Below are 46,415 nucleotides of genomic sequence, written 5' to 3'. Positions count from 1 at the left end.
CGCAACCGCGCCCCGCCTCCCCAGGGGAGGCGGGGCGCCCGGCCCAACGGGCGCTCGTGGTCCTAAAGGGAGCATGGGCAACGGGCGGGAGCGCAACCGAGGGGCGAGCGCATCTCCCCCTGCGACACAGCGCAGGCTTGTCTGAACCGGCCGGATCTGGGACAAGCGTCCTGCGCCGCGCCTGCGGCATGCACGCCGCCCCATCCCCCGGTGCCATCGCGCCAAGGGCCCGCCTTCCAGGAGAATGACATGTTCCAGAGCTTCGATGTCACCGCCCGCCCCGAACAGGGCCCGCCGCGCCTTGCCGCCCTGCGCGCCGAGCTGGAGAAGGACGGCTATGACGGCTTTCTGGTGCCCCGCGCCGATGCCCATCAGGGCGAATATGTCGCCCCCCGTGACGAACGCCTCTCCTGGCTTACCGGCTTTACCGGATCGGCCGGCTTCTGCGCCGCCCTGCGCCACAGCGCTGGCGTCTTCATCGACGGGCGCTACCGCACCCAGGTGAAACGGCAGGTCGCCGATGTCTATACGCCCGTGCCCTGGCCCGAGGTCTCCCTCGGCGAGTGGCTGGTGCAACAGCTGCCCGAAGGCGGCACCATCGCCTATGATCCCTGGCTGCACGCCAGCCGCGAGATCCGCGAGCTGACCGCGCGGCTGGAGGGCACCGCCATCCGCCTCACAGAGAGCGACAATCTGCTGGACCGGATCTGGACCGACCAGCCCGCCCCGCCGATGAACCCGGTCACCCCCCATCCCGAGGACTTCGCCGGTGAAAGCGCTGCGGCCAAGATCGACCGCCTCGCCGCAACCCTGCGCGGCGCGGGCCAGTCGGCGGCGGTGATCACCCTGCCCGACAGCATCATGTGGCTTCTGAACCTGCGCGGCAGCGATATCCCCCGCAACCCGGTCGCCCATGGCTTTGCCATCCTGCACGGTGATGCACGCGTCGATCTGTTCATGGCGGCGCATAAGCTGCGCGGTATCTCCCTGCCCGAGCAGGTCACCCTGCATGACCCGGAGCGGCTGGTGCCCTGCGTCGCCGCCCTGACGGGGCAGGTCGCGGTGGACGAAGCCAGCCTGCCGCAGGCGCTGGCCAATCTGCTGACGGGTCGCATGGCCCCGACGGGCGATCCCTGCGCCCTGCCCAAGGCGCGCAAGACCAAAGCCGAGATCGCGGGCAGCGCCGCCGCCCATCTGCGCGACGGTGCCGCGGTGGTGGAAACCCTCGCCTGGCTCGACGCGCAACCCGCGGGCAGCATTCGCGAAATCGACGTGGTCAAGACCCTCGAAGGCTTTCGCGCCGCCGATCCCGCCCTGCGCGACATCAGCTTTGAAACCATCTCCGGCACCGGGGCCAATGGCGCCATCATTCACTACCGGGTCACCGAGGAAAGCAATGCCACGCTGGAAGACCGCGATCTCCTGGTGCTCGACAGCGGTGGTCAGTATCTCGACGGCACCACCGATATCACCCGCACCATCGCCATCGGCACGCCCGGCCAGCAGGAGGCCGAGGCCTTCACCCGGGTGCTGCAAGGCATGATCGCCATGTCGCGGCTGCGCTGGCCCGCCGGGCGCTCCGGCCGCGATATCGAGGCCATCGGCCGCCTGCCCCTGTGGATGGCGGGGCAGGATTTCAACCACGGGCTCGGCCATGGCGTCGGCGCCTACCTGAGCGTGCACGAAGGCCCGCAGGGGCTGTCGCGCGCCAATCCGGTTCCGCTGGAAACCGGCATGATCCTCTCCAATGAACCCGGATACTACCGCGAGGGCGCCTTTGGCATTCGGATCGAGAACCTTCTGGTGGTGGAAGACGCGCCAGCCCTTGACACCGCCGACCCAGACCGCAAGATGCACGCGTGGCGCACATTGACCTTTGCGCCCATCGACCGCCGTCTGGTGGTGCCCGGGATGTTATCCGCGGGCGAGCGGGACTGGCTCAACAGCTATCACGCAGAGGTATTCCACAAGATCGCACCCCGCCTCAGCGCGTCTGCGAGCAAGTGGCTTGAAGCGGCCTGCGCGCCGCTCTGATACCTGATTGTTACACTGACCGGGCAAAAGCCTTACCAATGTTAGAAGGAGGGGGAACCCGATGACCAAGATCACAATCCGCAAGGCGGCAGGCAACTGGGTCGTTCGTTCCGGCGGCGCCGTTCTGGGCGAAACGTCGAACGCACTGGAGCTGAGCGAGGGCGAATTGAAACCGGTGATCTACTTCCCACGCGCCGATATCGCCATGGCCTTCCTGGATCGCTCCGACAAGACCAGCCAATGCCCGCACAAGGGCGACGCCACCTATTACTCCATCGTCAACAAATCCTCGGTGACCGAGAACGCCGCCTGGAGCTATGAAACCCCGCTGGAGACGGTTGCCGAGATCAAGGATTATCTCGCCTTCGCGCAGCAGGAGTCGATCAAGGTTGAACAGGTCTGACGACCACAGCCGCCCCCCACAGAGATTTGCAGCGACAAAGCCGGACCTGGTCCGGCTTTTTTGCAACAGGTGTTAAGAATTCTCCGAGAAGTGGCGCGTATCTTCTATATTCTGAAGAGTCTTGACCAATTTCCGGCGGAAATCCCCCGCCGATGAGCAAGTTTCAGCTAAATCAAAATGAGGATAGCAGGTCCGAGGATCGCCATCTCGACATCAGTACTGAAGCACCGATTCATTCAGGCAGCGCCGCATTTCCTCGGCCCCGTCCCGCCCAGATCCACCTTGGGATTTACATGTTGTTTCAACAACATAGTCGATGAGTGCCGTCAGTGCTGCCCGCTCGTTCTCGAGATCTTTTTTTGTCCCTAAGGACACAGCGCCTACCATGCCTTCTGTCCAAGCCCGCATTGTTCTGCCCGCCCGATGCCCGTATTTGTTAATCTTTTGATAATAAAGTTGCCCGCATTAACCTTTCTCTTCAAGTAAAATATTGACAACACTTCGACTCGTACTGCACCACTCTCGCTATGCGAGTGTTGATAGTATTGAATTATCGAAAAACGTGCTTTTATTAGCCCCTGTCACCTCGGCGGGCCGGCGGTGTGCAGGCTCAGCGGTGTTCCTCGGCAGAGACCGCCACCAGCGCCTGGTTATAGGCCTTGAGCGCATCCAGGTGATACAGCAGCCCGACCACCACAGGTTCCGGCTCGGCACCCTCTTCGCGGGTTTCCTCCAGCACCACCGGGATGAAGTCCAGCTCCAGCCGGTCAAAGATCGGCAGCGCGGCCTCCAGCGTCGCCTCCGGGCGGATGGAGACCCCATCGGCCAGCAAGTCCGCCGCCAGGATCTCCTCTTCGACATCGGGCGCGCGCATCACATTGCTGACCTGCAACACCCCCAGCAGATAGGCCTGCGGCCCCGGCGCGCAATGCAGGTTGCGCCGCTCCAGCTGCGTCAGGAAGAATGACCGGTTCACCATCCGCGAGGCCAGCGCGGTGGACATGGAGACCGAGACCATCACCGCCAGACCGATCTGCCAGTCTCCGGTCAGCTCGAACACGATCAGGGTGGTTGAGATCGGTGCCCCCAGCACCGCCGCCGCCACCGCGCCCATGCCCGCAAAAGCATAGAGCGTATGGGTGCCCGAGACATCTGGCAAAAGCGCCGTGGCGATCAACCCAAAGGCGAGCCCGGTCAGCGCCCCAATCATCAGCGCCGGAGAGAACACGCCGCCCCCCATGCGCCCGCCCATGGTGATCGACACCGCCGCCGTCTTGACGATGGCAATCATGATCGCCTGCCCCAGCAGCAAATGCCCCGACAAGGCCCGGATCGTGGTCTCATAGCCAACGCCGATGACATGCGGAAACCAGATCGCGATCGCCCCCAACAGCACCCCAGCCCCCGCCGGACGCAGCCAACGCGGCAGGCGCAGCTTTTGTTGCAGCGTGCTGCCAAGGGTGTCGGCAAAGAAAATCGAATGCATCAACACCACCGCAACCACGCCGCAAACCAGACCCAGCAGCAGAAAGGCCGGCAGCTCCACGTAGAATTTCAGCGCGCCGGGGGTGGCCAGCACAAATTCGGTCACATCGCCATATTCCAGCCGGTTGATCACGGTGCCCGCAACGGCGGCGATCACGATCGGCGCAAAGGCATTGACCGCAAAATGGCGCAGCACCACCTCCATGGCGAACAGCGCCCCGGCAATCGGCGCGTTAAAGCTGGCCGAGACCGCCGCCGCCACCGCGCAGCCCAAAAGGTCGCGCCCGGTGATGCCATCGGCGCGGATGCGGTCGCTCACCCAGGTGGAGATCATCCCAGCGATATGCACCACCGGCCCCTCGCGCCCGGTAGAGCCCCCGGTGGAGAGCGTCACAAAGGAAGCAAAACCCGAGGCCAGCCCGGCGCGGATCTCCACCCGGCCACTGCGCAGCGCCGCGCCCTCGATGACATCGGCAACCGATCGCACCCGCGCATCCGGGGTGAAACGATCCAGCACCAGCCCCACGATCACCCCGCCACAGAGCGGCACCAGAAGCAGCAGATACCAGGGCAGCTGCGCCGCAAAGGAATGCAGGTAATCGACGTCCTCAGCCCCGTATACCGTCGCCTGAAGCGCAGAGATCCCCTCGCGAAACCCCAGCGCGGCAAAACCGGCGCAGACACCGATCACCAGGGCGATCAGCCAGAACTGGATCTGGCTCGGGCCGCGCCGGATCAACACCAGCCAGGTGTCTTTCAGGGCAGCCCGGATCCGGGCAACCAAAACGGCCAGGGCGGAACGCGGCTGAGCGGCCATCATGGGGTCTCCGGTTGCTGTACTGACAAAGGTGATACCACAGAAAAAACGGGCAATTCAGCCTCTCATGACGTGCAATAGATCTATCGTCCCGCTGTTTCCATCGGGTAAACACCGGACCGCCGCACGCCTAGCTATCGCTCAACAGCGCCTTGGCGGCGGCACGGGCCTCTGGCGTGATGCGGTCGCCGGAAACCATGCGGGCGATCTCGTCCACGCGCTCCCCGGCGTCCAGCGGCACCACCTCGGAGAGGGTCACCCCCTCCTGCACCGATTTCTGCACCCGCCAGTGATGCGCGCCCTGGGCCGCGACCTGCGGCGAATGGGTCACCACCAGAACCTGGCTTCCCTCGGCCAGCGCCTTCAGGCGACGGCCCACCGCATCGGCCGTCGCACCGCCGACACCCCGGGCGATGACCGCAAAGAGAAACGACCCGGCGGAAGAAGAGAAGAGAAGGAAGACGTTGAGCGCCAGCAAAAACCGGCTCAGCTCGCCGCCAGAGGCGATCTTGTTCAAGGGGCCCGCCGGGGCGCCCGGGTTGGTGGCCACGGTAAAGGCCACGCCGTCCACGCCCTCGGGGCCCGGTTCCGCCGCGCTCAGGCGGGTTTCAAACACCGCGCGTTCCATCTTCAGCGGCGCCAGCTCCGCCATCACGGCGGCGTCCAGCGTGGCGGCACTGTCGCGCCGCTTGGCCGAGAGCCGCGCCGCCGCCGCGTCATACGCCGCCTGCGCCGCCCTCAAAGCCTTTTCCTGATCCGCGAGGTTCTGATCCCCCGCATCCAGCGCCTGGAGCTTGTCGCGCAGGGTATCGGCATATCCGGCCAGATCATCCGGCAGCACATTGTGTTTGCGCGCCAGCCCCCGGATCGCGAACAGCCGCTCTTCGCAGTCTTCCAGATCGCCGGGGTTGAACTCCAGCCCCTCCAGGAAACGCTCGACCCCGTCCTGCGCCTCGCCCAGCTCCACCATCGCCCGGCTGAGCGCCGCCAGCGGCGCGTCCAGCGCCTCGCCCGCGTCGCCGGCCACAGCCTCCAGCCAGCGCGCGGCCTCGCCCATGGTGCCCTCTGCACCCTCGGTCAGCAGGTTATGTGCGCGGGCGATGTCGCCGCGAATGCGCTCCGCCGCCTGCATCTGCCGCCGCCGCGCGTCCAGGCTCTCGTCCTCGCCGGGTTCCGGGTTCAGCTGATCCAGCTCCGCCACCGCATGGCGCAGGAATTCCTCCTCGGCGCGGACCGCTTCCAGCGCGGCGCGGGTCTCCTCGACCTGCTTGCGCGCCCGCGCGGCCGCGCCCCAGGCGGCGCGCACCTCGGCAAGCTCCGGCGCGGCATTGGCAAACTCGTCCAACATGGCCCGGTGGCCGCGCGGGTTGAGCAGGCCGCGATCATCATGCTGGCCGTGTAGTTCCAGCAGCGTATCCGAGAGCGCCCGCAGCACCTCGCCCGAGCAGCGCCGGTCATTGACCCAGGCGGTCTTGCGGCCATCGGCAGTGTTGATGCGGCGCAGGATCAGGCTGTCGCCGCCAGGAATGCCCGCCTCTTCCAGAACCGCATGGGCCGCGTGGCCCTCGGGCAGATCGAACTCCGCCACCACCTCGCCCTGCTCGGCGCCCTGCCGCACCAGCGCCGCACGACCGCGCCAACCCAGCACAAAGCCAAGCGAATCCAACAGGATAGACTTGCCAGCCCCGGTCTCACCGGTGAGCACATTCAGACCCGGCTGGAAGCTCAGCTCCAGCCGGTCGATGATCAGAAGGTCCCGAATATCAAGTGCGCGCAGCATCAAGATGCCCTGTAAAATGCGTCAGAGCCAATCGCCCTTGATCGACTGTCGATAGATCTGCGCCAGCCAGTTGTTGCCGCGATCCCGCAGCTTCAGCCCGTGCGAGGTCAGCAGCTTGTAGCTGTCCTCATACCATTCGGTCGATTGGAAGTTATGCCCCAGAATGGCGCCAGCAGACTGCGCCTCATCGGTCAGACCCAGCGACAGATAGGCTTCCACCAGCCGGTGCAGCGCCTCTGCGGTATGGGAGGTGGTCTGGAAATCCTCAACCACCACGCGGAACCGGTTGATCGCCGCCGTATAGTGCTGATGTTTCAGATAGTAGCGCCCGATTTCCATTTCCTTGCTGGCAAGGTGATCAAAGGCGAGATCGAATTTCAGGATCGCGGAAGAGGCATATTCGCTGTCAGGATAGACCTCGATCACCGTGCGCAGCGCTTGCAGCGCCTGGAAGGTCAGCCCTTGGTCGCGGCCCACCTCGTCGATCTGGTCATAATAGCTCAGCGCCAGCAGATACTGGGCATAGGCCGCGTCTTCCTCGGTCGGGTAGAAGTCGATATAGCGCTGCGCCGCCGAACGGCTGCTCTCGTAATCCTTGGCCTCGTGATAGGTATAGGCCTGCATGATCAACGCCTGCTTTGCCCATTCGGAATAGGGGTAAAGCCGCTCCACCTCGGAGAAGAAATAGGCCGCATCAGTGTCACGGTTGCGCGCCAGCTCGAATTCACCGCGCTCATAGATCTGCGCCGGCGAGAATTGCTCCAGATCCTGCGCGTATCGTTTTGCGTCGCCGTCCGCACCGCCGCATGCGGCAAGAGTCGCCATCAGTGCGACCGCTCCGATCCCTTTGGCTGCTGCCCTGATGCCGATCATTCCTGCCTCACTTCATCGTCTCAGCCGACTGTCTCTTTTTTTGCGCAGACGCGCAATCCAGGCCGGCCCATAGACCAGAGCACCCGGCGTCCGCAACGGTCTAGCACATTCATATGATGTGCAAAACGCCTTTCGCGCGGCTCCTGTTCAATTGGCAGAGAAAGCAGGCAGCGGTCAAGTGTGCTTGCCGCCTCAGGTCGCGCCCGCAGCGGGAAATTCCCGCACGCCTGCGCGATATGGAAAACGGCCGGCAAAGCGCCGACCGTTTAAGGTTCTCAGACTTTGGTGCAGGCAAAGGGGCGCGCTCAGGCGACGCGGCGCACCTGGGCGGGAATTTCCGACCACACCAGCCCCTGCCCCGGCAGACGCGCGGTCATCAGCGCATCACAGGTCACTTCGCGCACCGCGCCGGGCTCCGCAAAAAGCGCGCGCAGCAGCGTGTTGGTTAGCGAATGGCCGGATTTTTCACCGACGTAATGGCCAAACAGCGGCAGCCCCGCCAGCGCCAGATCACCAAGCGCGTCCAGCATCTTGTGGCGCACCGGCTCGTCCGAATGGCGCAGACCGGATCCGGCATGCACCACCGCGCCGTCAAACACGACTGCGTTTTCACCCGGAACACCGCCAAGCGCCAGCCCATTGGCCTGCATGTCTTCCACATCCACCTGACGGCAGAAGGTGCGGCAATCACAAAGCTCGCGGGCAAAGGTGCCGTTGCGCAGGTCCAGCTCGCGGCTCTGGCTGCCGATACCGGCCTCGGCGAACTCAATGTTGAAGGTCATTTTCAAGCGATCACAAGGCAGCAGCGTCGCCCGCGCCTCGCGGGTTTCCACCATCACCGGCTTTACCACCTTCCAGGCGCGCACCGGCACACCCAGGCGGCGAATGCCGGTGGCCATGATCTCGCGCACGAAATCAGCGGCAGAGCCATCCATGATCGGCACTTCCGGCCCGTCGATCTCGACCCGGACGTTGTGCAGACCACAGCCCGCCAGCGCCGCCATGATGTGTTCCACGGTCGAAACCGAAACCCCGGCGGCATTCACCAGACGGGTACAAAGCGGCGAGCGTTCCACCATATCCCAGCGCGCCGGGATCACGGTGTTGCCCAATGCAATGTCGCTGCGTTTGAAGGTAATGCCGTGCTGCGCCGGCGCCGGGAACAGCGTCATGCGTGCCGGCTTGCCAGAATGCAGGCCGACGCCTTCAAATGTAACCGGTGCTTTGAGCGTGTTCTGCACGAGGCGCCTCATCCGTTGTTTGCGATCACAGGGATCGCCTGCCGGTACACCTAAGGATTTACGCAGATACCCACAATTCAATCTTTGTAACCAAATGAAACATCCGCAACACAGGCTGGCAAAACCCCGCCCACTTGCATGTAATGCATTGTTTCAAAACGAAAAAGACCCGCCGATTGGCGGGCCTTCTGTAGGGTTTCGTGAGCCCTTAGTTGGCTTGACGACGCAGGAACGCGGGGATTTCGATGCGTTCCTGATCCTCGTCATAGGGCTGTTCCGCCGGTTGTTGCGGGGAAGAAGGTATGCTCGGCTGCACCCGCTGCGCCGCCTGCGGACGGTTCTGCGTGGTTTCCTGCGGATGGCCCGTCATGCGGTTGATCAGCGAATTCAGCCCAAAACGGCGCTGCTCTTGTTGATCCGCTGCCGGGGTCCGGCGCTGTTGCGCTTGCGGCTGCTGAGCCTGCTGCGGCTGGGCCGCCTGCTGGCTGGCCTGGTGCCGTTGCGCCGCCTCGCGCAGACGCACGATGGCATCTTGCGACGGCGTACCCGGAGCGGGCGCGCGCGGTGCGACAAAGGCTTCGGCCTGTTGCGGGGCAGCGGCAGGCTGGGCCTGCGACTGAGGCTGCGGTTGCGCCTGATAGGCGGGGGCCGGCAGCCCGTCATCGCTGTTGCCAGCGCTGTGGTGCTCTTCGATCACCGCATCATCGCGGTCGCTCTCGAATTCGGAAAACAGCGAGGGCTCCTGCGCGGCCGGTGCCTCGGCCGCAACCGGTTGCGCAGCCGGGGCGCTGGCGGCGGCCGGAGCCATCGGCTCGGTCAGCTCCAGCGGCGCGCTGCGGTTTTCTTCGGCGCTCACGGTCTTGGTCAGCGGCGCAGACATCGGACGGCGCGGCACCGGCATGTCATGCACGGTTTCCGAAGCGTCAATGCCAGTGGCCACGACGGAAACGCGCATCTTGCCTTCCATCTCGGTGTCGAGGGTGGAACCAACGATGATGTTTGCGTCCGGGTCCACTTCCTCGCGGATGCGGTTGGCGGCTTCGTCCAGTTCGAACAGGGTCAGGTCATGGGCGCCGGTGATATTGATCAGCACGCCCTTGGCGCCGCGCAGGGAGATTTCGTCCAGCAGCGGGTTGGCAATCGCCTTCTCGGCAGCCTGGATGGCGCGATCTTCGCCCTCGGCCTCGCCGGTGCCCATCATCGCCTTGCCCATCTCGTCCATCACCGCACGCACGTCGGCAAAGTCGAGGTTGATCAGACCCGGACGGACCATCAGGTCAGTCACACCCTTTACCCCTTGGTAAAGCACGTCGTCCGCCATGGAGAACGCCTCGGTAAAGGTGGTCTTCTCATTGGCCAGACGGAACAGGTTCTGGTTGGGAATGATGATCAGCGTATCGACGACCTTTTGCAGGGCCTCGACCCCATCCTCGGCCTGGCGCATCCGCTTGGCGCCCTCGAACTGGAACGGCTTGGTCACAACGCCAACGGTCAGCACACCCAGCTCCCGCGCGGCCTGCGCGATGATCGGCGCCGCACCGGTGCCGGTGCCGCCGCCCATACCCGCGGTGATAAAGCACATATGCGCGCCCGCCAGGTGGTCCACGATCTGCTCGATGCTCTCTTCCGCCGCCGCGGATCCCACCGAGGGACGCGCGCCCGCACCAAGACCTTCGGTCACTTTGACGCCCAGTTGCACCCGCGCCTTGGCTGCGTTCTGTTGCAGCGCTTGCGCATCAGTGTTGGCGACCACGAATTCCACGCCTTCAAGCTGTTTTGCGATCATATTGTTGACCGCGTTGCCACCGGCGCCGCCGACACCAAAAACTGTGATCTTGGGGCTCAGCTCTTCTTGTCCGGGCATCGAAAGGTTCAGGGTCATGCTTTTTCCGCCTGTGTTATTAGCCCTCCCGCAAGGGCGTCGATTGTCACTATTCCGCCTTAATCCTATCGCGAAGCAGGAGTCTCGTCATCCCCAAAAGCGCATTGCCCCACAAAATATGGGCCAAATAGAGAGGATTTTTGCCGGATATCGCCATTCAGGCGAGATGTAGCGTATTTCAGCGATACCGAACACAACATAACAGCGACCCCACAGCACATAAGATGCAGGTTCGGGCAGTCAAAGGTTATATTCGGCGATAAGCTGCTCAGCCTCGCGGGGCCTTTTGGCCATTGCCCTACCCTTAACAAAAGGAAAACGCGCCGTCACGCAAAAACAAACCCCGCGACAGCGCAGGTCACGAGGTTTTTTTGATCCGCTGGCGATCTGACGCGGCCCAGGACGGGGTGCCTCACCGGGCGCAACCTGCGATCCGCTCACAGCGCGCCGCGCGCGTTACCAGTTGTCCTTGAACCAACGCACGACGCGGCGCATCGAGCCCCCCGCCATCCGGTCCACCGGCGCCTCAAAGTCCCACCACTCATCCTGCGGATGGGCGGCAAACAGGCACATCCCCACCGCCGAGGCAAAGCCCGGCCCGGTCACCGATTGCGGCAGGCCGTGCACGCGCATGGGACGCCCCAGCCGCACCTGCTGGCCCAGGATCCGGCTCGCCAGACCGTCCAGCCCGAGGATCTGGCTCGACGCACCGGTCAGCACGATCTGCTGGCTTGGCAGGTGGTCAAACCCGGCGGCATCCAGCCGCACCCGCACCTCTTCCAGGATCTCTTCGACCCGGGGCCGCATGATGCCGATCAGCTCGGCGCGGCTCACGGTGCGGCGGTCGCGCTCCCAGTCGCCGGTCTCGCCGCCGATATCAATCATGTCGCGATCATCGACGCCGGTAGCATGGACGCCGCCCGACATGGTCTTGATCCGCTCGGCAATCGCCGTCGGCACCCCCAGCCCCATGGAAATATCGCTGGTGATGTGATCGCCTCCCATGCGCACCGCATCGGCATAGATCATGTGTTTCTTCATGAAGATCGAAATCGAGGTGGTGCCGCCGCCCATATCGACACAGGCCGCGCCCAGCTCCTGTTCGTCCTCCACCAGCGCCGAAATGCCCGAAACATAGGCCGAAGAGGCAATCCCCGCGAGCTCCAGATCGCAGCGCTGCACACAGCGCACCAGGTTCTGGATCGCCATCGCCTCCACGGTCAGCATATGCATATCCACCGAGAGCGCCTGCCCCATCTGGCCGCGCGGATCCTCAAGGCCGGAGCGATTGTCGAGCGCGAAATTCACCGGCTGGGCATGCAGCACCTCGCGTCCGGCGCCATATTCCGGCACCTCGCAGGCGGCCAGCACCCGGGCGATCTCGTTTTCGGTGACCTCCTGACCTTCCAGCTCCACCGTGGCATCCAGCCCATAAGAGCGCGGCAGCGCCCCGGCGAAACAGGCGATCACGTGATCCACCCGCACCTCGGCCATTTTCTGCGCCGCCTGTACGGCGGTGCGAATGGCGCGTTCGGTTTCCTGCATGGCGGCGATCTCGCCAAATTGCACCCCGCGCGAGCGCGTGGTCGCCGCCCCAATCACCCGAAATCCCGATTGCCCCGCCAGCGAGCCGATAGAGTTGTCCTCGCTCAGCCGCCCGGAGCCATCAAACCGCAGCACCAGACAGGAGATCTTGGAACTGCCCACATCCAGAATGGCCACCACGCCGCGCTGCATGGCCTGGCGTCGCATCTGCCGCATCGCACGTTGGGATTGATACAGGTCTGTCATATCAATAAGCGCTCTCGTTCAATTGCCGAATCCGCCACCAATCGGTGACGGCATCGGCGTTCATACGTACAGTCAGACGGTTCGGCAGGCGCAGATCGACCACCGCCACATCCCGCTCCAGCAGATCCCTGGCCTCGGCCTCGGCGATCACCCGCTCCAGCGCCGCCACCGGACGCTCCACCGGCAGCTCGATGCGCTGGTTGCGGTCCAGCACCACGTCCCAGCGCCGCTCGCCCACCCGCACCAGCCCGCGCAGCCGCGTGCCCAGCGGACGGGCCGCCGCAAACAGGCGCAGGGCCTCGGGCGCGTGTTCATCCGCCCCCCTGCCCGCGATCAGTGGCAGCTCCGGGTGCAGGCTGCGCTGGCCCAGCTCGGCAACAAAGGCGCCGGTTTCGTCCAGAAGCGCCAGCCCATCGCGGCTGCGCCAGACGATCGCCGGTTCGCGCTCCACCACATCCACCTGCAAGATGCCGCCGGGACGGATGCGCACGGCGGCGGTCTTCACCGGGTCCAGCCCGACGATCAGCTCGCGGATGGCGGCCAGATCCAGATCAAAGGAGCTCGACGGCAGATCCAGCGCCGTAACCTCGCGGATGTCCATCGCCACGCTCTCGCCCGCGCCATCAATGGCCATCACATTGACCATGAATTCGGGCCGGGTCTCAAAGGCGGTGCGCGCCTCAACATAGAGCTCAACCAATTTCTCGCGCCGCGCCTCGCTGGCCAGATAGCCGCCCGCCGCCGCCAGGGTCACGCAGATCGGCAGGCCAACCCGCAGCCCCATGCGAATGCCCGGCGTCAGCATCCAGCGCTGGATGCGGTATTTCAGACGCGAGGGCGCCGGGTCGCATTTGCCCTCTGCCGCACGGGATTTCGCCCGGCGCGAGATCAACGCCCGCATGAGGCATCCTCCACCAGCCAGGCGCAGAGCTGACCAAAGCTCAGCCCGCAATGCTGCGCCTGTTCCGGCGTCAGCGAGGTCGGCGTCATGCCAGGCTGCGTATTGGTTTCCAGCAGGATCAGCCCCGCCGCCCCGCGCGCTTCGTCCCAGCGGAAATCGGTGCGCGACACGCCGCGACAGCCCAGCACCTGATGCGCCCGCAGCGCATAGTCCAGACAAAGCGCGGTGATCTCCTCGGGCACCTCGGCGGGCACCACATGGCGCGAGCCCCCGGCGGCATATTTCGCCTCGTAATCATACCAGCCATCGGTGAGGATATCGGTCACGCAAAGCGCACGCTCCCCCATCACCGTCACGGTCATCTCGCGCCCCGGCGCATAGGTTTCCACCATCACCTGATCGGGCATGTCATCCGACAGCTGCGGCGGGCTGTTTGCCGCCTCATTGACGATATAGATACCAACGCTGGAGCCCTCGTTATTGGGTTTCACCACATAGGGCGGCGCGATCACATGGCGCGATTTGACCTCGTCCTTTGTGGCGATCACACTATCGACCACCGGCAATCCGGCGCTGCGATAGGCCGCCTTGGAGCGGGTCTTGTCCATTGCCAGCGCCGAGGCCAGCACCCCGGAATGGGTATAGGGAATGCGCAGCCATTCCAGCATGCCCTGCACGCAGCCGTCCTCGCCCAACGGCCCATGCAGCGCGTTGAAAACCACATCCGGTTCGATGTCCTGAAGCTGCGCCACAAGATCCGGGCCCGCATCGACCTCAATGACCTCATAGCCTTCGCCCCGAAGCGCCTTGGCGCATTCACGCCCCGTGGACAGAGACACCTCCCGCTCGGCGGAGGGGCCACCCATCAACATCGCAACCTTCGGGAGTGTTCCGCTCGATCCACCCACGTTCACTGCCTCGATTTCATTCGGGCGTTCTCGCCCTTTATTGTTTTGACGGCGCCGGATCCCGGTCACCGCAAGATTGATGTGCCTGTCTGCGCCTTCAGCTGCGCCCCTTGTCGCCCAGTTAATGCCTAAAACCTTACGGTTTTATTAACTAAGGTAACCAAATGAGCGCATCCTTCCGCCATGACCCTCAGCGGCCCCGCAGCATCGTCACCCCGCCACACAGAGCCAATTATTTGAATTCACTGAGTTTTCAAGGGTCACGCCGAGTTGGGTTCACCAACACGCATGATTTCCCATTCTAGCCGGATGCCGGAGTCCTCGTAAACCTTTTTTCGCACCTTTTCGCCCAGCCCCTCCAAATCCGCCGCTGTTGCATCGCCGGTATTGGTGAGGAAGTTGGAATGTTTCTCGTTCATCTGCGCCCCGCCCAGCCGCGCGCCGCGCAGACCCGCATTGTCGATCACCTTCCAGGCCTTGAGATCCATCACATCATCCGCCCGCCCGGTCGAGGAAAACCCCGCCGGGTTGCGAAAGGTGGAGCCCGCCGTGCGGTCCCTGGTGGGCTGGCTCTCGTCGCGCTTTTGCAGCTGCACCCGCATGCGCTCTTCCAGCGCCTCGGGCGTATCCAGCGGGCCGCGCAGGGTGGCAGAGACCAGCACCGCGCCCTCGGGCAGCGTGCTCTGGCGGTATTGGAACTTCAGATCCTCGGCACCAAGCCGCACCAGGCTGCCATCGCGCAAGACCGCCTCGGCAGAGACAAAGACATCCGCAAGATAGGCGCCATAGCAGCCCGCGTTCATGCGCACCGCGCCGCCGATGCTGCCGGGAATGGTGCGCAGAAACGCCAGATCCACGCCTGCCGCCGCCGCGCGTTTTGCCACCTGCGCATCCAGCGCCGCCGCGCCCGCAACGACCTGATCGCCGCTGATCTCAACACCGTTAAAGCCCCGCCCCAGCCGGATCACCACCCCGCGCAACCCACCGTCGCGCACGATGAGGTTGGAGCCCACGCCCATGGCAAACACCGGCACATCCGGCGAGAGCGCCCGCAGGAAATCGCGCAGATCCTCCACATCAGCCGGTTGAAACAGCACATCCGCAGGCCCGCCGACCCGCATCCAGGTCAGACCGGAGAGATCCCGATCCCGTGTCAGCTTGCCGCGCACCTCGGGCAGATCAAAGGGCAGATCCATCATATCACTCGCTCGCAGTTTGTAGGCCGGTTTAGGGGAACAAGAGCCAAGATAAAAGAGGCAACGGTCCGGCCGCCCCTCCCCCCGCCGTCGCGCCAGCGACAGCCACGCACCCGTCTGCCCCCAGGCGGGTGCGTTCCGCCCCCACCCCGGTCGGGCGCTTAGCACATCATTTCGACAACATCTTACTCAACGCTGCGGTCAACGAGGGGTCGATACCGCCATCCTCTTTGATAATACCATCCGTACTCGGCCGGAACAGCGCCGCATAGACCAATGCCCGCTGGTCCTTCGCTTCATCCGTCACGCTGTCGCCTTCGTTGATCAGCCCGATATAGGCCTGTGCAAAGGCGCGACGCTCGCGCGCATCCAGCGCCAGATGCCGCTCCGACAGGTACTCCTTCATCTGGATACGCGCAAACCACAGCGCCATGGTCAGCAGGGTCAATACCGAACCCGATACGATCATGCCCCTAAAGCTGAAACCATTGCAGAGCTCCGGCTTGTTGACCGGATCACAGCCAACCGGCGTCAATACCCGCTCCAAGATCTCATTGCCAAAGCAGAGAACGCCGATGATCGCAGCAATCAACGCCGCAACGAGCCCCAGTGCCAACAGATACCCTGTCCATGCTTCATCACGCCGTTCGGTGTGCTCCTTTTCTTTTTCCTGCCAGAGCTCAACCGGGGCCTTGATCTTCTGATCCTCAACAAAACTCGCCAGCGCGGTTGAGAACTTGTCCTGATAGTCAGCGCTCAACGCCTCATAGGAGGCCTGAAAATTTCGCTTCTGGGCTTCCAGCTCTTTTGACAGCGCGGAAAGCCGATCGTGCAGCGCTTCATTCTCCTTGGCCAGCAAGGGAAAACGCTCTTCCAGTGAGGACAGCTCATCATGCAAGCTTACCATTGTCGAATGCAGCACCTGTTGGCGCTCATCAATATCTTCAAGTTGGTCGTGTCGCGACGCCAATTTACCTGCTCGCCCTGCACGTATATCTCTGATCGCAGCGCTCACCGCCTCCGGTCCTGCATCCCAGATCTGATCTTTGATATGCGCAACCTGCTCCAGAAACGCCCAATTGGGCGGGTTTGTGGTCGGATCCAGCATCTGCTCGTACCACTCCTGCCAAAACGACCAATCCCCTCTCGCGTGACGAAACTTAGCAAAAAGCTTTACAATATCACGACCAATAGGGTTCAGATCCTTCCAAAGCGGTAACCGCCAAACGTCTTCGTTCCGCGAAATGGCCAAGCAATCACGCTGCATGTTCTCGATTGCGACGTCATCTGAAATTTCCGCATCCACATAGCCATTTGATATTCCATAATCATGAAATACGGAAAGCGCTGCCCCAATTGATGTGCGCATCGCGCCAACATTTCCACTTGCAAAAACTGAGGCAAATATAGCGATCTCCACCTTGCTTTTTTGTTCGTCTGCGGGCCGACGCGCCACGCCCCAAGCTTTGCTGCGCAACCACTCGTTCTCGGTTTCATACGCAACTGATGACAAAAACAGCGCACGGATACCGGCTAAGGCTGCGTGCTCACCTTCGATCTCATCGCCCTCGAAAGCTTCGCGGAGAAATATTGGAAACACCCTGAGCGCCATTCGAAGCGCAACCGCGACAAAGACCTCTTGTGGCTGGTTCTCCAACCACGCCATGAGGCTGTGTTCATCCCTAATCTCGCTAATCTCAACCATTGCCGCCTCAAAATGCCCTTGCGCTCAACTTGCGGCAGTGGGGGCGGCTTGGCAAGCGTTCAGCCCTGGCGCAGGCCGCGCAGCCAGCGCAGGACGTAGATCAGCGGCCAGCGCAGGATCGACATGCCGCCCGCCAGAAGCGCCAGCCCCCACCAGGGACCATTCTCAAAGGTGACATACCCGAGGATCGGGATGCCCAGCGCGATCAGCACATAGGCGCGGCGCCAGTGGTTGTCGCGCGAGGGGATCATCGCCAGCACATTGGCCGCAATGATCCACAGACACGCGAGCGCCAGCGACCAGTTCACTCAGAAAGCCTTTGCGGCAGGGTGTTGGCCCAGGCCGAAATCGTGCCCGCGCCGAGGCAGACCACCATATCGCCGGGGCGCGCCTGTTCGCGCACCAAGCGCACCAGGTCATCCTCGCTCAGGATGGCGCGGGCGTGGCGGTGGCCGTGGCGGATGAGGCCCGCCACCAGATCATCGCGGCTGGCCCCCGGAATGGGGTCTTCACCGGCGGCAAAGACTTCGGCGATGGCGACCACATCGGCCTCGTTGAAACAGGCGCAGAAATCGTCAAACAGATTCGAGAGCCGCGAATAGCGATGCGGCTGATGCACGGCGATGACGCGATGCGTGGACTCGGTGCCGATCGCCTGACGCGCGGCCTTCAGCACCGCGGCGATCTCCACCGGGTGGTGGCCGTAATCGTCGATGATGGTGACGCCATCGACCTCGCCCACTTTGGTAAAGCGCCGGTTGACGCCCCCAAAGGCCGCCAGCGCCTCGCGGATCTCGGAGCCCTTCATGCCCAGATGCCGCGCCACGGCGACGGCCGACAGCGCGTTGGAGACATTGTGATCGCCCGGCATCGGCAGGGTGCAGCCCTCGATCACCTTGCCCTCGGCCTGAAGGAGAATGTCGAAATGGGCAATGCCCGCCTGATAGGTCAGGTTCACCGCCCTCACATCGGCCTGCGCGTTGAACCCATAGGTGGTGACGCGGCGATCCGTGATCCGGCCCACCAGCGCCTGCACCTCGGCATGATCGGTGCAGCAGACCGCAAGCCCATAGAACGGCAGGTTGGAGACAAATTCGTAAAACCCGTCGCGCAGCCGGTCGAAATCGCCCCAATGCTCCATATGCTCCGGGTCGATATTGGTGATCACGGCGATGGTGGCAGGCAGGCGGTTGAAGGTGCCGTCGCTCTCGTCGGCCTCGACCACCATCCATTCGCCCTGCCCCATGCGCGCATTCGATCCATAGGCATGAATGATACCGCCGTTGACCACGGTGGGGTCGAACCCGCCCGCAACCATCAGCTCCGCCATCATGGTGGTGGTGGTGGTTTTGCCATGGGTGCCGGCAATGGCGATGTTGGATTTGAGCCGCATCAGCTCCGCCAGCATCTCGGCGCGGCGCACCACCGGTAGGCCGCGCAGGCGCGCTTCGTCGAGTTCGGGGTTGCCGGGTTTGATCGCGGAGGAGATCACCACCACCTGCGCATCGGCGAGGTTTTCCGCCGCCTGCCCCTCAAACACCAGCGCGCCCAGCTTTTCCAGCCGCTGGGTGATCCTGGAGGATTTCAGATCAGAGCCCTGCACCACATAGCCAAGGTTCAAAAGCACCTCGGCAATGCCGGACATGCCAATGCCGCCAATGCCGACAAAATGGATCGGGCCAACGTCGCCGGGCAATTTGGTGGCAGGGGTCATGGGGCAACTTCCTCGGACAAGTGATCAACAAGCGCCACCAGACGGTCGGTGGCATCGGGCATCCCCACGCTCAGCGCCGCATGGGCCATCTGGGTGGCCCCCTGCGCATTGGTCAGGACTGCGGCGATTTGCTCTGCGAGCGTGGTGGTGTCAAGGGCGCTTTCGGGAATGCGAATGGCGCCGCCGACCTCGACCAGCCCGCGGGCATTGGCGGTCTGGTGATCGCCGGCGGCAGTGGCCAGCGGGATCAGGATCGAGGGCCGCCCGATCACCGCGATATCCGCGATCGAGGAGGCCCCGGAGCGCGAAATCACCAGCTGCGCCTCCGAAATCCGCGCGGGCACATCGGTAAAGAAGGGCTGCACCTCGGCATGGATACCGTGATCGGCGTAGAACTGCGCCACCCGCGCCTCATCCTCGCCGCGCGCCTGATGGCTGACGCGCAGGTGGCGGCGGATCTCTTCCGGCAGGGCGGCAATCGCACCGGGCACCACATCCGACAGGATGCGCGCGCCCTGGCTGCCGCCAATCACCAGGAGCGACATCGGGTAATCCCCGGGCGGAATATAGGGCGCGCCTTGACGCTCCAGCACCGCGCCGCGCACCGGGTTGCCCACATGCACGCCATGGGCGCCCTCGGGCAGATCGGTCGGCCAAACGCCACAGGCCACCTGCGCCACCCGGCCTGCGAATTTCCGGTTCACCTTGCCCAGGACGCCGTTTTGCTCGTGGATCATCCGCGGCAGCCCCAGCAGGGTCGCCGCGCCCAGCGCCGGGATCGACGGATAGCCGCCAAAGCCGATCACGACGTCGGGCCGGTCGCGCCGCATCTCCAGCGCCATCTTGGCCACGCCGCTCAGGATCCTGGGCGCCACCAGCGCCTTGGCCAGCAGCCCGCCACGCGCGAAGGTCGCCGAGGAGACCTCTGTGATTTCGGTGGCATGCGGAAATCCGCCGGTATAGCGCGCGCCGCGCGCATCGGTCGAGAGCCTCACCCGCCAGCCTCTGCGCAGCATCGCCTCTGCCAGCGCCTGGGCGGGGAACATATGCCCCCCGGTGCCACCCGCTGCCATCAGGAGCAATTTCTGTCTCATCTCGTGCCTGCCTTCTTATTCTTATAAGATCGCCCCGGTCAGCCGCGTCCGCGCCCCCGCAGCGCATCGGCGATCTCGCCCTGTGGGCGCGACCGGGTGAAGGCCAGCAGCATACCCATCGCGATGCCGCCTGCAATCAGCGAAGATCCGCCGTAGCTGACAAACGGCAAAGTCATGCCTTTGGCAGGCAGCAGCCGCACCGCAACGCCCATGTTGATCATCGCCTGAACGCCAAAGGTGCAGGCCAGACCAGCCCCGGCAAGGCGGGTAAAAGTGTCGCGCTCCTTCATCAGCCGAAACAGCGACCGCACCACGATCATCATGTAAAGAAGGATGATGATAGAGACGAGGATCATGCCATATTCCTCGGCCGCCACTGCAATGATGAAATCGGTATGGGCATCGGGCAGCGACCATTTCACCTGCCCCTCGCCGACGCCAACGCCAAACAACCCGCCCTCGCGGATCGCATTGGTGGCATAGCCAAGCTGCGTGGTCGGGTCGAGATCGGGGCTCAGGAAGCCATCAATCCGGCGCGCGAAATGCTCGGAGTTGGAATAGGCCACGACGCCGCCAAAGATCACCACCCCGGCCATGCCCACCAGCAACAGCATCGGCGCCCCGGCAACGAAATACATCACCCCCCAGCCAAACAGCACCAGACAGGCCTGGCCGAAATCGGGCTGCATCACCAGCAACAGCACCACCGACACACAGAGCCCAAAGGACAGCAAGGTCCCCGGCGGGCCATAGATCTGCTGGCTGGCCGCGATCATCCAGGCGGCCAGCACGATAAAGCCGGGCTTCAGAAACTCTGAGGGCTGCACCGAGGCAAAGCCAAGACTGTACCAGCGCACCGCCCCTTTGCCAAAATCAGTGCCAAAGATCGGCAACAAGGCCAGCGCCACAAAGGCAAAGGCAAAGCCCAGAACCGCCAGCCGCCGCACCAGCGTGGGCGACATCATCGAGGTCAGCACCATCGCCACCATCGCCATGCCGCCAAAAAACGCCTGCCGCTGCACATAGTGGAAATTGTCGAACCCGTTGCGCGCCGCCAAGGGCACCGAGGCCGCAAGACCAAGAAGCAAACCGACGATAAACAGCGTCACGATGAAACTCATCGTCCACTTGTCCAGCGTCCGCCACCATTTCGGGAGGATCGGCTCCCCCTCTTGCGCGGGAAGCGCGCCATAGACCATCTCAGTCATGGGTTCACTGCCTTGATTTCGGCCCCGCACGCAGGGCCTGTTTTGCCTCAATTCCCCATTCATGGGGTTATTGGCACAACCCTACCCCGAAGATGGCGCGCAGGCCAGCCTCTTAAGGCGCTGCGCGTCAGGAAATTGACACAATTGCGCCCCGGGCCGATCACATTCCATTCAGGCTCTGCGACGTGACCTGCTGGCTTGCGTCATGCGGGCTTTCATGGTCGATGCGGGCATGCGGATAAAAACCTTGATTCTCGGCGCTGGCGCGGCTGGCATGATGTGTGCGGCCCATGCGGGTGGCGATTGCCTGGTGGTGGATCACGCCAAGGCCCCCGGCGAAAAGATCCGCATCTCCGGCGGCGGGCGCTGCAATTTCACCAATATCTATGCCGCGCCGGAAAATTACATCTCGCAGAACCCGCATTTCTGCAAATCGGCGCTGGCGCGCTACACCCAGTGGGATTTCATCGAGCTGGTCAGCCGCCACGGCATCCAATGGCACGAAAAGACCCTCGGCCAGCTGTTCTGCGACGACAGCGCAAAACAGATCGTGGCGATGCTGGTGCAGGAGCTGCGCCACGCCGGCGCCGATCTCTGGCTGCAAACCTCTGTCACTGAGGTCCGCCACGGCGCCGATGGCTTCACCCTGCGGCTGGAGCGCGAGGGCAAGCCGGTGACCGTCACCGCGCAGAACCTGGTGCTGGCCACGGGCGGCAAATCCATCCCCAAGATGGGCGCCACCGGCCTTGCCTATGAGATCGCCCAGCAGTTCGGCCTGCCCCTGATCGCGCCCCGCCCCGGCCTTGTGCCCTTCACCTTCGGCGAGGATCGTTTCAAGCCGCTGGCCGGCGTCGCCCTGCCCGCCCGGCTCTCCAATGCGCGCGCCAGCTTTGACGAGGCCCTCCTGTTCACCCATCGCGGCCTCTCCGGCCCTTCGGTGCTGCAACTTTCCAGCTACTGGCAGGACGGCGAGGAGATCCGCGCCCATCTGCTGCCCGATCTCGATCTTTTCACCGCCCTGCGCGACCAACGCCAGCAAAGCGGGCGCAAGGCGCTGACGAATGAGCTGGCCCGCCACCTGCCCGCGCGGCTGGTGGACTATCTCGCCGCCGACTGGCAGATCACCGGCCGCCTCGCCGACCAGAGCGACGCCGCGCTTCAGGCGCTCTGCGAGAGGCTGCACAACTGGTCCCTGAAACCCTCCGGCACGGAGGGCTATCGCACCGCCGAGGTCACCCTGGGCGGCATCGACACCGACGCGCTCTCCTCGCGCACCCTGGCAGCCAAATCCACCCCGGGCCTTTATGCGATCGGCGAGGCCGTGGACGTCACCGGCTGGCTTGGCGGCTATAACTTCCAATGGGCCTGGGCCTCGGGCCATGCCGCCGGCACAGCCATCCGCGGTTAACCGCCCGTCCCACCACCGTCAGGATATTCCACTTCGGTGAGCCCTGAAGCGCCCCCGAAAGCCCCCCTTTCCGCATCCCTCCTTCAGGCGTCGCTTTATCCGTTCAACCCCGCCTGCACCTCGGCTATGAAATCCTCGCCGCGTTTCTCAAAACTGTCGTATTGGTCGAAACTCGCCGCCGCCGGGGCCAGCAGCACCGTTTCGCCCTCCTGCGCCTCCGCCATGGCGCGCTGAACCGCAGCCGCCATGGTGGTGCAGACCTCTGCCTCCACATCGAGCTGCATGGCAAATTCCGCCGCCTCGCGGCCAATCACATAGGCTTTGAGCACCGCGCCGGTGGCACCCTTCAACCCCTCCAGCCCGCCGTCCTTTTCCAGCCCGCCGCAGATCCAGCGGATCTTCTTGAAAGCGCTCAGCGCCTTGGCCGCGCTATCCACATTGGTGGCCTTGCTGTCGTTCACATAGGCCACGCCCCCCGCCTCGGCGATGCGCTGGCTGCGGTGCGGCAGGCCGGGATAGCTCATCATCGCCGTCTCGATCACCCGCGGCGCCAGCCCAAGGCAGCGCGCCGCGGCATAGGCGGCGCAGGCGTTCTGGTGGTTATGCGCACCGGGCAGGCCCTTGATCTCGCGCAGGTCGATCGAGCCCACCTGCCGCCCCTTGCGATATTCCGACAGGAATCCCTTGCGGGCAAAGACGTTCCAGCCCGCGCCCGTGAGCTTCTGACCCGAGGACACCCGGATGACGCGATCATCGCCATTGCCCTCGCTCATCTGCCCCGCCAGGAACAGGCCCTCGTCCTCGTCGACGCCGATAATGGCACGATCCGGCCCGCCCTCGGCAAAGAGCCGCCGCTTGGCCGCGAAATAGCCGCCCATGCCCGCATGACGGTCCAGATGATCCGGGCTGAGGTTGGTAAAGATCGCCACATCCGGGGTCAGCGCCCGCGCCAGATCGGTCTGATAGGAGGACAGCTCCAGCACCACCACGCCGCCGTCGCCGGGCGGGTCGATATCCAGCACGCCGCGACCGATATTGCCCGCCATCTGGCTGTCGCGCCCCACATGCTCCAGAATATGATGCAACAGCGCCACCGTGGTGGATTTGCCGTTGGACCCGGTGATCGCAACCACCTTGGGCAGGGTCACAAATTCATCCCATTCCCCGCTCGCAACCGAGCGGAAGAACAGGCCGATGTCATTGTCCACCGGCACCCCGGCCCGCAAGGCCGCCAGCACCACCGGGTTCGGTTTGGGATAAAGATGCGGGATCCCCGGCGAAACGATCAGCGAGGCGATATCGTCAAAGCCCCCCTGTTTCGTCAGCTCGCGACAGGCAAAGCCCTCTTCCTCGGCGACCGCCCGCGCGGCGGGGTTGTCGTCCCAGCAGATCGCCTCCGCGCCACCTTCGCGCAGCGCCCGCGCCGTGGCGAGGCCGGAGCGCCCCAATCCCAGAACGGCCAGCTTCTGACCTTCAACGCCTTTTACCGGGATCATGCCTTACCTCTTCTGACATCTCTGTTCGGCGCGACACTGCACCGGAGCGCGGCGGGAATGCAAGCGGGGCAATGCCCATCCGCCCGGACGACAGGCCGGACAGCGCCCGACCCTCCCCCCGGGAGGGCGCTTTCGCACCCACCCAGGGTCAGGCGCCGTCCTCCGTGTTGCCGCCCCCGCGCACGCCCTGCTCACCCTGCATTCATGCCAGCGCGCTACACTCCCCCCGTCGCGACATCAAAAGACCCACAGGAGTTCGGCCCGCCCCGAGACCACCCCCTCATTGGGTGCAGGGCGGATCCACCCGAGGCTTCACCGGATCTGGCCCGTAAAACCGGCCAGCCCCTGCTCCGCCCCTCCGGCGGCGCCGCCTTCTTTTGACGCAAAAAGCCGCGCGAGATCTCTCCCACGCGGCTCATATAGCTCAGCCCATACCGGAAGCGCCCGCCAACAGGCCGGGCGCCAAAGGCGGGTTGGCTGTCTCCCCCCCCGGTTCGACCGAGAGGTCGGACAGCGCCCGACCCTCCCCCCGGGAGGGCGCTGCCCTTGCGCTTTACCTCAACGCACCTTCAGCGTTGCCAGGCCGATCATCGCCAGGATCAGCGAGATGATCCAGAAGCGGATCACAATGGTCGGCTCCGCCCAGCCCTTTTTCTCATAGTGGTGATGGATCGGCGCCATCAGGAACACCCGCTTGCCGGTGCGCTTGAAATACAGCACCTGAATGATCACCGAAAGCGCCTCGGCCACGAACAGCCCGCCGATGATCACCAGCACCAGCTCGTGTTTGGTGGCCACCGCGATCGCCCCCAGCGCACCGCCCAGCGCCAGGGATCCGGTATCGCCCATGAACACCGCCGCCGGCGGGGCATTATACCACAGGAACCCCAGCCCGCCGCCAAACAGCGCCGCGGTAAAGATCAGGATCTCGCCCGTTCCCGGCACGTAATGCACGTCGAGATATTCGGAAAAGTCGACCCGCCCCACCGCATAGGCGATGATGCCAAAGGCGCCCGCCGCAATCATCACCGGCATGATCGCCAGCCCGTCCAGCCCGTCGGTCAGGTTCACCGCATTGGCCGCCCCCACGATCACGCAGATGCAGAAGGGCACGTAGAGATAGCCCAGGTTGATCAGCACATTCTTGAACACCGGCATCGCCAGCTGGTTCTGCAACTCGACCGGATGGCTCCAACTGGCCCAGAGCGCGGCAATGATTGCAATGGCGAACCCCAGCGCCAGGCGCAGCTTTCCCGGCACCCCTTTGGTGTTCTGCTTGGAGACCTTGGCATAGTCATCGGCAAACCCAATGAGCCCAAAGGACAGGGTGACAAAAAGCACCATCCAGACAAAGGAATTGTCCCAGCGCGCCCACATGAGGGTGGAGAACAGCAGCGCCCCCACGATCAGCAAGCCCCCCATGGTCGGCGTGCCCGCCTTGGCCAGATGTCCTTCGGGACCGTCATCGCGGATCGGCTGCCCCTTGCCCTGACGGCGGCGCAACACGTTGATCAGGGGCTTGCCAAAGACAAATCCGAACACCAGCGCCGTCAGAAAGGCCCCGCCCGCGCGGAAGGTGATGTAGCGAAAGAGGTTAAAGAAGTCCCCCCCGTCCGACAGAGCGGTCAACCAATAGAGCATGCCTGAGTGGGTCCTGTTGTGAGGAATTGGAATGGATGAGTCATGAAGGTGCGCTGCCTTGACCTATTTCCCGGATCGCGTCAACCACGCGCGCCATCTGCATGTAGAGAGAGCCCTTGGCGAGCCAGATATCGCCGCCCCGGACGGTCTCGCCCAGCGCGGCGACCGCCTGCGTTGAGGTCTCGACACAAATCCCGCGTTTCGCCTCTGGCAGGGCGGCATGCAGGTTGCGCATCAAGGGGCCGACGCAATGCACCAGGTCGATGTGTTCCATCGCCGCCAGATCGGCAAGCCCCGCATGCAGCGCGGCAGCCTCGGGGCCAAGCTCGCCCATGTCACCCAACACTGCAACGCGGCGGCCGCGCGCCGGTGAGGCCGCAAGCACCGTCAGCGCCGCCGCCATCGAGGTGGGATTGGCGTTATAGGCGTCATCCAGCACCAAAACCGGCCCGTCCGGCATCGCCACCGTAAAACGCGCACCGCGCCCCTTGACCGGTGACCAGCCCGCAAGACCGGCCAGCGCCAGATCGAGATCGCCCCCCAGCGCGGTGACCGCCGCCAGCGCGCCAATGGCGTTCATGGCAAAATGCGCCCCCAGGGATTGGATCTCGGCGCTGATCTCGCGCCCCTCAAATTGGAATGTCGCGCGGGTGATGTCCTCCGCCAGATCCACCGCGCGGAGCTGATAGGTCTCGGCACTCCGGCCAAACCAGCGCGTCGCGCAGCCGCAGCCTGCGGCCACCTCGGCCAGCACCGGGCTCTGATCCAGATCAGCGTTCAGCACCGCGACACCACCCGGCTCCAGCCCCTCAAGGATCGCGGCCTTCTCGCGGGCGATCCCGGCCACATCGTCAAAGGCCTCCAGATGCACGGCGGCAACGGTGGTCACCATGGCCACATGCGGGCGGGCCTGACGGGCCAGCGGCGCGATCTCGCCGGGGTGGTTCATGCCGATCTCGATCACCGCGAATTCGGTATCGGCCGGCATCCGGGCCAGCGTGAGCGGCACGCCCCAATGGTTGTTGTAGCTGGCCACGGCGGCATGGGTGCGCCCCTGCGGCGCCAGCATCGCCGCCAGCATTTCCTTGGTCGAGGTCTTGCCGACAGAGCCGGTCACCGCCACCACGCGGGCCTTGGTGCGGGCGCGACCGGCCCGGCCCAGCGCCTCCAGCCCCTGCTGCACGTCCTTGACAATCAGCAGCGGCGCATCTGGCGCCACGCCCTCGGGGATGCGCGAAACCAGCGCCGCACCGGCGCCATTCTCCAGCGCCTGCGCCACGAAGTCATGGCCATCGCGCGCAGCGGTCAGCGCCACAAAGAGATCACCGGCTTTGAGCGTGCGGGTGTCGATGGAGATCCCCTCGACGGCCCAGTCTCCAACAGCGCGCCCGCCCGTTGCAGCGGCGGCTTCCTCGGCTGTCCACAGGCTCATACCATTCTCCCGTCCAGCGCGGCGACGGCCATGCTGGCCTGTTCCACATCATCAAAGGGCAGCACATCCTGCCCGACAATCTGCCCGGTCTCGTGACCCTTGCCGCAGATCAGGAGCGCATCGCCCGGCTCCAGCATATCAACGCCGCGCAGGATCGCCTCGGCGCGGTCGCCGATGTTGAGCGCAGCAGGCGCGCCGCCCATCACCGCCGCACGAATGGCCGCCGGGTCCTCGGAGCGCGGATTGTCATCGGTGACGATCACCGCATCGGCGTTATCCTGCGCCGCCCGCCCCATCAGGGGGCGTTTGCCGGCATCGCGATCCCCGCCTGCCCCAACGATGGCGACCAGACGGCCCAAAACATGCGGGCGCAGCGCCTTGATCGCGGTGGCGACCGCATCGGGCGTATGGGCGTAATCGACAAAGACCGTGGCCCCATTGTCCCGCGTCGCGGCCAGCTGCATGCGGCCGCGCACCGTCGTCAGATGCGGCAGGGTTTCAAACACCTGCTCCGGCACCTCGCCGCTGGCAATCGCCAGACCCGCCGCCACCAGCACGTTTTCCGCCTGAAAGCCGCCGATCAGATTGAGCCGCGCGGTAAAGGGCCGGTCGTGCCAGCTGAAGCGGATGTCCTGCCCGGTGGCATCCACCCGCATCCCCAGCAAGGCCAGATCGCCAAGCCCGCGCCCGACGCTGATCACCTCCTGCCCGCGCGAGGCGGCAATGGCGCGCATCTCGCCGCCGCGCAGGTCGGTCATATTGATCACCGCAACGCCATCCTCCGACAGCACCCGGCGGAACAGCCCGGCCTTGGCGGCAAAATAGGCCTCGAAGGTCTCGTGATAATCCAGATGATCCTGGGTGAAATTGGTGAAACCCGCCGCCACCAGCTGCACCCCGTCCAGACGCCGCTGGTCGAGGCCATGGCTGGAAGCCTCCATCGCCGCATGGGTCACCCCGGCCTCTGCCGCCGCGGCCAGGGCGCGATGCAGGGTGATGGGTTCCGGCGTGGTATGGGCGAGCGGATGGCTCCAGGCGCCCTCAATGCCGGTGGTGCCGAGGTTCACCGCCTCATGGCCGAGCTCGCTCCAGATCATGCGCAGGAAGGTCGCAACCGAGGTTTTGCCATTGGTGCCGGTCACCGCGACCATCACCGGCGGCTGCCCGCCGAACCAGAGCGCCGCCGCCCCGGCCAGCGCCTGACGCGGATCTTCGGCCACCACCAGCGCAGCGCCGGACTCGCGCAGCGGCTCGCCCGCGATCAGCGCGCCATCGGCATCGGTCAGCACCGCCACCGCGCCCTGCTCCAGCACCTGCGCGACAAATTCGGCCCCGTGGCGGCGCGACCCCGGCAGGGCCGCAAAAAGAAAGCCGGGCTGCACCTCGCGGCTGTCCACCGCAAGCCCGGTGATCTGCGGATCGAGGCCGCCCCGGGCGGTCAGTCCCAATTGGCTGAGCTTGAGCGCTGGTCGTGTCGTCATGGCGTCCTCACCTGTTAGTTTGAGGTGAGGGTTACACTATCCAGCGGGGCAGGTTCAATCTGCGGTCTGAGCCCCAGAAGCGGTGCAAGCCGGGCGATCATCTCTGCCGCCACCGGCGCGGCGGTCCAGCCTGCCGTGCGGCGCTCCTCGCCATAGGCGATGATTTGCGGCTCATCCAATGTCACGATCAGCACATATTGCGGATCATGGATCGGAAAGACCGAGGCAAAGGTCGCGATCACCTTGTCCTTGTAATACCCGCCGTTGCGCTTGGGCTTGTCGGCGGAGCCGGTCTTGCCGCCGACGTCATAGCCCTTCACCTCGGCAAAGGACGCGGTGCCCTCGCTGACCACTTTGCGCAGCATCTTGAGCGAGGCCCGTGCGACCTCGGGGCTCATCACCTGCGGCCCCTGCTCCGGCGCGTGGGTCTGTTTCAGGATCGTCGGCGCCACGTAGTGGCCGCCGTTGGCGATGGTGGCATAGCCCGCCGCAAGGTGCATCGGCGTGGTGGAAATCCCGTGACCATAAGAAATCGTCATCGCCGAAAGCTCCGACCAATTGGGCGGCAGGAGCGGCTGGCCGCCCTTGGCTTCGACGATCTCAAACGGCGTGGGTTTCAACATGCCGAGACTGTCGAGGAAGCTGCGCTGACGCTCTGCGCCGATCTGCTGCGCCAGTCGCGCGGTGCCGATGTTGGAGGATTTCTCGATGATCTTTTCGACCGTCAACTCGTTGCCATAGTTGTGGAAATCCCGGATCAGGAATTTCCCCCAGCGCAGCGGACCACGGGTGTCGATCACCGTGGAGGGCGTCACCAGCCCCAGCTCCATCGCCTGCGCGGCGGCAAAGATCTTGAAGGTGGAGCCCAGCTCATAGACCCCCTGCACAGAGCGGTTGAACAGCGGGCTTTCCGAAGGGTCCTCGCCCTCGATCGGCACGCGCGGGCGGTCGTTGGGATCAAAATCGGGCAGGCTCGCCACCGAGATCACCTCGCCGGTGTGCACATCCATCAGGATCGAGGTGGCGCCCTTGGCGTTCATCAGCTTCATGCCGCCATAGAGCACCTCTTCGGCGGCATCCTGGATCGACAGATCGAGGCTCAACGCCAGCGGTTTGCCCGCATTGGCCGGATCGCGCAGGTAGTCGTCGAATTGTTTTTCCACCCCGGCAACGCCGATCACCTCGGCGGCATTGACGCCCTCCTTGCCAAAGGACGCCCCGCCCAGCACATGCGCCGCCAGGCGGCCATTGGGATAGAGCCGCATTTCGCGGGGGCCAAACAACAGGCCGGGATCGCCGATATCATGCACCGCCTGCATTTGCTCGGGGCTGATTTTCTTCTTTATCCACAGGAACTTGCGCTTTCCGGTGAAGCGTTTCAGCAGGTCTTGCTGATCAAGATCGGGAAAGATCTGCGCCAGTTTTTCCGCCGCCGCTGCCGGGTCCACCATCTGCGGCGGCTGGGCATAGAGCGAATGCGTCTCGAAATTGGTCGCCAGAATGCGCCCCTCGCGGTCGACGATATCGGCGCGCTGGTTGGCAATGGCGCTGCCGCCGATCGAGGCCACGGGTTCGGCCGGCTCCGACGTCGCCATCAAGGCCATGCGGCCGCCGATCGCCACATAAGCGCAGACAAAAAACGCCGCCAGCACCAGAAGACGCCCCTCGGCGCGGGTGCGGGCCTGCACCTCCATATCGCGGTGGCGCTGCGCGAGGTTTTCGCGTTCGATCAGATCCGGGTTTTCGCCCCGTGCGCGGGCGGGCAGAACACGGGCAAGCGGGCGCAGCGGGGTGCGGATCATTGGTCGCCCTCCCGGTCATGATAGGCGGAGACCTCGACACCCTCTTCGATCACCAGACCGGAGGGCGGATAGGAGACCTCATCAACGCGGCCAAACTGATCGGGGCGCAGGGGCAGCAGGCCGAGGCTTTCAAAGTTGATTTCGGCCAGCTCGCGCAGCCGATCCGGGCGGTTGAGATAGGCCCATTCCGCCCGCAGCACATTCAGGCGCACCTGCGCGGCGGCGATGTCACTGCGCAGGGTGCGGGTGTCTTTCAACACCTGCTGGGTGGCGTAATTCTCGCGATAGGCCCAGAACGCCAGACCAAAGACCGCGAGAATCGTCAGGATATAGGCAAGCGTCTTCATCAGCGCGTCTCTTTCAGCTGCGGCATGCTCAGCTCTTTGGCGGTGATCTCGGTCGGCGCGGCCTCGGTGCGGCGGCCCACGCGCAGAAGCGCGGAGCGCGAACGCGGGTTCTGCGCCAGCTCCTCGCCATCAGGGCCCACGGCCTTGCGGGTGACCAGCTCGAACTGGCTGGGCAGCTCCTCCAGCGCGGGCGCGTAGCGGTTGGCATTGCCGGTCTTGTTGGCGCGATGCTGGAAGAAGCGTTTGACCATACGATCCTCGACCGAATGGAAGGTCACCACCGCCAGAAGGCCACCGGGTTTGAGCGCCCGCTCCGCTGCCAGAAGACCGCCCATCAGCTCTTCATATTCGCCATTCACCGCGATGCGCAGCGCCTGAAAGCTGCGGGTGGCGGGATGCGACTGGCCGGGTTTGGGGCGCGGCAGGCAGCTCTCGATGATCGAGGCCAACCGCAGCGTGCTGGTGATCGGCTCCAGCGCGCGTTCCTTGACGATGGCCTTGGCGATCCGGCGCGAGGCGCGCTCTTCGCCGAAATTATAAAGGATATCCGCCAGTTGCACCTCGGAGAGCTCGGCCACCAGATCCGCCGCGGAGGGGCCATCCTGGGACATGCGCATATCCAGGGGGCCCTCTTTCATGAAGGAAAAGCCGCGCTCGGCCAGATCCAGCTGCATCGAGGAAACGCCAAGGTCCAGCACCACGCCATTGAGGTCCTGCGCGTATTCGTCCATGCGCGAAAACACGCCCTGTTGCAGCACCAGCCGGTCGCCGTAGTCCGCCGCCCAGGGCTGCGCCAGCTCAAAGGCCAGCGGGTCGCGATCCACGCCGATGACCTGATCGGCCCCGGCAGCCAGCAGCCCTTTGGTGTAGCCCCCGGCCCCGAAGGTGCCATCAAGCCAACGCCCACGCACCGGCGCCACCGCCGCCAGCAGCGGCCTCAGCAGAACGGGGATATGGGGACCGGAAGGAGCAGATGTGCGGTCCGACATAGGTTATGCGCCTCCGGCGCCGTCTAGGAATTCCAGGGGATCGAAGTCTTCGGGCAGCTCTTCCATCAGCTTCTCGGCTTCGGCCATCTCGACCTCTTCGTAGGTCTCGGGCTTCCAGATCTGAAAGGTGTCGCCTGAGGCAATAAAGAAGGCCTCCGCCTCAAGCCCGATCTTCTGGCGCAATTTCGCCGGCAGCACAAGGCGGCCGGTTTCATCGACATTGGTGGGCAAGGATTGGCCGTTGAACATGCGCTCCAGGATCTTGCGCCCCTTGGAGCCGCGCGGCAGGGCGGCGATCTTGGCGTCGACTTCCTCGATCGCCTCCATCGTATAGCACTCCAGATATTGGCGGCGGTGATCGCCGTAAACAATCACCAGTTCGGGGCTGTCGCCGGGCTGCCAGTTCGGGTCGGAGGCCTCCAGCACACGGCGAAAGGAAGCCGGGATAGACACCCGCCCCTTGCTGTCCACCTTGTGGTGGCTCTCGCCTCTGAACCTGCGGCCCACTCTGCCGTCCCTTTCCGCGTCCCTCGCGTTGCCTTTGCCCCAATTCAGGAGCCTGAAACCAAAAGGGGCGAGTTGATCCGCTGCCACTGATCAACCCGCCGCCTTGACCCGCTATGCGGGGTGTCCGACTGCGCGCGCCACCTGGGGGGATGTCTGCTCGCTCGCGCGCCGGATCTCTTGTTTTGGTGAAAGCGAAGGCCTGTATGAAACCTGCCGTTTTGTAAGGTTGGGGTCGTTTTGTGCCCCGTGCTCTTCGTTCTCATCCGATGAATAAGGGATACTATGGGAATAGATGGTCCCGCAAGGGATTTTTACCCTTCGTTCAGGAAGATTCGCCTGAACCGAGTCCGATCTGAACAGCCGCTTCAAGAGGAAAACCGAATAGCCGGCAGGATGTGGTGGAAAAAATTAACCACGACACCATATGTAGGCGAACCCGACGACGCGAAGAACTTCCCCTGATTTCCCAGAAATTTGCAGCCCGAAACAGATCGCCGCAATTTGTTCGCCTTAAGTTCCCAACCAAAGCCGGAAAAACGCCATATTTCCCGTGGCTCACCTCCCGGGAGGTGATTCGCAGCAAGCCAAACCCATGGAAGGGCCATGCTTTCCCATGCCGCCCATGTTTTCCCATGGGATTTTGCGTGACTGTAGCGTGACTGTAGCGTGTGTAGCGTGACGGACTTTTTTACTGTAGCGTGACGGACTTTCTTGCAGTGAATTACAGACTTTTTTACAGCAACCAGATTTTGGGCTGAGGCGGGCTACTGCTTGGGCTTTGGCGGGGGAGGCGTGAAGCCGGGCGGGTATGCCGTGGGGCGAGCGACTGGCGCACCCCGCCCCGCCGCCTGATCGCGATCAGCCCCTCCTCTGCGGCAAATGCGGCAGAACAGGGCACCCGCAAGGAATGCCAGAAGCGTCTGCACGTCGATGACCAGAATAGTCTGCGAAAGATCCATGAAAGCGGCTCCGGGTTCAATGTGGGCTGAGGTGGGATTGAAGGGGCGTTTAAGCCCCCTCTAAGGCAGGGGTGACGTCAGGCCAGCGGCCAGCCTGCATCGAGGTCGAGGGCTTGCAGCTCCTGAAGGTCGGTCGCGGTTTCGATCTGCTGCAACAACTGGTGGCGGTGGGCTGTCGTCACGATATAGACCGTCCGGTATTCATCCCGCTTGCTCTGGATCCGCTGCGCCATCTCCAGCGCGGGAATGGAACGCGCGGCGGCCAGCGCGTCGATCAGGTCACTGGAGCCGCCCGCGAGACTTTTGGTCTCACCGCGCAGGGTTGCAACCTGAATGCCCACTCAAAGCCCTGCGCCAACCAGACCGCAGGCCACGGTCCAGGCGAGGGATTTGTTCAAGATGATCCCCCGGTCGCTGTTTTCAATCATGGTCATGGGATGGCCTCAGAGTGCTGCGAGGATAAAGGCGAACAGCTCGTCATAGCGCACACCTTGCCGGTTGTGATATTCGGCCCCCTCTGGGGCGTCCTCTTCACGGTCGTATTTTCGCAATTCCGTGCGGGCCGGTTCGACGATTTTAACCTCGCCTGTGTCGACCTTCTTTCGCACCTCTTCGACCTTTTCGCGCGTCTCGCCGGTCGGCTCCCCGGCTTCGTCCAAAACCGGATATGTGTGAACAACACGCTCAACCACCTCGCGCATAATGGGGGCTGTCTCAGCAGGGATTTCGAACTCAGCTGACCACCATTCATCCCAGCACAGCACACCGTATCGCCACGGATCCAAACCCTCGTCCTCAAAGGCGGCTGCAAGCTCTTGGGCAATGATACCAAAGTGCCAGCGGGCAGCGTCGCCCTTCTTGGCTACGGCATCTCGCAGGCGGTATTTCTTCAGCAGACCTTTTGCCTTGATCGCGGCGCGACGTTCGGCTTCGTCCAAGTCTTGAATGTCGGTCTTGGTGCGCGCGTCGGACGTATTGATTGCACCTGTAGAAGCATAAACAACATCCCACCGATACGATGCGTTGCCCAAGTTCTGCGTGCCATCATTGGCAGGGCGCAACGTACCGTCAGGCGCAAGGCGCATACTCGACCCGCCCCCGGAATAAAAATTGATACCGCCGTTTGTCCCTGTGCTACCCGTACCGTTCAATAGAAGATCTTGCGATACAACACCGACCGCACCCGTCACGCCGGAGCGCTCAACCGTCATTTTACTATCGGTGACGCCAGTGCCTTTGATGTGCAGCGCGGTAGCCGGTGACTGGGCGGCTACGCCAATGCCAAGATACGTCCCAATTGGTACGTTTATATCAATCTCATCTTTCGAAATCGCCATCTGACGCGCGCCGCCGGTTTCGATCAGCAGGGCGGAATTGGGCATGTTTTCCGCAGGATCGGTCTTGATGTACAAATGCCCGGCGGTGCTGTTGGCGCTGATCGTGTGCTTAACGCCAGTGTCCTGGTCAGTCAGCGAAAGATATGGGCCAGAGTTTCGAATTTCTATGTTGTCGGGAAGAATACCCGAGCCATCGAGCATGACGGCCTTTTCCCAATCCGACCAACCATAGGTCTGGGTTTTATGGCGTACAAACATTTGTTGAGCTTCATGTCCTCTCGTCACAGCAATCTGCACGTAAGCATCAGTTGAGCGTACAAGGTGCTGCACAATAACAGGACCGGCTGGTGGGCTGTTTGCAATCCCAGCTTCCCCGCCACGCCAAAGACCAGTTGTCGCTCCAATGTCATTCAGATCGTTGTTCGGAGGAATTAACGCATTGCCACCCAGTCCAAACGCGCCGACTTTCATCAAGCGCCCGGCGGTGGTGTCATCCGGGCTTGCCTGCACCGCCGCACCCGAAGCCTGCCCAGCCTTCAGGCGCAATTGCCAATCACCGCCAGCCTTCAGCGCGACCTCATTGGAGCTTGGGTTGCCCATGCCGGTGTCACGGTCTGCATCAAACACCACATCGCCGGTAAACCGCCCCTGCCCCACGGTGTCAAAGACGCCCTGGTGGTTGGCGACCAGCGCCTGCACCGAGGCTGCAAGATCCGCCGACAGCGACCCGGTCGGGAAGGCGGCATAGATCTGCCCCGCCGCCGTTGCGCCCTGATACGTCGTCTTGAGCGTCAGGGCGGTGGCATCATCCACCGTCAGGATCTCGTAGACCCGCCCGTCAGGCCCGACAAAACCCCACCCATTTTGCAGCGCCCCGAACCAGCTGGTGCCGGTGCCGGTCACGGTAGTGCTGCCATTGGTCACGTTCACCGTGCCCGTTGAAACCCATGCCATTTATAGCCTCCTTATGTGACCTGTTTGACGATCCACTCGATGGTGGGGTTTTCGATCCAGGGGATGCCCTCCAGGACAACCTCGATTTCCAGCCAGACGCGCTGGTCGACGCCGGTCGCCCAATAGGGATCGACAAGATCCGCCGGGTCCTGGCGGTAACTGACGGCGGGTTGCGGGCGGCTGGCGTTGAACCCGTACCAGCGCGGGCCGTTCAGGATGGTACATTTGGCGCACCACCATGAATTGTTGGGATCAAAGCCACTGGCCGCATGGCTGAATGTCTTGATGCCCGCCTCGACAACCAAAGAAGCCTCGGTGACAGAGCGCACATCGCTCGACGACACGCGGATCCCGGTGTTCACAAACCGGAACACCGCGCCGTTGCCGATCTGCCCACCGTAGGAGAAGGACCCCGACGCCAGCACCTGATCGCGGGAAATGATCGCACCGAATGCCTTCAGCTCACCAGCCGAGAAGTCCAGTTTCAGCCCGGCGGTCGGACGGCCGTCGCCATCTTCTGCGTAGTTGTCAGACTGGAGCGTGTCAGTGATCTGCCCCCGCCCGATGGCGGCCTGCCCGATATAAGCGCGCTCCAGATAGACGCCCGCCGGATAGTAGATCCCGCCGATGGTGCGGCCCGAGGTATAGACCGCAAAGGGCGATGTGGACTGCGCGCCGCCGGGGGAGGAGATGGTAAAGGCATCCGCCGAAAAGGCGATGGAACTGCTCACCGCGCCATTGTCGCCCGCCTCAGATGCGATCACCATGCCGGTGGCCACGCCGTTCACATTGACCCGCAGCATGTGCCGCCCCAGCATCCCGTCCACGCTCTCGGAGACCGTTTCCACGGTGGAGCTGTTCTCCCCCACGGTGGTGCTGAGCGATGCGATGGATTGCGCCTGCGCGGAAACATTCTCCTCGGCGTTGGACATGCGCACGGTCAGTGATTGCACCACCGTCGCCTGGTCGCCCTGCACATCCTCGGCGCTCTCCAAACGAGCAGACAGCGAGGCAATCGACTGCGCCTGGCTGGTGGTGGTGCCCTCCAGCGTGGTCACACGCGCGGCGGTCTGCACCTGCGCCTGCGCCTGCCCCGCGATTTCCCCCTCCGCACCGTCAAGACGCGCGTCCAGCGTCACCACATCCGACGCCAGCGCATCATCCGCCTGGGCGCGGGCCAGAGTTTCCGCCTGTACCAGCGCCACCGCATTGTCGATGGAGGCCCCCAGGGCAACCGCGCGGGCCGCTTCAGCCACCCGGTCCTCATCCACACGGGCGCGCAGATCCTGCGTCGCATAGGCAATGTCCTGGCGGATGCGCGCGCCCTCATCATGGGCCTGCAACAGGCTCGCCAGCGTCTGCGTGGCGGCAACCTCCGCCGCGTCCAGGAGGTGCCGCGTATCGGCCACCGTCTGCACGATTTGCCCGCCATCCAGCGCGCTGATCTGCACCTCTGCGGTCTGCACCCGGCCTTGCAGGTCCTCAAACTGAGACTGTTCCGCCTTCAGGGCAATCGCGGCCTCGGCGGCGTCCAGATCTGCCTCGGCGGTGGAGAGGCGCACGCCCAGACCATCGACCTCGGTCTGCGAGGCGGTCAGCGCCAGATCGGCCTGCACCGCGTCCAGATCCACCTGCACCTGGTTCACCTGCAATTGCAGATCCTCAACCAGCGGGATCTGCGTCGGGTCCAGCAGCGCCAGCGAGATTTGCGCGTTGACCCAGGCCTGAGTGGCGGACAGAGACAAGGACGCCTCCGCCGCATTCAGCCGGATCTCCGCCTCGCTGATCCGCTCGGCCTCCTGCTCCACCGCGTAGATCCGCACCTTGCCGGTCTCGGGGTCCAGCACAATGCCCGCATCCGCCAGCCGCCCGTCGACATCCGCCAGCCGGGTGATCGCCCAGAGCACCTGGTCACCAATCATCGCCAGCGCCTCGGCCACCGTGCGCTGTCCGACATTGCGCAGCTCCAGATCGCGGGCAATCGGCGCGATCACCTCCGTTGTCAGCTCCGCGTCCAGCGCGGCGGCTGTGGCGCTGGCGTCGGCGCTGATCGCGTCCCAGACCGTATCGTCCAGCAGGTCGGGGGCGATCCGCACATCCGGGGTGCTGACCGGCAGCCAGGTGCTCCAGGAGGTCTGCCGCCTCCGCGCGATAGCCTTGGCGCGCACCTCATAAAGCGTGTCGGGCTGCACCGGCTGGTGGCGATAAGACCCCGTCACCACATCAGCGGTGCTGACGGTGTCGGCCTCCGCCTGCCCCTGCACCCGGATCTGGAAGGCGAGCCCCGTGCAGGTACTGGCAAGCTCATCGCTCCAGGTGATGCGGATCGCGGGCGCCTGCGGCGCGCTGGCCGCATTGGTGACCACTTCCCCGGCCACCGCAAAGCCCAGCACCCCGGCATCCGTCGCCGTCACCGGCCCGGTGGAACGGGGCAGCTCCGGCAGCTCCAGCCCTGCATCCGGGTCAAAATCCGCAGGGTCGGTCTCGCGCAGCGACAGCGCGACATTCAGCGTCTGAAGGTCATAGGCGACCTCGGTGATGCGGAAGGTCTTGCCGTCATAGCCATAATCCGACAGCGTCAGCGCGATGTTCTGGAGCGGGCGCAGCCGGGCGTATTCCCCCGGCAAGGGCAGGCGGTGGCTGCGAAAGCGGCGGTTTTCCAAGAGAAGCGCATTGGCAAGCTGGCGCGCCTGCTGCGGGCGGTAGACCATCGGCAGGCGCAGCTCAAAGAGCTTCTGGCGGCCATCCTCTGCCACCCAATCCTCTTTGACGATGGTCTCCAGCGTTGAGGCTTCCCAGAGCGAGGCCGGGCTGCTGTGGGTGATCGTTACAGCGTTGAAGGTGTTTTCAAGGCCGGGGAACGGATCATGCTGCCAGCCCTCGGACACAAGCAAATCGTCGTCGCTGACCTGCGCCACGGTGCTGCTGGCGCTGCCCACCAGCGGGACCCAATAGCCCCCCATTTCCACGATCTGGGCATTGGCGGCGGAGAACAGCTCCTCCAGAATATCCGCCGGGGTCTCTTCAAATTTGACCTCAAAACCACCAGTAAACTGCGCCCGGTTGTTGGCCCCGGTGGGCAGATCGCAGGCATCCATCGCTGCCGCCCACTCCGTGTAGGGCAGATCCCCGGCCCCGTAGCCGCCGCCCCAGATCCGCCCATCCGGCAGCGTCAGGCCGCGCAGAATGTTGTAGGCGATCACCATGAGGTTGTCGCTTTGACCCCATGTTGAAGGGTCGTTAAACCGCTGGTCGCCAGCGCCCCCGGCGGTGCTGTCCTGACGCGGATCATAGAGCGGCGGGCCGTCGATCTCGAAGGCGTAGCTCGGCACCCCATTGGGGTACACCCGGTCCTCGCGGTGAAAGGACAAGATCGCGTAGCAGGTGCCGGTCAGAATATGGTCTTCGGTCCAGGGCCGCTCCGGGTCGGCACCGAACTTCTCAACCAGATAGGAGGAGGCCGTGGTCTGGCTGCCGTCAAAATACTGGATAAAACCATAGGGCCTGCCGTCATCGAGTTTGGACTCGATAGGGCGACCGGAACCGCCGTTATCTTCGCCCAGCTCCGAATAGTCGCCGTCGATGATCAGGCGGCGCAGGGTCGCGCCGGGAAGGTCCCCCAGCTCGACCACATGCACCAGCCACTTGTTGTTTTCGGAATGGCAGTTCTGATAGACAAGGTGCCCCTTGGTGGCAAAACGCCCGAGGATCGTCGCCTGCGGATCGGTGCCGCCGGTGGTGGTATGGCTCGCCTGGATCCCCGGCGTTTTTTGCTTGCGCTGCCGGATCTTGGCCACCAGCAGGGAAATCCCCGCCTTGACCAGGCTGCGCAGAACAAACTGGGCCGCGACGGCGGCAGCAGCGGGCGCAGTCCCGAAGACCGCCGTAATCACCGTTGCAATCGCGCTGATCGGATCGGCGGCGGCAGGACCGGCCAGCAAGACAAGACAGAGGGTCAGGACAAGGCGGCTCATGGGCGAAACACCCGCTCCGCATTGCAGGCGCTGATCGCGCTCAGGCCGGACAGGGTCAGCACATGCACCTGCGGCCCGCCAAGAATGCCAAGCGCATATTCGCCCTCGCTCCTGATCGCCGCCACATCGCCCGGCTCCGCCGCATCGACGGCCACCTCGGGCAAGGCGCTGGCGGCAAGCGCCGCCAGATCCTCAAAGCCCGCCTGGCGGATCATGGCCTTGCCTTCCTCCAGCGTCTTGTAAGAGCCAAAGCGTCCCATCAGATCCCGGCCAGAGACGAACTGGACCCAGCCCCCGGCAAACAGCGCGCAATCCGCGCGGCCTGGGCGAAAGCCACACCATTCCTGACGCCGCGTTGACAGGTAGCGCAAAAGAAGCTCCGCCCGCGTCACCCTCAGCCCCCCCATGACACCGTCCATTGCGCAGTGGTGTCGATGTATTCGCGCCCGCGATCCGCCGGGTTGCGGCGCTGGAGCTCGGCGCTGGAGCGCTTGAGCGGCAGGCCAAAGGTCAGAAGGCGCGCATGGGACACCATGACCAGCTCGGTATAGCTCACGCCGCCTTTCTTGCGCTCTTCGGGCGCTTGATTGAGAAAGCCTTTGAACCGGCGCAGGGGCGTGCCCAGCGGTGCGCCGGTGTCGATATCCAGCGGGCAGGAATGCAGCTCCACCTCGGCCAGACGCGGTTCATAGGTCTGCATCAGGGTCTTCACCTCATCGGTGAAGGGCGGCAGCTTCAGCCGGTAATTGCGCACCATAAATCCCGGCTGCACGATGATCGGCGGCGCACCGATCACATTGCCCGCGCCAAAGTAGGTGCGCAGCTCGCCGTCGATCAGAAACTCCTGGTGATCGTCACCAGACCAGAAGCCGATCACCTCCGGCAGGCCGGTCTCACGGTTTCTGGCCCGGATCCACAGCAGCACACGCGCATCGGTGCCGCGCCGGTCTTCCAGTTGGGTTTGGGTGGTGGCGTCGTATTGCATGCTCATCTCAGTGTCTGAACCCACTCAAAGGAGCCGCCATCGCTCAGCGTCGCGCGGCTCTGACCATAGTCGGCGTTGGAAATCACAGCCTTCAGCACCGGCGTGCCCAGGGTGACCGCCGCGCCGATCTGGGCACCGGGGCGGATATAGGGAATGACCTCGATATTGCGGGCAACGCCGGAGAGATTGGCCCGGTCCCCCGTCACCACCCGGTGATAGGCATAGCGGGTCGGGTTGGCGCCATAGGTGAAGCCAAGGAGATCCCCCTGCGAGATTTCATAATTGGCGGGCAGCCCCGAGATATCCAGCTCGCGATTGTTCGCTGCCAGATCATCAATGACCGGGCTGGACGCGCCCAGAATGGACAGATCCGGGTCAAGGATGGTGCCGTGCATGCGGGTGTCCCACAGCAAGAGGCTTGCCCCCGGTTGCTCCAGAAGCGCCAGCCGCGCCTCCAGAGCCGCCCAATAGGCGTGGCTCTCTTTGTCCAGGACAATTTGCCCCTGCCAGAGCCGGGTGCCCATGGCGTGGCTGATCACCTCGCCGCCGCCGGTCTCGGAGCTGGTCTGGGCACGCCCCAGCCGTGCGCTGATCTGTTTGATCGGCAGGCCCGCAAAAAAATCATCGACCAAAAGCGGCCACGTCAACGCCATCAGCCCACACTCCATGGATCATTGGCCGCGCGGTTCACCGCTGCGCCAGAATGTTCACGATCATAATGTTCGACCACCTCAACGGAGGTGTCGCGCGCCTGTTGCTGCACCACCGCGCGAAACAACGGGCTGGGCATGATTTGCAGCCGCGTCACGCCTGCGCCCCCCGCTTGCCCCGCTGCGCCCACCGGCGGCGGCGCGGCAAAGGCCCCGCCATTGGCAAAACCCGGTGGCACACCCGGCACCGAGGCCCCGGCGTTGATCGCCTCCAGAAGGTGGCGGTGCTTGCGCGTCGCCCTGGCATTGACAAAGAACTCGCCGGGGCTGGCCAGCACGATTTCCTGATCACTGCGGTCGCCGCCCCTGCCGGTGATCAGACCGCCGTCTGCCCTGGCCTGAACCCCAAAGACCGACCCGAGCAAGCCGCCGGTCACGTCGGTGCCAAAGACCCCGGCCAGCGATCCTTCCCCGAGCAAGGCCGCTTCCAGAATGGCGGCAGCGATCGAGGCTTTCACCCGGTCCCAGGCGGCAGCGGCATCGTCTCCCTTCGCCGTCAGCGCGGAGAAAATGTCGCCCGACAGATCGCCCAGATACTGCGCGGCATCCTGCACCGCCTTGATCGCCCGCTCTTCATTCACCCGCTCGCGGATGATGTTCTCCAGTGCCTCGCGTTCCGCGTCGGTGGCCTTGGCCATGGTCTCGCGGTGGCGGATCATCTCTTTCTGGATCGGGTCGGTCTCGCGCAAGATTTCAAGGCGCTCTTTCTCGCGCCGCAGCAGCTCTTCAATCGCCTCGCGCTCTTTCTTGAGCGCCGTCGCCGCCGCGCCGCCACCACCGCTGCGGGATTTGCGAGGGTTGGGTGGCAGCTTCACGGGCGGCAAGCCCTGGTCATGGTAGACGTAATCCGAGTTTCCAGCTCCGGCGCTTTCACCACGTGGATCATGGAAATCGGGATTGTCTCCGACGCGCGCCATGATCTCCGCGCCACGCGCCGCGTGGAGCTGCTCTTTCAGCCGTTGCGCCTGATCCGCCGCCAGCGAGATATTGCCCGCCATATCGACCGAGGCCACGCCATTGGCCGCGTCCCAGGCCGCGACCATCTCAGCCTTCAGATCCTCGGTGATCTCCAGCTCATCCACGCGCTGCCGGAACACCGCCCGTTCCGCTTCCAGGCGGAGCTGCGCAACCTCCACGCTGCCCTCACCATGGGCGCGGATCGCATCATTGATTTCCGCCTCAAGCTGGAGCTGCTGGAGGGTGCCCCGTGCCGAGGCGTCGATTTCCAGCCGCGTCTTGAGGTATTCTTGCGCTTTGGCGCTGAGGGTTTTCCAGAGGTCGCCGCCGGTCTGTTTCAGATCTTCCCAAGGCTGACGAACCCGCGCCCCAAAAACTTCGAGCTGCTGGATCAGCGTCGCGAGACCGTCATAAAATTCGCGCTGCTCACGATTCAGGTTTTGAAGGCCACCGCTGGCCTCCAGCAACATATCCCGCACGTCGAGTGCAGCCTGCAAGCGCTTGGCCGGATCTTCGGAACGGTTCAGGATCTCCAGATTGCTTGCGAACACCGCGCCCGTCTCGCGCGCGCTCCGGCTAATCGAATTCAACCCCAGAAAGTCCTGCGCCGCAGATTGCGAGCTGCGACTGTCCAGAATTCCCAGCTCAAGGACAAGGTTCCGCACACTTCCTGCGATCTCGTCCAGATTTTTCTGCGCGTCGATCTTGGCCAGCGCCGCCAGATCCTGAAGCACAGCGCGCAGTTCCGGCGAGGCGGTGCCAAATTTCTTGATCAGGTCGGCGGAGCTGGAAAAGGCGACTTCCTGCCGCTGGCCATAGGCATCGACGGCATCCGTCAGGGACTTCAGACGGTCTTCAAAGCTCTCCGCCTCCTCGCTGGCGCTGGTCATCCATTGCACCAGCGCAGCGCCGCCCGCGATGGAGCCGATGGTGATCAGGTTCAGGGGCGAGATCATACTGACCAGAGCCGCGCGGGAGGCCGCAATGGCCGAAGCCGCACCGCGATTGCCAAACACCTGGGTGATCTGGGTGCCCTGCTGGATCGCCAGTTGCACCGGGTTCTGGCCCGCCGCCAACATCACCCAAACATCGTTGAATTGCGCGGTCAGGTTGGCGGCACTGCCCGCAGCCAGCGCCTGGCTCTGATCTACCTCACGCAGGCTTGAAGCCCAACTGGAGGCCCTGGTGCGCAAGTTGGACACGCCAGAGCGAAGCCCCGACATGGTACGGCCCCAGCGCGTTGCGGATTGATTGGCCTTGTCAGTCGAGGACACAAGTTTCGCATTCTCTGCGCGCAGGTTTTTGAGTGCGGACTGTGCGTCCGAGCCATCAACCAGAATTTCGCCCTGCAAGACAAAGGTCATTGTTACCCCTCATTCAGCGCGCTGCGCGCTGCGTCCTCGATGATGCGAAGGCCCAGCCAGTCGGCGGGCGTCAGCTCCAGGCCCTCCAGCCGGAGCGCGCAGTCCACTGCCGAATAATCAAGCCCGACCCAAAAGCGGCTGCCGTCCGCCTGTGCCAGGACACGCCACTGCGTCTGGGCCGAAAGAAAGGCGCAAAGCGCGGTCAGATTGCAGCGCCATATCCCGCCCTGTTCCGCGGTCCCGTTCAGGTCTTCGCGCCTGATCGAGAGGCCAAACAGCGCGGCGTCGCCTTTGGTCTCTTCGCTGCGCCTGGCAGGAAACAGGGAGCCGGTCGCCCAGGCACGACCGGCCCATTTCAGTTTCCCGAGCGATGATCCGTCATGCCGTCGTAATAGGCGGCGATCAAAGCGAGCCGCACATAGGGCAGCTTCAGCATCTTTTCGCGGATCACCTCGCTATAGGGGATTGCCCCGCCCGCCGCGTCGGCCAGATCTTCCATGCCCTCCAGCATCTTGCGCAGCAGCGCCTTGACCTGTTCTGCATCGCCAAGCTGAACGCCTTCAAAATCATCCTCGTCGACAGCCTTAAACGTGGCTTTAAAGGGCTGTTCCTCATGGCCGTCGCCCTTGGGAACCTTGACGTTTACCTGGCGGGTGAAGGTGGGGGTTTCGTCAACTTTGAACATGGTAGGTCCTCTGGATCAGGTAAGTGTCAGGGTGAATTCATCGTTGCCGACCTGCGGCAAGGGCACGAGGCGCAAGGGCCATTCCTTGACGTTCTGCGCATTGGAAAGGCCCTGCGGGCGCTGCATCTGCGCTGCCGGAACATCCAGCGTCGCAATGCGCCCTGCCCCGGTGCCGTGCTGGAGCTGCAAGGCGGTCGCGCTCTGATCAAGGGCGCGCTGGAACGGGTCAAAGCTGGTCAGCGGCAGCGCCTCAACGGTGGTTTCGATGCTTTCCTGCCGGTCGCCCAGCTTGACCTCTTCCTTGCCGACCAGGAAGCGCCCTTCGATCTGGTTGCCCAGATCCATCGCAAAGGAGCGCATCACCAGATCGGTGCCGTCGATCTGGAACACCGGCGTATTGCCCATTGTGACCACCTGCGGCACCGTCCAGGCGGTGAGATCTGCGGTGGGATAGACAACATCGGCGGGCTTCACAAAGAGGCCCTTGAAGGTGAAGCGCAGCTTTGGCACCGCCTGCGCCTGAAGATCAAAGCGCACGTTGCCACGCGCCCCCAGGATCACATAGCGAGTGCCGGAGATATGCAGGTGGATCGTGGCGCTCTCGGGGGCCTGGGTGATCGGGTTATAGACCACCGATGTGCCCGCGTTGATGGTCTCCGCCATGCCGCAGGCCCGCAAAAGCGCACCCCATGGGGGCGCGGTGCCAGCGGTGCCGGAGGGGGCCAGTTCGACGTCAAAGGAGATCTCGCTCATCAATTCCGTCGGGATCGTCGCATCCGCGCCAAAATAGGGCCGTTCCAGATCGCGGGACACGTCCGTGCCTTCCATCGGCTTGAGCTGCACATCCTGCGCCAGCACCGCATTGGCCGCGCCGGTCGGGGCGGCGTCGGTGCCATAGGTGGCCTCGGTCTTGACCAGCAGAACCTTCTCTTTCCAGTTCAGGGACATTTAGGCCTCCTTTGGCGCGGCTTGCGCGGCAGCTTGACGGGGTGGCTTCGGCTGGGTTCCCGCCACCTGTTTCAGCTCCCCCTTGTCGGTGACGGTGAAGCTGCCACCGGCGACGGGCAGTTTGGGCTTTGGGGCTTTGGGCTTGGTCATTGCACCTTGATCCTCAGTTGGTCGTTGATGGAAAATTCGATCATGTAGAGCAGCGCGCCGCCGCTCACCCCGGCGAGGTCGCCCCGGCGCAGCTCAAAGACGCCGAAATCCGAACCCGGCGACCAGCCCGCGAGCGCCTCCAGCACCTGCTGGATCGTCGGGCGCAGGGTCTTCAAAGCCCGCGCGCCGGTCTGGTCATGGGACCGCGCCACCAGCAGCACGCCGATGGTCTCGGAATAGCCCTGCGAGAACATGCCGGTGGCATCATTGGCGCGCTGCCCCTGAAGGCCGAGCGGCACCACAAAGGCGGTCGAGGTCTGCGGAATGCCCCGATCTTTCAGGAGGCGGGTCAGATCCACGGCAGTCTCGATGCGCCCGTCAAAGGCGGGCACGCGCCCCTCCAGCCGGTCCTTGATGGCCTCCAGCATCAGATAAAGCCCTTGAGCGAGGCCTCAGTCAGCGGGCGCTCGCGGTCGGTGGTCATAACACCCTGGCTGCTGGCGGTCTTCGGCTCGATCCCGGCGACATCGAGGGAGATCAACCCTTTCGAGATATCCCGGAGCTGGCCAAGCGCGTCCCTGTAGCCCGCCTCGATCTGCTTCGGGGCGTCATAAACATGCAGGTTCCAGATGGAAATCGCACGGCTCATCGCGGCGACCTGTGCCGGCACATCGGAAAGCGGGAGCTGATAGCGCCCTTTCAGATATCCGTCGATCAGCGCGTCGGCGTCAGCAATGGCCTGATCCACCGTGTCCTGGTCAACTGCGCCGGTCGCGATCTCGTCCCGATCCGTCAGGGAAATCAGCAGGCGCTCGCCATATCGGTCGTTGAGTTGATCAAGGGTGGTATAGGGCATCTGCCAGCGCTCCGGGGGGGTTATTGGGGCTCGGCGCTGAGTTCGCGCATGGCGTTCGTCAGCGCTTCGACTGCATCGGCCATGTCCAGCATGGTGGCACCGCGTTCTGCGCGAAGGACTTCCGCAACCAGATAGATGGTGCCCTCAGTGATGGTAACAGAGGCATCAACGGTTTTTTCTTCGGGCATTTCGTCCTCCGGCGGTTGTTGTGTTCAGTAATCGGTCATCAGCTCAGATCTGCGCTTCTTCAAGCGCTGAAAGCCGCGCTTCAAGAAGCGCTAAGTGTCCTTCAAGAACACGAAGATCCCGGCTGAGATTCTCTACATCGTGTCGACATACGTCCCCGCCTTCGGTCTCTGCGGCGGGGCGATGCTCATAAGTGGGTTGAGTGTTTTGACGAT

39 protein-coding genes are annotated in these 46,415 nt (G+C 64.0%); 3 read left to right on the top strand and 36 right to left on the bottom strand.

Features of this window, described 5'->3' with window-relative positions; all coding sequences use genetic code 11:
* Positions 1–249: 249 nt before the first annotated feature.
* Together HCZ87_RS05950 and HCZ87_RS05945 are read left to right on the top strand one after the other, a co-directional pair.
* Positions 250–2,034 carry an aminopeptidase P family protein gene (locus HCZ87_RS05950; RefSeq protein WP_167642855.1) on the top strand — a complete coding sequence of 595 codons (1,785 nt, stop codon included), beginning with the start codon at positions 250–252 and terminating at the stop codon, positions 2,032–2,034.
* Between the two features lie 61 nt (positions 2,035–2,095).
* Positions 2,096–2,437: a DUF427 domain-containing protein gene (locus HCZ87_RS05945; protein WP_167642854.1), complete on the top strand. Its 342-nt coding sequence runs from the start codon at positions 2,096–2,098 to the stop codon at positions 2,435–2,437.
* 610 nt (positions 2,438–3,047) lie between these two features.
* On the opposite strand, the gene HCZ87_RS05940 is transcribed toward HCZ87_RS05945, so the two are convergent.
* From HCZ87_RS05940 to ftsW, 14 genes are all read right to left on the bottom strand, one after another.
* The gene (locus HCZ87_RS05940; protein ID WP_167642858.1) at positions 3,048–4,739 is read right to left on the bottom strand and encodes a chloride channel protein; all 1,692 of its coding nucleotides are present in this window, start codon (positions 4,737–4,739) and stop codon (positions 3,048–3,050) included.
* Positions 4,740–4,869: 130 nt separating this feature from the next.
* The gene (gene recN / locus HCZ87_RS05935) at positions 4,870–6,519 is read right to left on the bottom strand and encodes a DNA repair protein RecN (RefSeq protein WP_167642853.1); all 1,650 of its coding nucleotides are present in this window, start codon (positions 6,517–6,519) and stop codon (positions 4,870–4,872) included.
* A 21-nt stretch (positions 6,520–6,540) separates the two neighbouring features.
* On the bottom strand, positions 6,541–7,392 hold the full coding sequence (locus HCZ87_RS05930) for an outer membrane protein assembly factor BamD (protein WP_167642852.1): 852 nt from the start codon (positions 7,390–7,392) through the stop codon (positions 6,541–6,543).
* Between the two features lie 305 nt (positions 7,393–7,697).
* On the bottom strand, positions 7,698–8,645 hold the full coding sequence (lpxC, locus tag HCZ87_RS05925; protein WP_167642851.1) for a UDP-3-O-acyl-N-acetylglucosamine deacetylase: 948 nt from the start codon (positions 8,643–8,645) through the stop codon (positions 7,698–7,700).
* A gap of 196 nt (positions 8,646–8,841) precedes the next feature.
* Positions 8,842–10,515 carry a cell division protein FtsZ gene (ftsZ, locus tag HCZ87_RS05920; protein WP_167642850.1) on the bottom strand — a complete coding sequence of 558 codons (1,674 nt, stop codon included), beginning with the start codon at positions 10,513–10,515 and terminating at the stop codon, positions 8,842–8,844.
* Between the two features lie 456 nt (positions 10,516–10,971).
* Positions 10,972–12,306 carry a cell division protein FtsA gene (ftsA, locus tag HCZ87_RS05915; protein WP_167642849.1) on the bottom strand — a complete coding sequence of 445 codons (1,335 nt, stop codon included), beginning with the start codon at positions 12,304–12,306 and terminating at the stop codon, positions 10,972–10,974.
* A 1-nt stretch (position 12,307) separates the two neighbouring features.
* Positions 12,308–13,207 (bottom strand): cell division protein FtsQ/DivIB, encoded by a 900-nt coding sequence (locus HCZ87_RS05910; protein WP_167642848.1) that lies wholly within the window; start codon positions 13,205–13,207, stop codon positions 12,308–12,310.
* Positions 13,195–14,079: a D-alanine--D-alanine ligase gene (locus HCZ87_RS05905; RefSeq protein ID WP_175582167.1), complete on the bottom strand. Its 885-nt coding sequence runs from the start codon at positions 14,077–14,079 to the stop codon at positions 13,195–13,197. Before HCZ87_RS05905 ends, HCZ87_RS05910 begins: the two co-directional genes overlap by 13 nt.
* Positions 14,080–14,375: 296 nt before the next feature.
* Positions 14,376–15,314 (bottom strand): UDP-N-acetylmuramate dehydrogenase, encoded by a 939-nt coding sequence (murB, locus tag HCZ87_RS05900; RefSeq protein ID WP_167642846.1) that lies wholly within the window; start codon positions 15,312–15,314, stop codon positions 14,376–14,378.
* A 166-nt stretch (positions 15,315–15,480) separates the two neighbouring features.
* A complete protein-coding gene (locus HCZ87_RS05895; RefSeq protein WP_167642845.1) occupies positions 15,481–17,016 on the bottom strand; it encodes a DUF6161 domain-containing protein in 1,536 nt (511 codons plus the stop codon).
* 59 nt (positions 17,017–17,075) lie between these two features.
* Positions 17,076–17,324 (bottom strand): DUF2484 family protein, encoded by a 249-nt coding sequence (locus tag HCZ87_RS05890; protein WP_167642844.1) that lies wholly within the window; start codon positions 17,322–17,324, stop codon positions 17,076–17,078.
* Positions 17,321–18,730, bottom strand: a complete 1,410-nt coding sequence (gene murC, locus HCZ87_RS05885; protein ID WP_167642843.1) for a UDP-N-acetylmuramate--L-alanine ligase — start codon at positions 18,728–18,730, stop codon at positions 17,321–17,323. Before murC ends, HCZ87_RS05890 begins: the two co-directional genes overlap by 4 nt.
* Positions 18,727–19,824 carry a UDP-N-acetylglucosamine--N-acetylmuramyl-(pentapeptide) pyrophosphoryl-undecaprenol N-acetylglucosamine transferase gene (locus HCZ87_RS05880; RefSeq protein WP_167642842.1) on the bottom strand — a complete coding sequence of 366 codons (1,098 nt, stop codon included), beginning with the start codon at positions 19,822–19,824 and terminating at the stop codon, positions 18,727–18,729. The genes murC and HCZ87_RS05880 overlap by 4 nt, the downstream gene beginning before the upstream one ends.
* A 38-nt stretch (positions 19,825–19,862) precedes the next feature.
* Positions 19,863–21,032 carry a putative lipid II flippase FtsW gene (ftsW, locus tag HCZ87_RS05875; protein ID WP_167642841.1) on the bottom strand — a complete coding sequence of 390 codons (1,170 nt, stop codon included), beginning with the start codon at positions 21,030–21,032 and terminating at the stop codon, positions 19,863–19,865.
* 232 nt (positions 21,033–21,264) lie between these two features.
* Between ftsW and HCZ87_RS05870 the strand changes: the two genes are divergently transcribed.
* Positions 21,265–22,440 carry an NAD(P)/FAD-dependent oxidoreductase gene (locus tag HCZ87_RS05870; protein ID WP_167642857.1) on the top strand — a complete coding sequence of 392 codons (1,176 nt, stop codon included), beginning with the start codon at positions 21,265–21,267 and terminating at the stop codon, positions 22,438–22,440.
* A 95-nt stretch (positions 22,441–22,535) separates the two neighbouring features.
* Here the strand turns inward: HCZ87_RS05870 and murD are convergent, their stop codons facing one another.
* From murD to HCZ87_RS05760, 22 genes are all read right to left on the bottom strand, one after another.
* Complete coding sequence (gene murD, locus HCZ87_RS05865) at positions 22,536–23,936, bottom strand: UDP-N-acetylmuramoyl-L-alanine--D-glutamate ligase (protein WP_167642840.1); 1,401 nt, start codon at positions 23,934–23,936, stop codon at positions 22,536–22,538.
* A 558-nt stretch (positions 23,937–24,494) separates the two neighbouring features.
* Positions 24,495–25,577: a phospho-N-acetylmuramoyl-pentapeptide-transferase gene (mraY, locus tag HCZ87_RS05860; protein WP_167642839.1), complete on the bottom strand. Its 1,083-nt coding sequence runs from the start codon at positions 25,575–25,577 to the stop codon at positions 24,495–24,497.
* Positions 25,578–25,617: 40 nt separating this feature from the next.
* Positions 25,618–27,009 (bottom strand): UDP-N-acetylmuramoyl-tripeptide--D-alanyl-D-alanine ligase, encoded by a 1,392-nt coding sequence (gene murF, locus HCZ87_RS05855; RefSeq protein WP_167642838.1) that lies wholly within the window; start codon positions 27,007–27,009, stop codon positions 25,618–25,620.
* Positions 27,006–28,490 carry a UDP-N-acetylmuramoyl-L-alanyl-D-glutamate--2,6-diaminopimelate ligase gene (locus HCZ87_RS05850; protein ID WP_167642837.1) on the bottom strand — a complete coding sequence of 495 codons (1,485 nt, stop codon included), beginning with the start codon at positions 28,488–28,490 and terminating at the stop codon, positions 27,006–27,008. Before HCZ87_RS05850 ends, murF begins: the two co-directional genes overlap by 4 nt.
* A gap of 14 nt (positions 28,491–28,504) precedes the next feature.
* Complete coding sequence (locus tag HCZ87_RS05845) at positions 28,505–30,292, bottom strand: penicillin-binding protein 2 (protein WP_167642836.1); 1,788 nt, start codon at positions 30,290–30,292, stop codon at positions 28,505–28,507.
* A complete protein-coding gene (locus HCZ87_RS05840; protein ID WP_167642835.1) occupies positions 30,289–30,639 on the bottom strand; it encodes a cell division protein FtsL in 351 nt (116 codons plus the stop codon). Before HCZ87_RS05840 ends, HCZ87_RS05845 begins: the two co-directional genes overlap by 4 nt.
* Positions 30,639–31,628 carry a 16S rRNA (cytosine(1402)-N(4))-methyltransferase RsmH gene (gene rsmH, locus HCZ87_RS05835; protein ID WP_167642834.1) on the bottom strand — a complete coding sequence of 330 codons (990 nt, stop codon included), beginning with the start codon at positions 31,626–31,628 and terminating at the stop codon, positions 30,639–30,641. The genes HCZ87_RS05840 and rsmH overlap by 1 nt, the downstream gene beginning before the upstream one ends.
* Before the next feature lie 3 nt (positions 31,629–31,631).
* Positions 31,632–32,135: a division/cell wall cluster transcriptional repressor MraZ gene (gene mraZ, locus HCZ87_RS05830; protein WP_167642833.1), complete on the bottom strand. Its 504-nt coding sequence runs from the start codon at positions 32,133–32,135 to the stop codon at positions 31,632–31,634.
* A gap of 1,036 nt (positions 32,136–33,171) precedes the next feature.
* Positions 33,172–33,435, bottom strand: coding sequence for a hypothetical protein (locus tag HCZ87_RS05825; protein ID WP_167642832.1), 264 nt, complete (start codon positions 33,433–33,435; stop codon positions 33,172–33,174).
* Between the two features lie 102 nt (positions 33,436–33,537).
* Complete coding sequence (locus HCZ87_RS05820; protein ID WP_167642831.1) at positions 33,538–35,385, bottom strand: tail fiber domain-containing protein; 1,848 nt, start codon at positions 35,383–35,385, stop codon at positions 33,538–33,540.
* 11 nt (positions 35,386–35,396) lie between these two features.
* Positions 35,397–39,359: a DUF1983 domain-containing protein gene (locus tag HCZ87_RS05815; RefSeq protein ID WP_167642830.1), complete on the bottom strand. Its 3,963-nt coding sequence runs from the start codon at positions 39,357–39,359 to the stop codon at positions 35,397–35,399.
* Positions 39,356–39,766 carry a hypothetical protein gene (locus tag HCZ87_RS05810; RefSeq protein WP_167642829.1) on the bottom strand — a complete coding sequence of 137 codons (411 nt, stop codon included), beginning with the start codon at positions 39,764–39,766 and terminating at the stop codon, positions 39,356–39,358. Before HCZ87_RS05810 ends, HCZ87_RS05815 begins: the two co-directional genes overlap by 4 nt.
* Entirely contained in the window at positions 39,754–40,344 is a 591-nt protein-coding gene (locus HCZ87_RS05805) for a hypothetical protein (protein ID WP_167642828.1), read from the bottom strand. The genes HCZ87_RS05810 and HCZ87_RS05805 overlap by 13 nt, the downstream gene beginning before the upstream one ends.
* A gap of 2 nt (positions 40,345–40,346) precedes the next feature.
* Positions 40,347–40,997, bottom strand: coding sequence for a hypothetical protein (locus HCZ87_RS05800; protein WP_167642827.1), 651 nt, complete (start codon positions 40,995–40,997; stop codon positions 40,347–40,349).
* Positions 40,997–43,375: a phage tail length tape measure family protein gene (locus tag HCZ87_RS05795; RefSeq protein WP_167642826.1), complete on the bottom strand. Its 2,379-nt coding sequence runs from the start codon at positions 43,373–43,375 to the stop codon at positions 40,997–40,999. The genes HCZ87_RS05800 and HCZ87_RS05795 overlap by 1 nt, the downstream gene beginning before the upstream one ends.
* A gap of 2 nt (positions 43,376–43,377) precedes the next feature.
* Positions 43,378–43,623, bottom strand: coding sequence for a DUF1799 domain-containing protein (locus HCZ87_RS05790; RefSeq protein ID WP_303048834.1), 246 nt, complete (start codon positions 43,621–43,623; stop codon positions 43,378–43,380).
* 107 nt (positions 43,624–43,730) lie between these two features.
* Positions 43,731–44,060: a hypothetical protein gene (locus HCZ87_RS05785; protein WP_167642825.1), complete on the bottom strand. Its 330-nt coding sequence runs from the start codon at positions 44,058–44,060 to the stop codon at positions 43,731–43,733.
* Positions 44,061–44,075: 15 nt separating this feature from the next.
* A complete protein-coding gene (locus tag HCZ87_RS05780) occupies positions 44,076–45,008 on the bottom strand; it encodes a phage tail tube protein (protein WP_167642824.1) in 933 nt (310 codons plus the stop codon).
* Positions 45,009–45,158, bottom strand: a complete 150-nt coding sequence (locus tag HCZ87_RS05775) for a hypothetical protein (protein WP_167642823.1) — start codon at positions 45,156–45,158, stop codon at positions 45,009–45,011.
* Positions 45,155–45,586 carry a hypothetical protein gene (locus HCZ87_RS05770; RefSeq protein ID WP_167642822.1) on the bottom strand — a complete coding sequence of 144 codons (432 nt, stop codon included), beginning with the start codon at positions 45,584–45,586 and terminating at the stop codon, positions 45,155–45,157. The genes HCZ87_RS05775 and HCZ87_RS05770 overlap by 4 nt, the downstream gene beginning before the upstream one ends.
* On the bottom strand, positions 45,586–46,014 hold the full coding sequence (locus HCZ87_RS05765; RefSeq protein ID WP_167642821.1) for a gp436 family protein: 429 nt from the start codon (positions 46,012–46,014) through the stop codon (positions 45,586–45,588). The genes HCZ87_RS05770 and HCZ87_RS05765 overlap by 1 nt, the downstream gene beginning before the upstream one ends.
* A 20-nt stretch (positions 46,015–46,034) precedes the next feature.
* Positions 46,035–46,202, bottom strand: coding sequence for a hypothetical protein (locus HCZ87_RS05760; RefSeq protein WP_167642820.1), 168 nt, complete (start codon positions 46,200–46,202; stop codon positions 46,035–46,037).
* Positions 46,203–46,415 lie beyond the last annotated feature (213 nt).

Origin of the sequence: Phaeobacter sp. HF9A (assembly GCF_011806385.1) — a bacterium.
Classification (GTDB): Bacteria; Pseudomonadota; Alphaproteobacteria; order Rhodobacterales; family Rhodobacteraceae; genus Epibacterium.
Note: the sequence above shows the minus strand (reverse complement) of the source record. Positions and strands in the feature narration are given on the sequence as shown.

Bases quoted from the DNA above. Each gene is read 5' to 3' on its own strand.
- HCZ87_RS05950 (WP_167642855.1), top strand. From the start codon at position 250: ATGTTCCAGAGCTTCGATGTCACCGCCCGCCCCGAACAGGGCCCGCCG.
- HCZ87_RS05945 (WP_167642854.1), top strand. From the start codon at position 2,096: ATGACCAAGATCACAATCCGCAAGGCGGCAGGCAACTGGGTCGTTCGT.
- HCZ87_RS05940 (WP_167642858.1), bottom strand. From the start codon at position 4,739: ATGGCCGCTCAGCCGCGTTCCGCCCTGGCCGTTTTGGTTGCCCGGATC.
- recN (WP_167642853.1), bottom strand. From the start codon at position 6,519: ATGCTGCGCGCACTTGATATTCGGGACCTTCTGATCATCGACCGGCTG.
- HCZ87_RS05930 (WP_167642852.1), bottom strand. From the start codon at position 7,392: ATGATCGGCATCAGGGCAGCAGCCAAAGGGATCGGAGCGGTCGCACTG.
- lpxC (WP_167642851.1), bottom strand. From the start codon at position 8,645: ATGAGGCGCCTCGTGCAGAACACGCTCAAAGCACCGGTTACATTTGAA.
- ftsZ (WP_167642850.1), bottom strand. From the start codon at position 10,515: ATGACCCTGAACCTTTCGATGCCCGGACAAGAAGAGCTGAGCCCCAAG.
- ftsA (WP_167642849.1), bottom strand. From the start codon at position 12,306: ATGACAGACCTGTATCAATCCCAACGTGCGATGCGGCAGATGCGACGC.
- HCZ87_RS05910 (WP_167642848.1), bottom strand. From the start codon at position 13,207: ATGCGGGCGTTGATCTCGCGCCGGGCGAAATCCCGTGCGGCAGAGGGC.
- HCZ87_RS05905 (WP_175582167.1), bottom strand. From the start codon at position 14,079: ATGTTGATGGGTGGCCCCTCCGCCGAGCGGGAGGTGTCTCTGTCCACG.
- murB (WP_167642846.1), bottom strand. From the start codon at position 15,314: ATGATGGATCTGCCCTTTGATCTGCCCGAGGTGCGCGGCAAGCTGACA.
- HCZ87_RS05895 (WP_167642845.1), bottom strand. From the start codon at position 17,016: ATGGTTGAGATTAGCGAGATTAGGGATGAACACAGCCTCATGGCGTGG.
- murC (WP_167642843.1), bottom strand. From the start codon at position 18,730: ATGACCCCTGCCACCAAATTGCCCGGCGACGTTGGCCCGATCCATTTT.
- HCZ87_RS05880 (WP_167642842.1), bottom strand. From the start codon at position 19,824: ATGAGACAGAAATTGCTCCTGATGGCAGCGGGTGGCACCGGGGGGCAT.
- ftsW (WP_167642841.1), bottom strand. From the start codon at position 21,032: ATGACTGAGATGGTCTATGGCGCGCTTCCCGCGCAAGAGGGGGAGCCG.
- HCZ87_RS05870 (WP_167642857.1), top strand. From the start codon at position 21,265: ATGCGGATAAAAACCTTGATTCTCGGCGCTGGCGCGGCTGGCATGATG.
- murD (WP_167642840.1), bottom strand. From the start codon at position 23,936: ATGATCCCGGTAAAAGGCGTTGAAGGTCAGAAGCTGGCCGTTCTGGGA.
- mraY (WP_167642839.1), bottom strand. From the start codon at position 25,577: ATGCTCTATTGGTTGACCGCTCTGTCGGACGGGGGGGACTTCTTTAAC.
- murF (WP_167642838.1), bottom strand. From the start codon at position 27,009: ATGAGCCTGTGGACAGCCGAGGAAGCCGCCGCTGCAACGGGCGGGCGC.
- HCZ87_RS05850 (WP_167642837.1), bottom strand. From the start codon at position 28,490: ATGACGACACGACCAGCGCTCAAGCTCAGCCAATTGGGACTGACCGCC.
- HCZ87_RS05845 (WP_167642836.1), bottom strand. From the start codon at position 30,292: ATGATCCGCACCCCGCTGCGCCCGCTTGCCCGTGTTCTGCCCGCCCGC.
- HCZ87_RS05840 (WP_167642835.1), bottom strand. From the start codon at position 30,639: ATGAAGACGCTTGCCTATATCCTGACGATTCTCGCGGTCTTTGGTCTG.
- rsmH (WP_167642834.1), bottom strand. From the start codon at position 31,628: ATGTCGGACCGCACATCTGCTCCTTCCGGTCCCCATATCCCCGTTCTG.
- HCZ87_RS05820 (WP_167642831.1), bottom strand. From the start codon at position 35,385: ATGGCATGGGTTTCAACGGGCACGGTGAACGTGACCAATGGCAGCACT.
- HCZ87_RS05815 (WP_167642830.1), bottom strand. From the start codon at position 39,359: ATGAGCCGCCTTGTCCTGACCCTCTGTCTTGTCTTGCTGGCCGGTCCT.
- HCZ87_RS05810 (WP_167642829.1), bottom strand. From the start codon at position 39,766: ATGGGGGGGCTGAGGGTGACGCGGGCGGAGCTTCTTTTGCGCTACCTG.
- HCZ87_RS05805 (WP_167642828.1), bottom strand. From the start codon at position 40,344: ATGCAATACGACGCCACCACCCAAACCCAACTGGAAGACCGGCGCGGC.
- HCZ87_RS05800 (WP_167642827.1), bottom strand. From the start codon at position 40,997: ATGGCGTTGACGTGGCCGCTTTTGGTCGATGATTTTTTTGCGGGCCTG.
- HCZ87_RS05795 (WP_167642826.1), bottom strand. From the start codon at position 43,375: ATGACCTTTGTCTTGCAGGGCGAAATTCTGGTTGATGGCTCGGACGCA.
- HCZ87_RS05785 (WP_167642825.1), bottom strand. From the start codon at position 44,060: ATGTTCAAAGTTGACGAAACCCCCACCTTCACCCGCCAGGTAAACGTC.
- HCZ87_RS05780 (WP_167642824.1), bottom strand. From the start codon at position 45,008: ATGTCCCTGAACTGGAAAGAGAAGGTTCTGCTGGTCAAGACCGAGGCC.
- HCZ87_RS05775 (WP_167642823.1), bottom strand. From the start codon at position 45,158: ATGACCAAGCCCAAAGCCCCAAAGCCCAAACTGCCCGTCGCCGGTGGC.
- HCZ87_RS05770 (WP_167642822.1), bottom strand. From the start codon at position 45,586: ATGCTGGAGGCCATCAAGGACCGGCTGGAGGGGCGCGTGCCCGCCTTT.
- HCZ87_RS05765 (WP_167642821.1), bottom strand. From the start codon at position 46,014: ATGCCCTATACCACCCTTGATCAACTCAACGACCGATATGGCGAGCGC.
- HCZ87_RS05760 (WP_167642820.1), bottom strand. From the start codon at position 46,202: ATGCCCGAAGAAAAAACCGTTGATGCCTCTGTTACCATCACTGAGGGC.